The sequence below is a fragment of the Klenkia sp. AC732 genome (assembly GCF_979256525.1).
The window spans coordinates 56646-108854 of the sequence record NZ_CEEDOS010000011.1 but is presented as its reverse complement, the minus strand read 5'-3'; the positions used below and the strand labels follow the sequence as shown (position 1 = coordinate 108854).

The 52209-nt window shown below is 72.4% G+C and carries 50 protein-coding genes (1 of these 50 cut by a window edge); 30 read left to right on the top strand and 20 right to left on the bottom strand.

The window, feature by feature from the left end:
• Positions 1-181: 181 nt before the first annotated feature.
• Entirely contained in the window at positions 182-1252 is a 1071-nt protein-coding gene (locus tag AC0IVP_RS07420) for a Swt1 family HEPN domain-containing protein (protein ID WP_471755602.1), read from the bottom strand.
• Between the two features lie 1099 nt (positions 1253-2351).
• Here AC0IVP_RS07420 and AC0IVP_RS07415 point away from each other — a divergent pair.
• The 4 genes from AC0IVP_RS07415 to AC0IVP_RS07400 are packed head-to-tail and all read left to right on the top strand — an operon-like array spanning position 2352 to position 7091.
• Positions 2352-4241, top strand: a complete 1890-nt coding sequence (locus tag AC0IVP_RS07415; RefSeq protein WP_471755600.1) for a KAP family P-loop NTPase fold protein — start codon at positions 2352-2354, stop codon at positions 4239-4241.
• On the top strand, positions 4241-5026 hold the full coding sequence (locus AC0IVP_RS07410; protein WP_471755598.1) for a hypothetical protein: 786 nt from the start codon (positions 4241-4243) through the stop codon (positions 5024-5026). The genes AC0IVP_RS07415 and AC0IVP_RS07410 overlap by 1 nt, the downstream gene beginning before the upstream one ends.
• Complete coding sequence (locus AC0IVP_RS07405) at positions 5026-6321, top strand: hypothetical protein (RefSeq protein WP_471755596.1); 1296 nt, start codon at positions 5026-5028, stop codon at positions 6319-6321. The genes AC0IVP_RS07410 and AC0IVP_RS07405 overlap by 1 nt, the downstream gene beginning before the upstream one ends.
• Positions 6318-7091 carry a TatD family hydrolase gene (locus AC0IVP_RS07400; RefSeq protein WP_471755594.1) on the top strand — a complete coding sequence of 258 codons (774 nt, stop codon included), beginning with the start codon at positions 6318-6320 and terminating at the stop codon, positions 7089-7091. Before AC0IVP_RS07405 ends, AC0IVP_RS07400 begins: the two co-directional genes overlap by 4 nt.
• A 499-nt stretch (positions 7092-7590) precedes the next feature.
• On the opposite strand, the gene AC0IVP_RS07395 is transcribed toward AC0IVP_RS07400, so the two are convergent.
• From AC0IVP_RS07395 to AC0IVP_RS07385, 3 genes are all read right to left on the bottom strand, one after another.
• The gene (locus AC0IVP_RS07395) at positions 7591-8133 is read right to left on the bottom strand and encodes a hypothetical protein (protein WP_471755592.1); all 543 of its coding nucleotides are present in this window, start codon (positions 8131-8133) and stop codon (positions 7591-7593) included.
• Positions 8134-9556: 1423 nt separating this feature from the next.
• Complete coding sequence (locus tag AC0IVP_RS07390; RefSeq protein ID WP_471755590.1) at positions 9557-10762, bottom strand: hypothetical protein; 1206 nt, start codon at positions 10760-10762, stop codon at positions 9557-9559.
• A 653-nt stretch (positions 10763-11415) separates the two neighbouring features.
• Positions 11416-12315, bottom strand: coding sequence for a DNA polymerase beta superfamily protein (locus tag AC0IVP_RS07385; RefSeq protein WP_471755588.1), 900 nt, complete (start codon positions 12313-12315; stop codon positions 11416-11418).
• 62 nt (positions 12316-12377) lie between these two features.
• Between AC0IVP_RS07385 and AC0IVP_RS07380 the strand changes: the two genes are divergently transcribed.
• Positions 12378-13862 carry a CCA tRNA nucleotidyltransferase gene (locus AC0IVP_RS07380; RefSeq protein ID WP_471755585.1) on the top strand — a complete coding sequence of 495 codons (1485 nt, stop codon included), beginning with the start codon at positions 12378-12380 and terminating at the stop codon, positions 13860-13862.
• A gap of 10 nt (positions 13863-13872) precedes the next feature.
• Here the strand turns inward: AC0IVP_RS07380 and AC0IVP_RS07375 are convergent, their stop codons facing one another.
• Positions 13873-14070 (bottom strand): hypothetical protein, encoded by a 198-nt coding sequence (locus AC0IVP_RS07375; RefSeq protein ID WP_056296903.1) that lies wholly within the window; start codon positions 14068-14070, stop codon positions 13873-13875.
• 492 nt (positions 14071-14562) lie between these two features.
• Between AC0IVP_RS07375 and AC0IVP_RS07370 the strand changes: the two genes are divergently transcribed.
• The 6 genes from AC0IVP_RS07370 (at position 14563) to AC0IVP_RS07345 (ending at position 21809) form a co-directional block, all read left to right on the top strand.
• The gene (locus AC0IVP_RS07370) at positions 14563-16365 is read left to right on the top strand and encodes a DUF4331 domain-containing protein (RefSeq protein WP_471755583.1); all 1803 of its coding nucleotides are present in this window, start codon (positions 14563-14565) and stop codon (positions 16363-16365) included.
• Between the two features lie 144 nt (positions 16366-16509).
• Complete coding sequence (locus AC0IVP_RS07365) at positions 16510-17310, top strand: class F sortase (RefSeq protein ID WP_471755581.1); 801 nt, start codon at positions 16510-16512, stop codon at positions 17308-17310.
• Positions 17311-17312: 2 nt separating this feature from the next.
• Positions 17313-18617, top strand: a complete 1305-nt coding sequence (locus AC0IVP_RS07360) for a tetratricopeptide repeat protein (RefSeq protein WP_471755579.1) — start codon at positions 17313-17315, stop codon at positions 18615-18617.
• Positions 18614-20326, top strand: a complete 1713-nt coding sequence (locus AC0IVP_RS07355; RefSeq protein ID WP_471755577.1) for a hypothetical protein — start codon at positions 18614-18616, stop codon at positions 20324-20326. The genes AC0IVP_RS07360 and AC0IVP_RS07355 overlap by 4 nt, the downstream gene beginning before the upstream one ends.
• 186 nt (positions 20327-20512) lie before the next feature.
• On the top strand, positions 20513-20656 hold the full coding sequence (locus AC0IVP_RS07350) for a GPGG-motif small membrane protein (protein WP_200939003.1): 144 nt from the start codon (positions 20513-20515) through the stop codon (positions 20654-20656).
• A 55-nt stretch (positions 20657-20711) separates the two neighbouring features.
• Positions 20712-21809 carry an SDR family oxidoreductase gene (locus tag AC0IVP_RS07345; protein ID WP_471755575.1) on the top strand — a complete coding sequence of 366 codons (1098 nt, stop codon included), beginning with the start codon at positions 20712-20714 and terminating at the stop codon, positions 21807-21809.
• 40 nt (positions 21810-21849) lie between these two features.
• Here AC0IVP_RS07345 and AC0IVP_RS07340 read toward each other — a convergent pair whose 3' ends face one another.
• On the bottom strand, positions 21850-22650 hold the full coding sequence (locus AC0IVP_RS07340) for a glycerophosphodiester phosphodiesterase (protein ID WP_471755573.1): 801 nt from the start codon (positions 22648-22650) through the stop codon (positions 21850-21852).
• 84 nt (positions 22651-22734) lie between these two features.
• On the opposite strand from AC0IVP_RS07340, the gene AC0IVP_RS07335 reads away from it, so the two are divergent.
• Positions 22735-23655: a pyridoxal-phosphate dependent enzyme gene (locus tag AC0IVP_RS07335; protein ID WP_471755571.1), complete on the top strand. Its 921-nt coding sequence runs from the start codon at positions 22735-22737 to the stop codon at positions 23653-23655.
• 69 nt (positions 23656-23724) lie between these two features.
• On the opposite strand, the gene AC0IVP_RS07330 is transcribed toward AC0IVP_RS07335, so the two are convergent.
• Positions 23725-24645 carry an aldose 1-epimerase family protein gene (locus AC0IVP_RS07330; protein ID WP_471755569.1) on the bottom strand — a complete coding sequence of 307 codons (921 nt, stop codon included), beginning with the start codon at positions 24643-24645 and terminating at the stop codon, positions 23725-23727.
• 354 nt (positions 24646-24999) lie between these two features.
• Here AC0IVP_RS07330 and AC0IVP_RS07325 point away from each other — a divergent pair, with 354 nt between their 5' ends.
• The 5 genes from AC0IVP_RS07325 (at position 25000) to AC0IVP_RS07305 (ending at position 31031) form a co-directional block, all read left to right on the top strand.
• Positions 25000-25986, top strand: a complete 987-nt coding sequence (locus AC0IVP_RS07325) for an ABC transporter substrate-binding protein (protein WP_471755567.1) — start codon at positions 25000-25002, stop codon at positions 25984-25986.
• A gap of 97 nt (positions 25987-26083) precedes the next feature.
• Complete coding sequence (locus AC0IVP_RS07320) at positions 26084-27643, top strand: sugar ABC transporter ATP-binding protein (RefSeq protein ID WP_056296925.1); 1560 nt, start codon at positions 26084-26086, stop codon at positions 27641-27643.
• Complete coding sequence (locus AC0IVP_RS07315) at positions 27636-28826, top strand: ABC transporter permease (RefSeq protein ID WP_471755565.1); 1191 nt, start codon at positions 27636-27638, stop codon at positions 28824-28826. The genes AC0IVP_RS07320 and AC0IVP_RS07315 overlap by 8 nt, the downstream gene beginning before the upstream one ends.
• Entirely contained in the window at positions 28823-29884 is a 1062-nt protein-coding gene (gene yjfF / locus AC0IVP_RS07310; protein WP_082557007.1) for a galactofuranose ABC transporter, permease protein YjfF, read from the top strand. The genes AC0IVP_RS07315 and yjfF overlap by 4 nt, the downstream gene beginning before the upstream one ends.
• Positions 29885-30005: 121 nt before the next feature.
• On the top strand, positions 30006-31031 hold the full coding sequence (locus AC0IVP_RS07305; RefSeq protein ID WP_235564841.1) for a LacI family DNA-binding transcriptional regulator: 1026 nt from the start codon (positions 30006-30008) through the stop codon (positions 31029-31031).
• 3 nt (positions 31032-31034) lie between these two features.
• Here AC0IVP_RS07305 and AC0IVP_RS07300 read toward each other — a convergent pair whose 3' ends face one another.
• Positions 31035-31250, bottom strand: a complete 216-nt coding sequence (locus AC0IVP_RS07300; RefSeq protein ID WP_157519456.1) for a hypothetical protein — start codon at positions 31248-31250, stop codon at positions 31035-31037.
• A gap of 36 nt (positions 31251-31286) precedes the next feature.
• Positions 31287-32531, bottom strand: coding sequence for a DUF2786 domain-containing protein (locus AC0IVP_RS07295; RefSeq protein WP_471755563.1), 1245 nt, complete (start codon positions 32529-32531; stop codon positions 31287-31289).
• Between the two features lie 165 nt (positions 32532-32696).
• On the opposite strand from AC0IVP_RS07295, the gene AC0IVP_RS07290 reads away from it, so the two are divergent.
• A complete protein-coding gene (locus AC0IVP_RS07290) occupies positions 32697-33776 on the top strand; it encodes a winged helix DNA-binding domain-containing protein (protein ID WP_471755561.1) in 1080 nt (359 codons plus the stop codon).
• Here AC0IVP_RS07290 and purT read toward each other — a convergent pair whose 3' ends face one another.
• The 3 genes from purT to AC0IVP_RS07275 all read right to left on the bottom strand — a co-directional run bounded on the left by purT (position 33777) and on the right by AC0IVP_RS07275 (position 36337).
• Positions 33777-34967, bottom strand: a complete 1191-nt coding sequence (gene purT / locus AC0IVP_RS07285; protein ID WP_471755559.1) for a formate-dependent phosphoribosylglycinamide formyltransferase — start codon at positions 34965-34967, stop codon at positions 33777-33779.
• Between the two features lie 75 nt (positions 34968-35042).
• A complete protein-coding gene (locus AC0IVP_RS07280) occupies positions 35043-35681 on the bottom strand; it encodes a hypothetical protein (RefSeq protein ID WP_056296947.1) in 639 nt (212 codons plus the stop codon).
• Complete coding sequence (locus AC0IVP_RS07275) at positions 35678-36337, bottom strand: hypothetical protein (protein ID WP_471755557.1); 660 nt, start codon at positions 36335-36337, stop codon at positions 35678-35680. The genes AC0IVP_RS07280 and AC0IVP_RS07275 overlap by 4 nt, the downstream gene beginning before the upstream one ends.
• A gap of 176 nt (positions 36338-36513) precedes the next feature.
• Between AC0IVP_RS07275 and AC0IVP_RS07270 the strand changes: the two genes are divergently transcribed.
• On the top strand, positions 36514-37692 hold the full coding sequence (locus AC0IVP_RS07270) for an acyl-CoA dehydrogenase family protein (protein ID WP_056296953.1): 1179 nt from the start codon (positions 36514-36516) through the stop codon (positions 37690-37692).
• Between the two features lie 107 nt (positions 37693-37799).
• Positions 37800-38627, top strand: coding sequence for a siderophore-interacting protein (locus AC0IVP_RS07265; protein WP_056296960.1), 828 nt, complete (start codon positions 37800-37802; stop codon positions 38625-38627).
• Between the two features lie 23 nt (positions 38628-38650).
• Here the strand turns inward: AC0IVP_RS07265 and AC0IVP_RS07260 are convergent, their stop codons facing one another.
• The 4 genes from AC0IVP_RS07260 to AC0IVP_RS07245 all read right to left on the bottom strand — a co-directional run bounded on the left by AC0IVP_RS07260 (position 38651) and on the right by AC0IVP_RS07245 (position 41800).
• Positions 38651-39316, bottom strand: coding sequence for an NADPH-dependent F420 reductase (locus AC0IVP_RS07260; RefSeq protein ID WP_056296963.1), 666 nt, complete (start codon positions 39314-39316; stop codon positions 38651-38653).
• Between the two features lie 82 nt (positions 39317-39398).
• The gene (locus AC0IVP_RS07255; protein WP_471755555.1) at positions 39399-40175 is read right to left on the bottom strand and encodes an enoyl-CoA hydratase/isomerase family protein; all 777 of its coding nucleotides are present in this window, start codon (positions 40173-40175) and stop codon (positions 39399-39401) included.
• Between the two features lie 10 nt (positions 40176-40185).
• Entirely contained in the window at positions 40186-41112 is a 927-nt protein-coding gene (gene ypfJ / locus AC0IVP_RS07250; protein ID WP_471755553.1) for a KPN_02809 family neutral zinc metallopeptidase, read from the bottom strand.
• A gap of 40 nt (positions 41113-41152) precedes the next feature.
• Positions 41153-41800 carry an SIMPL domain-containing protein gene (locus AC0IVP_RS07245; RefSeq protein WP_471755551.1) on the bottom strand — a complete coding sequence of 216 codons (648 nt, stop codon included), beginning with the start codon at positions 41798-41800 and terminating at the stop codon, positions 41153-41155.
• 132 nt (positions 41801-41932) lie between these two features.
• Here AC0IVP_RS07245 and AC0IVP_RS07240 point away from each other — a divergent pair, with 132 nt between their 5' ends.
• Positions 41933-42100 (top strand): hypothetical protein, encoded by a 168-nt coding sequence (locus AC0IVP_RS07240; protein WP_471755549.1) that lies wholly within the window; start codon positions 41933-41935, stop codon positions 42098-42100.
• A gap of 3 nt (positions 42101-42103) precedes the next feature.
• Here AC0IVP_RS07240 and AC0IVP_RS07235 read toward each other — a convergent pair whose 3' ends face one another.
• On the bottom strand, positions 42104-43753 hold the full coding sequence (locus AC0IVP_RS07235) for a helicase HerA-like domain-containing protein (protein WP_471755547.1): 1650 nt from the start codon (positions 43751-43753) through the stop codon (positions 42104-42106).
• Positions 43750-44292 (bottom strand): antitoxin, encoded by a 543-nt coding sequence (locus tag AC0IVP_RS07230; RefSeq protein WP_471755545.1) that lies wholly within the window; start codon positions 44290-44292, stop codon positions 43750-43752. Before AC0IVP_RS07230 ends, AC0IVP_RS07235 begins: the two co-directional genes overlap by 4 nt.
• Before the next feature lie 120 nt (positions 44293-44412).
• On the opposite strand from AC0IVP_RS07230, the gene AC0IVP_RS07225 reads away from it, so the two are divergent.
• Genes AC0IVP_RS07225 through ligD form a run of 5 tightly spaced genes read left to right on the top strand, consistent with a single transcriptional unit; the run spans position 44413 to position 47674 of the window.
• Positions 44413-44640 carry a DUF4287 domain-containing protein gene (locus AC0IVP_RS07225; protein ID WP_056296975.1) on the top strand — a complete coding sequence of 76 codons (228 nt, stop codon included), beginning with the start codon at positions 44413-44415 and terminating at the stop codon, positions 44638-44640.
• 4 nt (positions 44641-44644) lie between these two features.
• A complete protein-coding gene (locus tag AC0IVP_RS07220) occupies positions 44645-45370 on the top strand; it encodes a DUF4184 family protein (protein WP_471755543.1) in 726 nt (241 codons plus the stop codon).
• Positions 45371-45414: 44 nt separating this feature from the next.
• Entirely contained in the window at positions 45415-45861 is a 447-nt protein-coding gene (locus AC0IVP_RS07215; protein ID WP_471755541.1) for a nitroreductase family deazaflavin-dependent oxidoreductase, read from the top strand.
• Entirely contained in the window at positions 45762-46706 is a 945-nt protein-coding gene (locus AC0IVP_RS07210) for an SDR family NAD(P)-dependent oxidoreductase (RefSeq protein WP_157519459.1), read from the top strand. Before AC0IVP_RS07215 ends, AC0IVP_RS07210 begins: the two co-directional genes overlap by 100 nt.
• A gap of 2 nt (positions 46707-46708) precedes the next feature.
• Positions 46709-47674 carry a non-homologous end-joining DNA ligase gene (ligD, locus tag AC0IVP_RS07205; protein WP_471755539.1) on the top strand — a complete coding sequence of 322 codons (966 nt, stop codon included), beginning with the start codon at positions 46709-46711 and terminating at the stop codon, positions 47672-47674.
• A 9-nt stretch (positions 47675-47683) separates the two neighbouring features.
• On the opposite strand, the gene AC0IVP_RS07200 is transcribed toward ligD, so the two are convergent.
• Positions 47684-48490, bottom strand: coding sequence for a putative hydro-lyase (locus AC0IVP_RS07200; protein WP_471755537.1), 807 nt, complete (start codon positions 48488-48490; stop codon positions 47684-47686).
• Positions 48487-49272 carry a GntR family transcriptional regulator gene (locus AC0IVP_RS07195; protein ID WP_471755535.1) on the bottom strand — a complete coding sequence of 262 codons (786 nt, stop codon included), beginning with the start codon at positions 49270-49272 and terminating at the stop codon, positions 48487-48489. Before AC0IVP_RS07195 ends, AC0IVP_RS07200 begins: the two co-directional genes overlap by 4 nt.
• Positions 49273-49519: 247 nt before the next feature.
• On the opposite strand from AC0IVP_RS07195, the gene AC0IVP_RS07190 reads away from it, so the two are divergent.
• The 4 genes in view from AC0IVP_RS07190 to AC0IVP_RS07175 are tightly spaced (at most 8 nt apart) and all read left to right on the top strand, a layout consistent with a single transcriptional unit that may run on beyond the window.
• Positions 49520-50710, top strand: coding sequence for an NRAMP family divalent metal transporter (locus tag AC0IVP_RS07190; protein WP_471755533.1), 1191 nt, complete (start codon positions 49520-49522; stop codon positions 50708-50710).
• Between the two features lie 8 nt (positions 50711-50718).
• Positions 50719-51480 carry a LamB/YcsF family protein gene (locus tag AC0IVP_RS07185; protein WP_471755531.1) on the top strand — a complete coding sequence of 254 codons (762 nt, stop codon included), beginning with the start codon at positions 50719-50721 and terminating at the stop codon, positions 51478-51480.
• Entirely contained in the window at positions 51480-52094 is a 615-nt protein-coding gene (locus AC0IVP_RS07180; RefSeq protein ID WP_471755529.1) for a 5-oxoprolinase subunit B family protein, read from the top strand. The genes AC0IVP_RS07185 and AC0IVP_RS07180 overlap by 1 nt, the downstream gene beginning before the upstream one ends.
• Positions 52091-52209, top strand: partial view of a 5-oxoprolinase subunit C family protein gene (locus AC0IVP_RS07175; RefSeq protein WP_471755526.1) — the start only. It continues 721 nt past the right edge of the window; the window shows 119 of its 840 coding nt (coding positions 1-119); its start codon is at positions 52091-52093; the stop codon falls past the right edge of the window. The genes AC0IVP_RS07180 and AC0IVP_RS07175 overlap by 4 nt, the downstream gene beginning before the upstream one ends.

Below are 52209 nucleotides of genomic sequence, written 5' to 3'. Positions count from 1 at the left end.
ACCACCGGCCCCACACCGCCCTGGGCAACCTCCCACCCATCACCCGGTGCACCAACGTCACCGAGCAGTACACCTAGGCGTAGGTCGCGGGCGCGGGCGCGGGCAGACTGTGCGCATAGGACTGTTCGGTAACCACACCCACAGGCCTGGACGTAAGCGGAACGGGGCTTGAGGAAGACAGTTAGTAGGCCGTCTCAACGCTCGCTCCTGCACCGAACAGGCTGATCGGCACCGTCGTCTCGTCGACGATGTTCCAGCCCGTCCCCGACAAGAGGCGGAAGTCGGGACTGCTCTTAACTCGGTGCTCCCATCGCCTCTCCTGCTCCTCGCTGAGGGGTCCGCTGCTGGAGACCAGGAGCACGGCGTCGAAGACCTTGCCGATGGCATCAGCAACGGCTTGGCCGTCGTCGACTGCTGCGAAGGTGAACTCGACGCGCCAGGGGTTGTCGGCGAGCATGTGCACAAGCAGGGGACGCAGCTCGACCATGTAGTCGTAGTGCCAGAGCTGTCGCGCATCGACGTGGCGGCCTCGCAGGATGAAGTCGGCATGCCAGAACTGCCCGGGCCGCGCCGGCTCGTCGAGATCCTCATGGCTCCACGGGCGACGACTCTTGCGCAGGAGGAGCGAGGTGTCGTACTGACCGCGGGCATGGCCAATCAGGCGTCGCGCGTCGTCGTGTTGGCCGCCGAGCCAGCCGACTGCTACTGGGTCGCTGGGGTCAATCCGGCCGGGGGTGCGCTTGTCGTTGTAGGAGGCAAGCGCCAGGAACGAGCCTCGTTCCAAGTCTCGCAGCGTCTGCTCTAAACGACTCAGGTCGTCCGGGTGTGAGCGGCGCATGTGGCTGATTCGATGCCGGATACGGGTGAGCTCCTCCTGGTGGGCCTCCCAGGAGGGCCGTCGGATAAGCGCGTAGCCGAACTGATCCCAATGTGCCGCGATCACCTGCAGCAGCTGGCTGTAGTCGAGGTAGGCCAGAGGGTTGTTGCTGTCCGCGCTCGCCATGTGGGTGAAGGCTGCGTCCTGAGTCTGGCGCCCCGTCGCCACTTTGACCGCGTCGCCCCATGAGCTGCCGTACAGCGCGCGCAACTCGACATAGATCAGCTCCCGGAGCCACGTCTCGAGCTGCCACCACCGCGCGTATAGGGCGACAGACCTAGCAGGTAGGACCCCGGCCCCAACCGTGGCCGCGCGCAGAGCGCGATCGCTAGCTGAGTCGCTGGTCCAGGATGGCTCTGGGTCTTCGTCAACCACTGCCTCGTTGTACGACACTTCACCGCGCTGCGCGCCCCGGCGCTGAGACTCCCGTGCGCCAGGGAGTGCGGTGCGCTAGGGAGCCAGCCAGCTCCACGGGGTAGCGCCCGGGAGTCTGGGAGGTCTCCTCACCCCCCGTATCGATTCTCGAAGGCCGGTGCGGCCTCCTCGAACAACTCGGCGCTCCCGTCACAGAACCCCTTGCTCAGCAGCAGGTGCCCGTCCCCGGCCAGTTGCCCGCTCCCTCGCAGCTACCCGATCGCACACGATCGCGAGCCGACACACCTCATGCATCCAGGACTCAGCGACCGTTGTGTCGGCACAAGGCGGTGGGGTGACAGGGTGAGAGCGACAGCGCTCGGCAAGTTGCGCGAGGGTGACCGAGCGCCTGAGATCGCCCGCCGAGGACCTGAGCCTGACGTGCTGCCGCTCAGTGGCGCGCCGGTCGGGGTGACATCAGAGACGGCTTGCTCGTCGCCGCCATCCCCCCGCCTTGTCGTCGTCTGTAGCCACCTGCTCTACGGAGAACGGTTCCGACGTCACCGACGACGCCGATGGCTACTGGAGGAATGCCTCGGTGCGGCTCAGGGCCCTGATGACAGGTCGGAAGCACCACCTCAGTGGCAACCAGCACCACAAGTCCCCGAGCCCGAGATGCAAGACGTGTGTCAGCCAGTCGTCTCCGGTACGGAGGCGCGCGGCCCGGCGGGTTTTCGCGACAGAGCTGGCCGGGCGTGGGCCGAGCGGTGGCGCAGGCGCCCGTGGATCAGCGGCGCCGTCCCGTGACAGTGAGCTGAGCGCGCGGGACCCGGGGTCTGTCGGTGGCCACGGCTAGGGTCGCTCTTGCTGCCCCCATCGGACCGACAGTTTTCCGTGGAGCCCGTCTGCCGGTATGTACCTGAAAGGACGAATGGCCTAATGCCCCGATCGACCCTGTCACAGCTGGAGCGGCATCTGTTCGCCGCTGACGACGTGTTCCGCGGCTCCCGCACCATGGGCCAGCGTTCTGGCAACTCCTTGCCCTGATGATGCCGGAGTACGAGGGGCGCACAGGTGAACTGGCGCGACGCAGAGCCGGACTCTGGTTCGGAGCCTCATCGTGACCACGCCCGCCCTCTCGCTTTGGTCGGACGACCCAGCTCGGGTCGATCTGCTTTCGTTCGATGCTGTGGCCCAGACAGTGGCGGATGCGCTTCTCGACGAGGCCCTTGATCCGGTGGCGCTCGGGCTGTCCGGGAGTTGGGGGAGCGGCAAGACGACGGTGCTCGGCTTGGTAGGCCACGAGCTTGACCGCCGCAAGACGGATAAGCAGAAGGTCCTGGTCATCCAGACGGACCCGTGGCGCTACGACCCCGCGACGGGCGCCAAGGAGAGCCTCATCGCTGAGGTGCTGACCGCTCTGGCTGGCGAAGTCAGTCGCTCGGAGACGAAGACCGAGAAGGCAAAAGACCTGCTCGCACGTCTGGGCAAGCGGATCGATTGGGCGAAGGCGATCAAGCTGGCGGCGACCTCGTCGCTCACACTTCAGATTCCTGATTTCGACAAGCTTGTCGAGCTGGTGAAGCCCAAGGAAGGCGACAGGGAGTCGGTGCGTGGCCTCGAGGCCTTCCGCGACGAGTTCGCCGAGCTGGTCGCCTCAGACGATCTCAAGCACATCCGAGCGGTGGTCGTTCTGGTCGACGACCTTGACCGCTGTCTACCGGAGACAGTCGTCGAAAGCCTCGAGGCGATGCGGCTCTTCCTGGCCGTGCCGAAGATGTCGTTCGTCATCGCGGCGGATGAGGATCGCGTGGCCGACGCCATCCGCACGCGCTTCAAGACCACCGGCCGCCCCGAGGAGAGCGACGACGAGCAGCAGGAACCCGCCACCCTGTATCTGCACAAGATCGTGCAGACCACGATCCCCCTCCCAGCACTGAGTCACTTCGACACTCAGGCATACCTCCTTCTTCTGCAGCTTGAGGCCACCGCAGGCAAGGCGGAACTGGCGACGCTCATCGAGCGGTGCGCGCAGGTCCGGCGTGAGGGCGGCACCGTCGATGACATCGGCGAGATCACCGGACTGGCCATGGACGATGAGTTGGCGTTCGCCATCCGTCTCACGCCGCTGCTCTACGAGAAGCTGAAGGGGAACCCGCGCTATATCAAGCGGTTCCTCAACGATCTTCGTGTTCGCCAGTCCGTGGCTTCGCGCCGGGGTATCAGCCTCGATGCCGCGGTCGTCGCCAAGCTCATGACCCTCGAAGCTCTCATGAAGCCAGAGTTCAAGCTCCTGCTGAGCTGGTTCGCCAAGGGCGAGATGCGAGACCAGCTTGGACACCTTGAGGACCAGGCCGGCAGGCCAGCCCAACCGGAGACGGAGGCCCAGGAGACCGCTGCTGCGGCAGCCGATGCAGACGATGCCGAGCCCGCTCGATCACGACGTGGTGGCTCGAGGCAAGCACAGGCCACGCCCGAGCCGCTCGATCAGTTCTCCCAGCCCATGGTGCGTTGGGCGAAATTGGCACCACCATTGCGTGGGCTGGACCTCTCTCCCTATCTGACGCTGGCGGCCTCGTTCGCCGGCGTCACTCTGATCGATGAGAGCTTGCCGGAACGACTACGAGACATTGCAGCGAACCTTCTCTCGGAGTCCCGGCGGGAGCAGGCGTCGGTGACCGACGCCGAGCTTGACCAACTCGGCGACGGGGATGCGACGGATCTCCTGCGCCACATCGGCCGCACCATGCGTGACCAGCCCGCCAAGCAAAAGGCCGGGGTCAACGCGGTCCTTCGGATTGCTCGACGTCGCCCCGGCGCCGTAACTGATGCCCGGGACGCGCTACTCATGCTTCCGCCGAGCGAGATCACCATCGCAACACCACTGCAGTTCACTCAAGGCGACCCTGTGCAGATCCGCGGCGTGCTGGAGATATGGAAGGGCAAGCTTTCGGAGGGACGGGTCATGCGGGCGGTCGAGAGTGCCCTTGCCAGTCCGGGGAGTACCTGATGGGTACGAGCGGCGCCTACTCCGGCAGCGGTGGCAAGGACGGCAAGGCTGTTCGCAACGCCGTTGGCGACTACTTGGATGGCCTACCGGCAGTCGACGGGGCCAAGACGGAGCACGGTGATCGGCCGGCGCTTGATGCGGCTGCGCTCCAGCGCGTTATCCACCTGATCCGGCCTCGGTCGTCGGGCGGGGGAGGCGGTGACGGCCCAGGTGGTGGCGGTGGGGTCGGTCGTACTTCCAGCGGCAGTTCTCGTAGCGGCGGCGGTCCACAGCGATCGGCCGCGGCCTCAGCCCGCACCGCTGGACGCGCTGCGGCTGCGGCCTACGCCTACCGCACCGGCGACGCGACGACCTTGCAACGGCTTGGTCTGGACTACAACGAGCTGCGCAATCTCGGCGACGAGTTCGAGGTGCTGCGCCGCATCGTCGATATGGCATGCAGTACGCCGGACAGCACCATCGAGGACCACGAGCAGCGGCGTGTTGCCGCCGAGGTCGGCGAGTGGGTGCTGGAGCAGGAGCGCGACGGTAGTCCCCCGACACCGGAGGAGATAGTCCGTCAGACGATCGCGACGATCATTGCCGAGACATTGCTTGTCGAATCCGGGGACCTGGTCAACAGCCACGAGCAGGCAGAGGTCGCCGAGAGCGACATCCGTGATGCAGCCGAAGCCATGGCCGCGCAGGCCACCCTGTCGGTTGACGGTGCGACCGAAGACGAGATCAGCCGCGCCGTCGAGGTCGGACTGAACACCATCCGCAGCATCGTCGGGGCGGGCGACTGATGCCTCGGTTCGCCCTGCGTCTGTCTGCCGCCCAGGACGTCCCGGCCGCCGAAGCAGCCTCCTCGTTCTACTGGTTGACCGATCAACGGTCGTCGTTTACCCCCGGCATCGGCCCGAGTCTCGGGGTCTTCGGACCCGTCCCGGAACTGAACGTCGACGTCGTCCGGATCGCGCTCACGGCCTTCGCTGCCGATCGCTCCGTGCTCCGTGAGGGACAGGGATCGAACTGGAACCAGCGCCAGCTGGACCTGGAAATTTCCGTCTCCGCACCCGCTCGTTGGACGGCTGTGGCCGACGAGCTTGCTCGCGTGCTCGGCTTCCTGAGCGGTGATCGTTGGACGCTTTCGTTCACTCAACAACAGGTCCCCGTCGAGGCCGTCACCCTCCCCGACGCTAGCGCGGTGCCGAAACGAGTTGTCCTGCTGAGTGGCGGAGCGGACTCGGCAATCGGCGGGCTCTATTCGCGGTCTCTGCTTGCGCCGGACGAGCACCACGTCCTGCTCTCGCACTTCAGCAACACCATGCTGGCACCGATCCAACGGCACGTCGCAGCAGAGGTCGAGCGGCTCATTCCTGGACCGACGCAGCAACACACGGTCGTACACCTTGGCCGCCGCAGTGAGCGGATCGACGGCACCTCGTATCCATCTGAGCCGACCAGTCGCTCACGCTCGCTGCTCTTCCTGGCCCTGGGGCTCGCTGTGGCCTCAATCCACCAGGTGCCACTGTGGATACCGGAGAATGGATTCGCCTCCCTCAACCCGCCACTGGGGCCGGAGCGCCTGGGCAGCCTGTCGACACGCACCACGCACCCGGCCTTCCTGCAGGGCCTTACAGCGGTGCTGACCAGGGCCGGCGCCCACGCGGTCATCGAGAACCCCTTCGCCCAGATCACTAAAGGGGAGATGTACCAGCGGGTCATCGACTTGGTGGGATCCGACGAGGCGTCCGCCTTCTTGAGCTCAACTCATTCCTGTGCGCTGACCGGCCAGCGGGCTCATCACATCTCGGCTGAGCGGTCATGCGGCGTCTGCTTCGGCTGCGTCCTGCGACGCGCATCCTTTTCGGCATCGGGTGTCGCTGACCTGACGGACTACATCGCCCCGAGCAGTGACCCAATCGTGCAGAAGTGGCTAGACGGCAAATCGGTCGAGCAGCCGGTGCGCAACTTCATCCGCAGGGGCGTGAAGGCCCGAGACCTCGCCACACTCGGCATCCCGGGCAACTACTCGGTCCGAGATGCCCTGGACCTCTGCGAGCGCGGGATCCAGGAACTGCGGAGCCTCTACCCGTGACGCGCCTGCCTCCTATCGACATGCACGCGCATATCGAGGCTGGTATCGAGGCATCTGATCTAGCGGGGCTAGGATCAGTCACCTTTGCTGCGACCCGCTCGCTCGATGAGGCAGAGCAGGCGCTCGGCCGCTCCGATCCGTGGACGATTTGGGGTGTTGGCTGCCATCCGGGGTTGGTCGGGGTGCAGCGGGCCTTCGACGTTGATCGCTTCACGGACCTCATCTCCAAGACGCCGTACGTCAGCGAAATTGGACTGGACGGGAAATCGCGTGTACCCCTCGCGACGCAGCAAGCGAGCTTCACGGCCATCCTTGCGGTCCTGCAGGCGACGTCCCGGATCGCCAGCATCCACAGCTACGCCGCGACCGAGACAGTGCTGGACTGCCTGGCCACGCACCCCATCAACGGAGCCGTTCTGCACTGGTGGCTTGGCGACAGCAGGCAGACGCAGCGAGCCGTCGAGCTCGGGTGCTACTTCTCGATCAACGCGTCGATGCTGCGCCGTCCCGAACTGATCGCCATGCTGCCCCTCGATCGGGTCCTGACTGAGACAGATCACCCGTTCGGTGACCGCTCCGGCGGACGTACCAGTCGGCCCGGGAACGTGCTGCACGTCGAGGAGGCCGTCGCGCGTTTTCATCAGCTCGACAAAGCTGGCGTCCGGCAAGCGATATGGCGCAACCTGGCGAACCTTGTGTATAAGACCAAGTGCGGTTCGCTGCTGCCCCGGCCAGTGCGGATGGTCCTCCTTGCGGATTCTAGAGATTGACGGACCGCTCGACCGGCATCCCTTCGCGCCTCAGTAGGCGCCTGTCTGACTTCGTTACTCCTGATCTATTCTTTCTTGATCAAGGAGCCGAGCGGGGCGTAGGTCGTGCGGCAGCCCTCCCTTTGCTTGAAACTCTGTGAAGCGTTCCTCGACTTCGCCCCATAAATGCAATTCCCAGCCATCTTCCTGATACCGCAGAAGGGCGTCAAAGGCGAAGTCCTCGGTTGTGCCGGGTTCAGGCCAGCGGCCCTGGCAGACGACCCAGCAAGTGCCTTCGTCATCGGAGCCAGGGGCAGTGGCGAGCTCCGGCCAATGCTCCATGTAAGAGACTCGGTAGTGCTCAGAGAGGCCGATTGAATGACCTGCCGCCAAGCCCCGAACATTATCGCCAGATCTGGGTGCAACGGCGAAAGTTACGTCATTCCGCAGAATTGATGCTACTTGCAAGCGTGGGTCGTCATCGGAATATAGCGCGAACAGGTCTATGCGCAGAGTCACTCTAGGCATGCTTTCCCCTCAAGTTCAACCTCTTCATAAGTTCCGAGGTGCGGGCCTTCGCCAGGAGGGTCTTGCTCGGCCTTGTTACCCCAGCAATGTGCGTCTTGCCGGTCAGGTGCTCAAGGCTGCTCTCGGCCCGTACCCACACTGGTGCTCCGATACCGACTCTGTCGTAGCGATCCGTGCCGTCGAAACGAACGTCCGGTTCCCAGAGGTAGATGCGCGCCAGGAAGCTGACAAGACAAGTCGCTATCAATCCGCTGTCGCGGCGTCCTCCGTTGTGGAGGACGCCCTGCCCTTTCAAGATGGTCACCGCCGATCTAGCTAGCGACGCTGGCTCGTCGTTGCGTAAGCGGAGCTCGGGAGGGTCGAACATGCCGATACCCAGAAGTAACCTCTGGCCGATCTCACTTGACGAGGACCACCCGCGCACATCTCCAGGATCGATGTCGTTGCCCGTCGAGCGGCCAAGCAGATTCCGTCGTGGGCCGAAAAGTGCCAGCATTGTTCGTTCGTCAGACGCTTCGGGCTCGATGCCGAACATTGCTGCATAGGATGGTCGGCCGTCTGGGAGTCGTACGACGCCCCAATATGCATAAGCCGTACCTCGACAGTAGTGTGCCGAGCCGTTCACGTCTGTATCCCGCACCGTCACATCGTTCAGCAGTCTGCCGAGGTGATCAGCTTGTACTGCGCGTGGAGAATCCGGGTTTGGTGCGCCAGCGGACTCCTCGGACGTCTCAATTGTGGGGCCAAAGCCAGGAAACTGAAAGCCAATCTTCGCGCCCCACTTGGGAGCGGGTCGACTGTTCATATCAAGGGCTTGTCGCACCTGACTATCCGACCAGTACAAGAAGGGTCTAACCTGTTCAATCGGCTTCAACGCTGCGGGCCCTTCGCTCGGGTTGGCGTCTTCTCGATCATGACATCGTAGGTCATTTTGTCGCAAAAATCGGCGTAGTCGATGACCGATGCTTGCTAGGGCGTGTCCTGGAAAGTCGGGAACTGTTGAGAGCGCGAGGCACCGCTCAACGATGTCATGCCTGGCGCGACTGTCCTGGTAGAAGGCGGGTGGTCGGCCGCCAGCTGGCGTGATGGTGGTTCACAGTGACCGCGGATCGCGAATTTTGAATCCGGAACGTCCGCGCCGTGACGACCGCCGCCCGGCTGCAGGGTCCGAGGGCGAGTCGCCTCGGTCGGTGACAACGCAGCCATAGAGTCCTGGCCCACGCTCCCGCAGAAGAATGCCCTGGACCGCCGCCGCTGGCGCCACCGCGACGAAGTGCACCAGGCCGTCGCGTGTCGGATCGAGCACACCTGCAACCGCCGTTGACGGCAGCGCGCCCTCAGCAAGCTGACCCTGGTCGAGTTCGAACTCGCCTTCACCGTTCTGGCCGATGTCCCGGCAAGTAGGTCTCAATCAGCGTGAGTCGAAGCTGTAGCGGTCCCCAACGTTCGAAGCCGCTTTTCGTCGGATTCATGCCTTGGCCATCCGGACTTGACGGAAGCGCGTCAATCGGCCGGTCTCTGACCCGACCCACTCCTGCGTCTCGAGTTGCCGCGGCCATCCAGCTGGCAAGGTGTAGCCGGCCAGTCCGCAGAAAGTCCGCAAGGCGTTCAGTTTCGCCCGCGGACCCCCATGAAAGATCAACTGGGAAAGGCCAGGTCAGAGGCCGTTACCAGCGCCAGTCAATCAAGGTCGAATATCCCAGAATCGTTCCGTTTCACCGTCTAATCCCGGCGTTTTCGCGCAGGCCAGCGGGCCGCCGCCTAGCTGTACTGCCCGGGGACGTTGATGCCTACCAAGCCTCGCCCTCGGCTCGGCGGGTGCGCTCCGCCGAGTCCGGCATCAGGTGGGTCGGGCCGACCAAGCCCGGCCCGATCTACTGATGGTGTCCAAGAGCAGCATCGCGGTCGCACGCCATGCGCCTCGCCGTCGGCCACGGGGGAATCCCGCAGGATCCCGGCTAGTCCAGGTGTCCGGGTGCTGCGTTGGAGAGCGCAAATTCTTCGCGCAACTTGGCCTTGCGATCCAGTGCCGCGGACCCGAGGTCGAGCAGGGTCAGCCGCGTGTCGGCGCCAAGGGCTGCCCGGTGCCGAGCCGCGTCAAAGGCCGCGGCCGCGAACATGGACAGGTCGATCAACAAGTCCCGGGGGTGGTCGCCGGCAGGTCCGACGAGCATGCCTTTGGACAGCCGTGTGATCACGTCGTGGAGCAGGGACCATCGCACGTCGAAACCCGGGTGCGTGGCGGTCCCGTCGTCGCTAGTCGCCCAGTGTCCGTTCACATGAGCGAGGGAGACGAGGGCCATCGCCCCGCCGATCGCGGCGCCATAGAGGTCGTAGGGGTCGGCCGAACGGTCCGGTCGAAACGCCCCAGCAAGCAGTAGGTGTGAAAGGAGATCGGCGTCGTGCTCCTGGAGCTGGCTCGAGTTGAGACCGCTGATCACGTTCCCGTTGCGGAACGGCGCGATGACGTCAGCCGCCGGTAGGCGCTTACGGCTGCGGACGGTATGACCCAGGAGGTGATGGGCCACCTCGTGGCAGACGATCCAGCGCTCCCCGCGGAGCACCGCATCGGCCCTGAGATCCGAGCGGTCGGGCGCTGAGACGACCCGGAGGTCGGCGGCCAGACCGGCGATCTGGTTGGGGTCCCGCCAATCGTCACCGCCTTCCTCGAGCAGCTCCCAGTAGCGTCCGAAGCGTGCGTGGCTGAGTGCGGCCACGCGTCGCTCAACGTCGTGCCCCCCGGCCTGCACCTCGCCCAACAAGAGTTTGAGGCCGGCGACCTGCTCGTCCCATGCCGTGACATAGGCGTGCAGGACGTTGGTGTACTGCAGCGGGAGGCGGACGATCCGGGCTTGATTGCTGGTGTGCGCCGTCGCGTTGACCTCCCCTTCGAAGACGCGCCCCACAAAGAGCTCCTCCGCCAGGGGACGCCAGTCCAGCGGCATCCTCTCGATAAGGTCGTCGACGACGCCCCCGAGCTCAGGGCAGTTCGATTGGACCGGCGCCCACCCCTGCAGGGCCGCGCGGTCATCGGAGCTGAGTGGGCTCGCGGGGCGAACGCGGTCGTACCAGGTGAGCCAGAAGTTCTGCTGCGGCAGCTTCTCCTCGTGAAAAAACCTGTTCCGAGACTTGGCCAGGTTGCGCTCGGCCTGCCGGTTCGACATGACCCCAGTCTGCCCGTGGGCCATGACTGGGGCGGTCGGCCGCACCATCGGCCCGCAAGGCGCCGGCGACCTCGAGCGTCTGTCTCGGGACTCGCGGCTATTCTCGGCGTGCGTGTAATGCAGCGGCACGGCCCCTGTTCTCGCCGCCCGCGCCCCTCCGCACCGTCGCAAGGTGCTGGTCCAGATCGCAGCAGCGCCTTCGACCGCAGGTCGGTGGGTGGTCAGCGACTGCCAACCGTTCGCATCGCGGGTCTGCCGTTGCTGGACGCAATGTCGACGCACGTGCACATCGCCGCTGGAAGCGACCGTACGCGCCCAGGAGGCAGCTGGACGGGGACACAGGCCAAGCGTGGCTGCGGGAGCGGAGTGAAGCGCATCTCCAGCCAGTTCTGGTTGCAGTTCTGGTTGCAGTTGGCCCATATCGATCTTGGTCGCGGTCGTTCGCCGTCGTCCGGCAGAGAAGCGAACCCCCTGCTCAGCAGGCCTTCTCGGACATCCGCGAACGTCGTCGAACGTCGTCAGGTCGGCCTGGCAGTGTGGGGGTCAGGGGTTCGAGTCCCCTCAGCTCCACCCACGATCGAAGGCCGCTCTCCTCACGGAGAGCGGCCTTCGTCGTCGACGGGGGTGGTGTGTGGGTCGACGGGCCCACGGTCTCACCGGTGCTGGGACCAGAACGCCAGGTGGGAGCGGTGCAGCCAGGCATCGACCCATGCCCGGTCCGGCTCGTCCGGGACGGCGGTGCTCTCGCGCAGGCCGATCAGCCGTCGCTCGGCGTCGTCGATGGAGGCCAGCACGTCGCCGAGGGGGACCTCGCCGCGACGGACGGCGCGCAGGTACGCCAGGTCCGGCTCGGGCACGGGCAGCGAGATGCGGCCGGTGGTCAGCAGCTCGGTGCCCTGCACCCCCAGCCGCAGGGCGTGCATGGCGAACTTGGTGTCGTAGCCGTGCTCGGCGACGAGCTCCGGGCGGTTGGTGTGTGCCCCCGACTCCCCGGTCATGGCGCTGCGCTGGGCCGACAGGTAGCCGAGGAAGCGGTCGGCGGCCAGGCGCGAGACGAACCGGTGGGCGTTGTCGACCAGCTCCACCCCGACCTCGTCCCGGTGGACGACGTCGGAGTCGGGGACGAAGAGCAGCAGCAGGACGGTGGGGTTCCCGCCCAGCGCCAGCCGGGCCCACTTGCGCGCGGAGTACACGACGACGTCCAGGTCGCCGGCTCCCGACCGGTTGGCCAGCCCGCCCGGGCGGTCCCAGACGGTGTGCCGCTGGTACTGCTCGAACGGGATGGACGCCTTCCCCTCGGCGACACCGGCGGGGACGCGGGCGACACCGGTGACGTGCTCGGGCGGCTCCAGGCAGATGCCCATCTCGTCCCGGTCGTCCTGACCGTCGACGGACGTGCCGTGCACGCCCGAGCCCACCTGCACCCGCAGGACCGTCCCCTGCTCGGCGATCCGCCGCGCCTCCTCCGAGGCGTGGGGGTGGTCGAAGCCGGCCGGTAGCGTCCGGTCACCCAGGAGCACGGAGCAGGAGACGTGGTCGCGCGTGTCCGCCATGGACGTCAGGCTCCCACCGGGTCGTCCGGACGGACAGCGAGTTGATCGGTGGAGGGGGAGCGGTGACCGTTCGGGGGGAGACCGACGACGAGTCCCGGCGGCGTCCCCAGCGTCAACGTGCCCCCGGTCTGCTGGAGCTCACGGACGCGACGCGGGCCGTCGTCGACGCCCTCGTCCAGGCCGGTGGTCGGCCCTTCCTGGTCGGGGGCTGCGTCCGGGACGCACTCCTGACCCCAGGACGGCGCCCCGTCGACGTCGACGTCGAGGTGTTCGGTCTCCCCGGTGACCGTGTCGTCGACGTGCTGCGGCGGGTCGGCGTCGTGAGCGAGGTCGGCCGTTCGTTCGCCGTCGTCAAGGTGCGCCGGGACGGCGAGGACCTCGACGTCTCGGTGCCGCGGCCCGCTGTCCCCGGTGGGGGAGCGGTCCCGCCGGAGGTGGCGGCACGGCGTCGGGACTTCACGGTGAACGCGCTGATGTTCGATCCCTCGACCGAGGTGGTCCTCGATGCCGTGGGCGGGATCGGGGACCTGCGGGCCGGGGTCCTGCGCCACAGCGGGCCGTCCTTCGGGGACGACCCCCTCCGGGTGCTGCGCGCAGCCCAGCTCGCCGCCCGCTTCGGCTTCCGGCTGGCTCCTGAGACCGTCGAGCTGTGCCGGCGTCTCGCCCCGTCCCACGCCGCCCTGCCGGTGGAGCGGGTCTGGGCCGAGTGGCGCAAGATCGGGGAGCGGGGGCGGTCCGTCAGCGCCGCACTCACGGTTCTGTCGGAGACCGGTTGGCTGGCGCACCTGCCACAGCTCGCGGTGCTGGCCGGGGTGCCCCAGGACCCGCACTGGCACCCGGAGGGCGACGTCCTGACGCATGTGGGTCTGGCCGCCGACGCGGCGGCGGCGATGGCCGACGCAGCGGGCCTGACCGGTGACGACCGCACGGTCGTGGTCCTGGGGGCCCTGCTGCACGACGTCGGCAAGGCCGAGCACACCCAGATCCGCGCGGACGGGCGGATCACCTCCTACGGGCACGCCGAGGGAGGCGTCGGGCCCGCCCGGGCACTGCTCGCCGCACTGGGTGCTCCGGCGTCGCTCGCCGGCCGGATCACCCCCGTCGTCCGCGAGCACATGACGGCGACGACGGCGCCGGGCCGGCCCAGTCAGGCGGCGGTCCGCCGCCTGGCGCGCCGCCTGGCCCCGGCGTCCGTGGCCGAGTGGGCGCTGGTCTGCGCAGCCGACCAGGCCGGACGCGGGCCGGGATCCGGGCCCAGCCCGGCGGCGTCCTGGGCGGAGCTGGCCGAGGCGACCGGGGTGGGCCGTGAGCCGACGCGTCCGCTGCTCAGGGGGGACGACCTGATGGCGCTCGGCCATGCGCCCGGTCCGCAGTACCGGGCAGTCATGGCTGCATCCGTGGCGGCGCAGGACGAGGGTCTCTTCGCCGACCACCCCGGCGCGGTCGACTGGCTGGCGCAGGTCGCCGCCGACGGTCGGTTGGCGGGCTACCTGGCCGAGGCTCCCGGGCGGCACGGGAACGCCGGTCCGCCGCCGGGAGCAGGCTGACCGGGCGGCCTCAGCGCTGCTGTCGTCGGGCGACCACGACCAGCCCCACCAGCACGAGCGCCAGCGGTGCCCAGCCGGGCAGGCCGAAGGGCCCGAGCAGGAGCTCGGCCACGAAGAGCAACAGCTGGAAGGCCACCCAGAAGCCCACCAGCAGCACGATCCAGAAGAGCACCGGCTTCTCAGCCTGCAGGCGACGCAGTTGTTCCATGCCCCCATCGTCCCTGGTCGCGGTCCGTCCGGCCACGATCCCGGGCGGTGCGGCACCGGACGTCCTGGACGAGCGGCTCACCTGCCACAGTCGCCCCCAGCTCCGTGTCCAGATCGGCTCGGACCGGATCTGCAGCCGGTCGACCACGAGCCGCGCTCGACACGCCGCACTGCTGCGATAGGCTTGCAACAGAGGCCCTCCTCCACGCGAACGAGTGACGCGTGGGGAAGTTGTGGCCTACATGTGACGACGATCGCGCCGCGATACGCCGAACTGTGTCGAACTCCCAGCTGATCGCCAGCTTTCCGGCACCAACAGTCCAGATTCCGCTGGTCAACACATAGGTTGTGTGCGTCGCACCAGTTCACGGCGCACATCGCACTTCGCACCGCGCTCCTCGCTTCACCGTTCGGTGAACCCACAGATCACCGGCTGGTCGACACCCCTCACTGGTGATCCGTCGTCCCCACGGACGACTCGGGAAGGACGCGCATGTCCAGGTACGACCACATCCTGCAGAAGCGCAGCACGCGTGCTGCCGCTCTGCTGACCGCAGGAGGGGTGCTCGCCGGCTCAGCCGTCGTGGGCCTCCTCCCCACGGTCGCGGGGGCCTCCAGCCACCGCGAGGCGCCGCTGACGGCGGCCGACCCGGCGATCGACAACACCGACGTCTACGCCTTCACCAGCCCCGACGCCCAGTCCACGGTCACGCTGATCGCGAACTGGACGCCGTTCGAGGAGCCCAACGGGGGTCCGAACTTCTACCCCTGGGCTGCGGGCGCCGCCTACGACATCAACATCGACAACGACGGCGACGCGGTCGCGGACGTCGTCTACCGCTGGGTCTTCTCCACCCAGGACACCCGCGGGGCGAACACCTTCCTCTACAACAACGGCGTGGTCAGCTCGCTGACCGACCCGAACCTGCTGTTCCGCCAGACCTACGACCTCACGGTCAGCACCGACGGCGGCACGACGTTCGGCGCCCCGATCCTGAACGACGCCCCGGTGGCCCCGTCCTTCACGGGGAAGGCCGGCATGCCCGATTACGCCGCGCTGCGCGCCGAGGCCGTGCGGCCCTTCGCGACGGCAGGCGGTGGCGCGCAGTCGATGGCCGCGCAGGCCGACGACTCGTTCTTCCTGGACCTGCGGGTCTTCGACCTGCTCTACGGAGCGGACCTGTCCGAGACCGGCCAGGACACCCTCGCCGGGTACAACGTGAACACGATCGCGCTGCAGGTGCCCAAGACCGAGCTGGCCCTCAACGGCAACGCCAACGCCTTCGACGCCGCGGTCGCCCCGGGCAACCCCGTGATCGGCATCTGGAGCACCACCTCCCGCCAGTCGGTCACCACCCGCAACGCCGACGGCAGCGCGACGTCGACCGGCCCTCTGCAGCAGGTCTCCCGCCTCGGGCAGCCCCTGGTCAACGAGGTCGTCGTCCCGGTGGCGTTCAAGGACGCCTTCAACGCGATCCCGCCGACCGCTGACGCCACCGCGGCCAACGGTGCCGTCCTGGCCCGCGTGCTGGACCCCGAGCTCCCGCAGCTCATCGCCGGCCTCTACCCGGCCACGGGCGCGGCGCCGGCCGCGCCTCGCAACGACATCGCCCAGGTCTTCTTGACCGGCATCACCGACGACCTGCCGCCGATCGGCGGGCCCGGTGGGACGGCGCCGCTGGCGGTGGACCTGAACTCCCAGGTGCTGAACAACGACTACGTCAGCGGTTTCCAGCCCTCGGAGATGCTCCGCCTGAACATGTCGACCCCGGTCTCGGCCACCCCGAGTCGTCTCGGCGTCCTCGGCGGTGACCTCCAGGGCTTCCCCAACGGCCGTCGCCTCGGCGACGACGTGGTGGACATCGAGATCCTCGCCCTCGAGGGCATCTACGACGTCACCGCCCCGGGCGCCCGCCAGGCCGCCTTCGACGCGCTCAAGACCGGTGACGGCGTCAACCAGAACGGGGTCGGCTTCACCAACACCTTCCCCTACGTCGCCCTCCCGAACCAGAGCGCGGTCAACGGCGGCTCGTCCGTCGGCGACGGCAACCCCCAGCCGGTCCCGCCGGCGGCCAACCCGACCCCGGGCGCCACGCCGCCGGGCACCGCGCCCGTCGCCTCCGCCCCGGGCCAGTACCCGGTCGGCGGCGTCGACACCGGCGCCGGTGGCTGGGACGAGACGCTCGTCCCCGCGCTGACCGGTGGAGCGGCACTCCTGCTGCTCGGTGCCGGTGCGGGGTCGCTGCTGAAGGGGCGCACGCTGCGCCGCAACGGCGCCGGGACCCCCGCGGCCTGACGCACGGCACCTCAGCACGACGGTGCCGGGGAGCGGCGCAGCGCCGCTCCCCGGCACCACCCCCCTCACGGACGAGCCCTCTCCGCCGCCGGCGTCCCCTGACCCGGGCCCGCCGGGAGGCAGCAGACCCCAAGGACCCGACTCATGGCCGAGCACTCCGCACACCCCCAGGACCCGGCGAACGGTGACCACACCCCGTTCCTGGAGTCCGAGCTCACCGACCCCGCCGCCGTACCGGCCGGCCGCCGCCGGCTGCCCAGCTGGTTGATCCCCACCGGCGCGGCACTCGTCGTCGGTGTCCTCGTCGGGGCCCTGGTCTTCGGCGGCGGTGACGACGCCCCCGCTGCGGCGCGCACCGCGGCCGCTGCCCCCACGGACTCCGCGGGGGAGACCATCCCGCACCTGACGACCGCACTGACCCGCTCGGAGCCGGTCCAGGTCGACATCCCGGCCATCGAGGTGACCTCGTCCCTGGTGGACCTCGGCCTCAACGGCGACGGCACCCTCGAGGTCCCGGTGGACTTCGCCCGGGCCGGCTGGTTCACCGGCGGCAACCTCCCCGGCGACCCGCAGGGCCCGCCCGCCCTGATCGCCGGTCACGTGGACGACTTCACCGGGCCTGCCGTGTTCTACCGGCTGCGTGACCTGGTAGTCGGTGACGAGGTCATGGTCACGCGGGCGGACAACACCGTGGCGGTCTTCACCGTCACCGAGAGCACCGAGTACGCCAAGGACGAGTTCCCCGCCGACCAGGTCTACGCGCCGGTCGGGGACTCCGAGGTCGTCCTCATCACGTGCACGGGCGCCTTCGACCAGACCGCCCGCTCCTACGACGACAACCTCGTCGTCCGGGCCACCCTGGACCTGGAGCGGTCGCTCGAGGAGAGCGACGCACGCATCGCGGCGGGCACCCCCGCCCCCGCCGGCGACCAGCCGAACGTCTGACCGTGCGCCGCCGCACCGCAGTCGCCTCCCTCGCCGCCGGCGGGTTGCTCCTCGTGGCCTCCGCCGCCGGCTTCGCCACCGCGGCCCAGGACGAGCCGGTGCCGACGGCGGCCGAGCAGGCCGCCGCCGTCGACCCGCTGACCGCGGCGATCACGGCCGCCCAGGTCCGGCTGGAGCAGGTGCCGGGGGACTACACGACCTGGGCGCAGCTGGGGTCGGCCTACGTCGAGCAGGCCCGGGTCACCGCCGACCCCGGCTTCTACGACCGGGCGCAGGGCGCGTTGGAGCAGTCGCTCGTCCTGCGCCCCGAGGGCAACGACACCGCACTCGCCGGCCAGGGTGCGCTCGCCAACGCCCGACACGACTTCGTCGCCGCCCGGGACGCCGCTCTGGCGGCCCTGGCGGTCAACGACTTCAACGCCACCGCCTGGGGCGTGCTCACCGATGCGCGCACCCAGCTCGGCGACTACCCCGGCGCCACCGCGGCGTTGGACCGGATGCTCGAGCTGCGACCCGGTCTCGCGTCGTTCACCCGCGCCTCCTACGACGCCGAGATCCACGGGGACACCGACCAGGCCCGCTCCGCGCTGGAGCAGGCGCTCGCGCTGACCACCGGGGGCAGCGACGAGGCCTTCTGCCGGACCTACCTGGGCCAGCTGGCGTTCTCCCAGGGTGACCTGGACGAGGCCGGGGCGCAGTTCAACACCGGTCTGGCAGACCTGCCCGACGACCCGACGCTGCTGCTGGGCCGGGCCCGGGTGGACGCCGCGCTGGGCAACGTGGAGGAGGCCGTCGCCGGCTTCCGCCGGGTCGTGGACAGCCGGCCGCTGCCGGAGAACTTCGTCGAGTTCGGCGAGTACCTCGAGTCCCTCGGTCGGGACGACGAGGCCCGGCAGCAGTACGCCCTCGTGGACACCGTGCGACAGCTCTTCGCCGCCAGCGGGGTCACCGACGACCTGTCCACCGCGCTCTTCGCCGCCGACCACGCGGACCCGGTGACGGCGCTGGCCGCGGCCACCACCGAGTACGAGCGGCGGCAGAACACCGACAGCCAGGACGCCATGGCCTGGGCGCTGCACGCGGCCGGCCGGGACGCCGAGGCCCTCCCGCTCGCGCAGCAGGCGACATCGCTGGGGGGTGCGAGCGCGGTGATGCTCTACCACCGGGGCGCGATCGAGGCCGCGCTCGGCATGACCGAGCAGGCCCGCGCGACGCTCGGCTCCGCGCTGGACACCAACCCGTACTTCTCCCCGCTGCTGGCCCCGCGGGCGCAGGAGCTGCTGGACTCCCTGGGCGGACGACCGTGAGGCGGCGCCGGCTGGTCGCCGTCACCCTGGGCGCGGGCGCGCTCTGGCTGGTGGCCCCGGTCGGTGCCGCGCAGGCCCACCCGCTGGGCAACTTCACCGTCAACCACGCCGACGACCTGCAGCTGCGGCCCGACGGCGTCACGTTGACCGCGGTCGTGGACCGGGCCGAGATCCCGACCGCCCAGGAGCTGCAGACGATCGCCCCCGACGGCGACCCGACGCCGGCCCGGCTCGCGGATGCCGCGGCCGAGGAGTGCCCCCGGGTGGCCGACGCCGTCAGGGTCACCGTGGGTGGCACGGCTCTGGACTGGGAGCCGCGGGACGCCGGCATGGTCACCGTCCCCGGTGCCGGTGGGCTGCCCACCCTGAGACTGACCTGCACCTTCGACGCCGACGCCGACCTCGGCGAGGAGACCACGCTCCAGGTCAGCGACGACTACCTGGCCGACCGGGTCGGCTGGCGCGAGATGACCGCCGACGGCGACGGCGTGCGGCTGGTCGACTCGCCGGTCCCCACCGAGTCCAGCACCGACCAGCTGCGCCAGTACCCGGTCGACCTGCTGGCCTCCCCGGCCGACGTGCGCGGTTTCAGCGTGGACACCGAGCCAGGGACCAACACCGGCAGCGGTTCGCCGCTGGCTGCCGCCGGTGGGGGTGACCCGTTCACCGACGCCGTCGCCGCCCTGGACCGGCGGTTCGAGGACCTGGCCGGCGGTCGCGAGCTCACCCCGCTGGTCGGGGGACTGGCCGTCGTCCTGGCGGTGCTGCTGGGCTGCGGTCACGCACTGCTCCCCGGCCACGGCAAGAGCGTGATGGCGGCGTACCTGGCCGGACGGCGCGGACGCTCCCGCGACGCGGTCCTCGTCGGGGCCACCGTCACCGCCACCCACACGGTCGGGGTGCTCGTGCTGGGCGCCGCCATCACGGTGTCCAGCTCCCTCGCCGGGGACCAGGTGCTGCGCTGGCTGGGGGTCGCGAGCGGACTCCTGGTCGCCGGCATCGGACTCGCCATGCTCCGCGGGGCCGTACCCCGCTGGCGGGCGGCTCGGGCGCTGCGGATCGCCCCCGAGCAGGCCCTGCCGGAGCCCGCTCTGGCCGCCGTGGTCTCAGGGGCCCACCACGACCACCCGCACGGAGGCGGGCACGCGCACCCCCACGTCCCTGCCGGTCACCACCACGGCGACGCCGCGCACGACCACACGCACGACCACGAGCACGACCACGAGCACGACCACACGCACGACCACGACCACACGCACGACCACTCCCACGAGGCCGAGCACCGCCACGACGCCGGCCACAGCCGCGACCACGACGGCGGCTGGTGGTCCGGCGGGCACAGCCACGGTCCGGGTGGGCACAGCCACGGGCCGGGGGTGGGGCGCGGAGGCCTGATCGGCATGGGCGTGGCCGGTGGCCTCGTGCCCAGTCCGTCGGCGTTGATCGTCCTGCTGGCCAGCATCGGCCTGGGCCGCACGGTGTTCGGTGTCGTCCTGGTGCTCGCCTACGGGGTGGGCATGGCCGGGACGCTGACCGCGGTCGGGCTGCTGCTGGTACGGCTCCGCGGACGGCTGGAGCGGCGACTGGCCGACCTGCGCCGGGCCCGCCTGCTGGCCAGGCTGGCCCTCGCCCTGCCGGTGGCGACCGCCGCCCTGGTCCTGGTGGTCGGGCTCTCCCTCGTCGTCCGGGGTGTCGTCCTCGGGGCCTGAGTCGGCCACCACACCCGGGGGTGAGTCCGCGGGCACAGATGGCAACTAGTGCCAAACGAGACGGGCTCGCATCGATCGCTGGGCTGGGCAGCCGGTCACATCTCGACGTGCGGAACCGATCCCGCCCCGCTACTTTCACTGCCTCGGGCCGCCATCAGGGGGCCCTCGTTCGTCAGGAGGCCAGTCGTGGCCACACTGCTCTGGATCCTCGCCGTCGTCCTCGTGGTCGCCGGCGTCTTCGCGATCATCCGCAAGCAGCTGCTGTGGGGGATCGTGCTCATCGTCGTGGGGCTCCTCGTGGGCCCGGGCGGCGTCAGCATCTTCGCCTGACCGTGGGCGGCGCGGTCGGGGAACAGCTGGCGCCCCGACCGTGCTGCCCCTGGCGATGAGCATCGAGCAGAGCACCCCCACCCCGCCCTTCCTCGGCGCGCACGCCCTCGTGGTCGGCGCCAGCGGCATCACCGGCAGCGCGCTGGTCGAGAAGCTGACCGCCGGTGGCTGGGAGGTCTCCGGACTCTCCCGCAACCCGGTCGAGGGCTCCAGCGCCCGGCACGTCCGCGCCGACCTCCGCTCGCCGGAGTCCCTCACCGAGACCCTCGGCGAGCTGCGCCCCACCCACGTCTTCTTCTGCGCCTGGTCCAAGCAGGACACCGAGGCCCAGAACATCGTCGTCAACCGCGCGATGGTCGCCGACCTGCTCGCCGCCCTCGCCCCGGGCCGCAGCGTCCGGCACGTCGCGCTGGTCACCGGGCTCAAGCACTACCTCGGCCCCTTCGAGGCCTACGCGCAGGGCGAGATGCCCGACACCCCGTTCCACGAGGACGCCGAGCGTCTCCCGGTCGAGAACTTCTACTACGACCAGGAGGACGCGCTCTTCGCCGCCGCTGCCGAGCAGGGCTTCACCTGGAGCGTGCACCGCTCGCACACCGTCATCGGCCACGCCGTCGGCAACGCGATGAACATGGGCTCGACGCTGGCCGCCTACGCCGCGATCTGCCGCGCCGACGGGCGGCCGTTCGTCTTCCCGGGCTCGCAGACCCAGTGGGACTCCCTCGTCGACATGACCGACGCCGGCCTGCTCGCCGACCACATGATCTGGGCCTCCACCACCGAGGCCGCCGCCGACCTGGCCTTCAACGTGGTCAACGGCGACGTCTTCCGGTGGCGCTGGATGTGGCCACGGCTCGCGGCTGCGCTGGGTGTCGAGCCGGTCGGGTTCGCCGACGCCCCACGCCCGCTGGAGCAGCAGATGGCCGACGCCGCCCCCGTCTGGGAGCGGGTCGTCGCCGAGCACGGGCTCGTCGAGCCCGACCTGAGCCGGGTCGCCTCCTGGTGGCACACCGACTCCGACCTCGGCCGCGACATCGAGGTCCTCGCCGACATGAGCCGCTCCCGGTTGCTCGGCTTCACCGGTTACGTGCGCACCGAGGACTCCTTCTACCGGCTCTTCGACCGCTACCGCGCGGACGGCGTCATCCCGTGACCCGGATGGCCGGCCTCCCGACCGGCTGAAGGGGGCGGCCTCAGCCCGGGACGACGGCCGTGACGCCGGAGACCATCAGCCCCGTGGCGCCCTCGTCCAGGGCGGTCCGGGCCTGCTCCGGCGTCGAGACGATGTGCCCGAAGACCGGCTTGCCGGTGGCCAGCGCGGTCGAGAAGTCCGCCGCGGGGGCGTCCCAGGCCAGCGCGATCAGGTCCCAGGCGCCCTCGGTCGCGGCGAAGTCGGCCATGTCGGCCGGGTACCAGTAGCCCCACGTCGTGTAGCCGCGCTCCCGGGCCAGCCCGGCCAGGCCGTCGGCGGTGTGGAAGTTCTTCACCACGAAGCGGGCCGGTCCGCCGGAGGCGTCCAGCAGGTCCAGGAACCCGGCCACGTCGGTGTTGGGCTTGTCGTCGAGCACCCACACCCGGTCCGGGTGCGCCGCCAGGACGTCGACCAGCCGCGCCATCGGGAGCCCGCCGTCGGTGGTGCGCAGCGCGGACAGCTGCTCCCACGTGCTGGTCGGGACGTCGAGGTCGGCATCGAAGACCCCGCCGGTCCGCTGGTCGTGGCACACGACCCACACCCCGTCCGCGGTCAGCCAGACGGGAGCCTCCAGCGCCAGGTCCGGCGACCACGCGGCGGCCTGGTCGTAGGCGTACGCGGTGCCCTCGGGCCAGTCGCCGCTGCCACCCCGGTGCGCGATGAGGGACGGCGCCGCCCCGAGCCAGCGCTCCACGGCCGTCGGCAGCGCCCCGGCGACCGGGCGCTCACCCAGGCCGGTGCTGCACGCGGCCAGGCACGTCCCCAGCAGCAGGACGGCGGCCAGGGCACGCGTGGACCTCATGCCCGGGACGGTAGCCAGGCCCGCGGACGGTCCACGTCCGACCCGCGGATCGCGCGTGGTCCCGGCAGCCCGCACGATGCGGGGGTGACCGTCGCGCTCTCGCACTGGCCCACTCCGCTGGACGCCGCCCCCCGGCTCGCCGTCGCCGTCGGCCTCCGGCCCGGGGACCTGTGGGTCAAGCGCGACGACCTCACCGACCTCGGCGGTGGCAACAAGATCCGCAAGCTCGAGCACCTGGTCGCCGAGGCCGAGCAGGCCGGCGCGACCGTGCTGGTCACCAGCGGAGGTGTGCAGAGCAACCACGCCCGGATGACCGCTGCCGCCGCGGCCCGCCGCGGCCTGGGCTGCGTGCTCGTCCTGTCCGGGGACGCCGACCCGCGGCACCCGGGGAACCTCGCCCTGGAGGGCCTCTTCGGTGCCCGCGTGGTGGCCGGCGGCGACCCGGCCGCGGTGTCCGACGAGCTCCGCGCGGCCGGGGAGACGCCGTTCCTCATCCCGCTGGGCGGGTCCTCCCCGACCGGGGCGCGCGGGTACCTGGCCTGCGCGGCAGAGCTGATCGACCAGGCGCCGGACGCCCGCCACGTGGTGACCGCGGTCGGTTCCGGCGGCACCATGGCCGGCCTGGTCACCGGGCTGGGGGCCGACCGGGTGCTGGGTGTGGACACCGGCGCGGTGGTCGACCCGGCCGAGCGGGTGACCGCCCTGGTCGAGGCCCTGGGGGGCTCGGCGGCCGGGCTGCGGCTGCGCACGGACCAGGTCGGCGCCGGGTACGGCGCGCTCACCGACGCCGGCGAGCACGCCCTCCGCACCGCAGCCCGGACCGAGGGCCTGGTGCTGGAGCCGACCTACACGGCCAAGGCGCTCGCCGGACTGGTCGCCGCCGTCGCCGACGGCTCGATCCGGCCCGGCGAGCGCACCGTGTGGCTGCACACCGGCGGGCTGCCCGGGCTCTTCGGTCACCCGTTCGCGGAGGCCGCGGCGCGTGCGGTGCTGGACGGGGTGTGAGCAGCGGCGGACCCCAGCCCCGGGGCGGGTGCATCGCATCGGCCTCGGTGTCCAGCGCCACCCCGGGGGTCAGCGGGTGAGTGCCTCGATCTCCCAGCTGGTGGCGTGCGCGTCGCCGGGGGCCAGCACGACGAGGTCGGTGCCGGAGTTGAACGCGTCCGGCGGGCAGGTCATCGGCTCGACGGCCAGGCCCACCCGGTCGTCGGCGGGGTCCGGGCGGTCGGCGGTGTGCACCTGGACCCACGGCATCTCCGCCGCCGACCAGTGCACCGCCACCCCGGTGCCCTCGGGCGCCCAGACGGTCGCCGTCGCCCGGCCGGTGGCGCCCAGCCCGGTGTAGGCGTGGTCCACGGCCAGCCCGCGCAGCGGGCGCGGGGTGCGGAAGTCCAGGTCGGTGGTCTCCACCGGGACGACGCCGGTGGGCAGCAGCCGCTCGTCGTCGACGGTGAGCACCTGGCCCGCGTCCAGCTCCAGCTCCCAGTCGTCGACCATCCCGGAGCCGGCGCGCAGGTAGGGGTGCACCGAGCAGCCCCAGGGGGCGGCGGTGCTCCCGGCGTTGGTGCCCTGGAGGCTCCAGCGCAGGCCGGTCGGGGTCAGCTCGTAGCCCACCACCAGGTCCAGCAGGTGTGGCCAGCCCTGCTGCGGCCAGACCCGGACGCCGAGCCGGATGCCCGAGTCGGTCCGGTCCAGCAGCTGCCAGGGCGTCCAGCAGGCCAGCCCGTGCAGGGCGTTGCCGCGGTCGGGCTCGGTGAGGGCCAGCTGGTGCTCGACTCCGTCGCGGCTCCAGCGGCCGTCGGCGACCCGGTTGGGCCACGGGGCGAGCACCGACCCGCGGTAGAGCGGGCGCGGTGCGTCGGCGGGGAAGCCCTGGACGAGGTGCCGGCCGGCCACGGTCAGCTCGCGCAGTGCGCCGCCGACCTCGGTGACCACCGCCCGGACGTCGCCGAGGACGAGCTCGTGCTGGGTGCCGCTGGGCAGTGGTGCGGACATGCGTGGACTCCTCGGGCACGACGACGGGCCAGGGGGACGATGCCACGTCCTCCGGTGGGGCTGCGCATTGTGTGAGCGCTAACAGGCTGGCGTCAAGCTCCACCCCCACGAGCCACATGCCCGTTTCGCTTCGCTTCTGCCCGCTGTGATCCGATGCACAACCGTGACACGGGATGTGCTTGACACCACATGTGTGAGCGCTAACAGTTCGCCCCCAAGAACCTGACCGGGCCGCAACGCCGGGGCAGTCGCCACCGAGGGGTGGTCGATTCCCCGCAGCGCAGGACGGCAGTTCGGTGCAGCAGGCGAGACCGGTCCGGAGTCCCCGGCCGGCAGACCACGTGGAGGCAGTTCGTGTTCAAGAAGACGGTGGTGACCGCGATCGCGGTCGCGGTGGCGTTCGGTGCGACCGCCTGTGGCGGCAGCGACGGCGACGGCGGCGGCGGTTCCGCCTCCGGTGGCGGCGACGGCACGATCACGATGGGCTTCTCCCAGGTCGGCGCCGAGAGCGGCTGGCGGTCGGCGAACACGGCCTCCATCCAGGACTCCGCCGAGGCCGCGGGGATCGAGCTGCAGTTCTCCGACGCCCAGGGCGAGCAGGAGAACCAGATCTCGGCGATCCGCTCCTTCATCCAGCAGCGCGTCGACGTCATCGCGTTCTCCCCCGTCGTCGAGACCGGCTGGGACTCGGTGCTGCTGGAGGCCCAGCGCGCCGGCATCCCGGTCATCCTCACCGACCGCGCGGTCGACTCCGAGGACGAGTCCCTCTACGAGACCTTCCTCGGCTCGGACTTCGTCGAGGAGGGCAAGAAGGCCGGCGAGTGGGCCGTGGAGAACTGGGGCTCGCAGCCCACGTTCGTCGCCGAGCTCGAGGGCACCACGGGTGCTGCGCCGGCCATCGACCGCCAGGAGGGCTTCGCCGAGGCCATCGAGGGCACCGACAACATCGAGGTCGTCGCCTCGCAGTCCGGTGACTTCACCCGCGCCGGTGGCCGCGAGGTCATGGAGGCGCTGCTGAACTCCAACCCCGAGATCAACGCCGTCTACGCGCACAACGACGACATTGCCCTGGGCGCCATCGAGGCGATCGAGGCCGCGGGAAAGACCCCCGGCACCGACATCCAGATCATCTCCGTGGACGCGGTCCGCGACGGCATGCAGGCCCTCGCCGACGGCAAGATCAACTTCATCGTCGAGTGCAACCCGCTGCTCGGTGAGCAGCTGATGGAGCTGGCCGAGGCCGTCGTCGCCGGCGACGAGGTCGAGCGTCGCGTCGTCACCGAGGAGACCACCTTCACCCAGGAGCAGGCCATCGAGGCCCTGCCGACCCGCGAGTACTGATCGGCCCGGGGTCCCGCCGCCGCGCGGGACCCCGGCCACCCGCCCCGCCGTCGCCCCCGCGACGGCGGGGCGTCCCCACAGCCAGGAGAGGCACGGCATGACCACCGCAGTCCCGCTGACCGCCCCAGCGCCAGGGTCCGGACCCACGGCACCCGTCGTCGAGATGTCCGGCATCACCATCGAGTTCCCCGGCGTCCGCGCGCTGGACGGGGTCGGCCTGCGGCTGTTCCCCGGCGAGGTGCACGCCCTCATGGGCGAGAACGGTGCCGGCAAGTCCACCCTGATCAAGGCCCTGACCGGGGTCTACCGGTACGACGCCGGGACGGTGACGGTCGCCGGGCAGGAGCAGCTCTTCGGCGTGCCCGCCGACGCCCAGGCCGCCGGCATCAGCACCGTGTACCAAGAGGTCAACCTCTGCCCCAACCTGACCGTCACCGAGAACATCGTGCTGGGCCGCGAGCCCCGCAAGCGCGGCTCGATCGACGCCCGCGCCTCACGCGCCCGGGCCCGCCGGGTGCTCGCCGAGCTGCACCTGGACCTCGACCCCGGCAGCATCCTGGGCCGGCACCCCATCGCCGTCCAGCAACTGGTCGCGATCGCCCGTGCCGTGGACACCGACTGCAAGGTGCTGGTGCTCGACGAGCCCACCTCCAGCCTGGACGCCGGCGAGGTCGCCGAGCTGTTCCGCGTCGTCCGCGAGCTGCGCGACCGCGGCGTCGCGATCCTCTTCGTCTCCCACTTCCTGGACCAGGTCTACGAGATCAGCGACCGGATGACGGTGCTGCGCAATGGCCGCCTGGTCGCCGAGCACCGCACCGCCGACCTGCCCCGCCTGCAGCTGGTGCAGGAGATGATCGGCCGCGAGCTCTCCACCCTGGAGCACCTGGACCGCGCGGCCGCCCAGCCCGCACCCACCGACGCCGTCCCCCGGCTGTCCGCCCGCGGCCTGGGCCGCACCGGGGCCATCTCACCCACCGACCTGGACGTGCACGCCGGTCGCGTCACCGGCCTGGCCGGGCTGCTGGGCTCCGGGCGCACCGAGCTCACCCGGCTGCTCTTCGGGGCGGACCGGGCCAGCACCGGCACCGTCGAGGTCGACGGCAAGCCGGTCCGGCTGCGCACCCCGCGCGCCGCGATCGCCCAGGGCATCGCCTTCTGCTCCGAGGACCGCAAGGGCGAGGGCGTCGTCGGCGACCTCACCGTCCGGGACAACGTGCTGCTGGCCCTGCAGGCCCGCCGTGGCTGGGTGCGCCGCATCCCGAAGAAGACCGGCGACGAGCTGGTGGCCAAGTACATCGCCGCCCTCGACGTCCGGCCCGCCGACCCCAACGCGCTGCTGCGCAACCTGTCCGGCGGCAACCAGCAGAAGGTGCTGCTGGCCCGCTGGCTGCTCACCGAGCCCCGGCTGCTGCTGCTCGACGAGCCCACCCGCGGCATCGACATCGGCGCCAAGGCCCAGATCCAGGCCCTCGTCAGCCAGCTGGCCGCCGAGGGCATGTCCGTCGTCTTCGTCTCCGCCGAGCTCGAGGAGGTGCTGCGGATCAGCGACCGGATCACCGTCCTGCGCGACCGTCGCACCGTGGCCGACCTCGACGGCCGGGACACCACCCTCGACGACGTCGTCGACCTGATCGCCCGTGGAGGCGACCGTGCCTGAGACCCCGAGCCCGACCCCCACCCCGCGCCGCCGGGTCGACCTGTCCTCCCCGGTCGTCTGGGCCGCAGCCGCCCTGCTGGCGCTGCTGCTGTTCAACGCCGTGGTCAACCCCGGCTTCTTCGGCCTCCGCATCCAGGACGGCCACCTGTTCGGCTCCCCGGTCGACGTGCTGAAGAACTCGGCCCCGACCCTGCTCATCGCCGTCGGCATGACCCTGGTCATCGCGACCCGCGGGATCGACCTGTCGGTCGGCGCCGTGCTCGCGATCTCCGGGTCCGTCGCCTTCACGATCATCGAGGGCTCGTCGGACCCGACCTCGACCGGCACCGCCGTCGTCGCGATCCTCACCGCGCTGGCCGTCGGCCTGCTGCTGGGCGCCTGGAACGGGTTCCTGGTCTCGGTGATCGGCATCCAGCCGATCATCGCCACCCTGGTGCTGATGACCGCCGGCCGCGGACTGGCCATGCTGGTCACCGACGGGCAGATCATCACTGCCGAGAGCCCGGCCTTCAGCTGGCTGGGCGGCGGCTTCGTCCTGGGCCTGCCGGCCCAGGTCGTCCTCACCCTCGCCGTGCTGCTGCTGGTCGCGGCCCTCACCCGCCGGACGGCGCTGGGCACCCTGATCGAGGCCGTCGGCACCAACCCCGAGGCAGCCCGCCTCGCCGGTGTCCGGTCCCGGTCGATCACCTGGACCGTCTACGTCTTCGTCGCCTTCACCGCCGCGGTCGCCGGGTTGATGACCACCGCGAACGTCAGCGCCGCAGACGCCAACCGGGCCGGGCTCTTCATCGAGCTGGACGCCATCCTCGCCGTCGTCATCGGCGGCACGTCGCTGGCCGGTGGCCGCTACTCGCTGACCGGCACGGTGATCGGCGCGCTGATCCTGCAGACGCTGACCACCACGGTGCTCACCATGGGCGTCCCCGACGAGTACATCCGGCTCTTCAAGGCCGTCGTCATCATCGCCGTCTTCCTGCTGCAGGCCCCGCGCATCCGCGCCGCCCTGAGCCGCCGGCGCGGTGGACCCCGGGCCGTCACCAGCCCCGCCGTCCCGGTGCCCCCGGTCGACGGTGCCGACGCCCGGCCGCTCACCCCGGCCGTGCCCGCCCCGGCGCGGGCCGCCGACGGCCCCAGCTCCACCTCCGACAGCTCCGTCGACTCCGACCAGGGAGCCCTCCGATGACCGTCTCCGACACCCGTCCCGCGCCCGCCCCGGCGCCGGAGGACACCGCCCCGCGGCGTACCGCCGCCCAGTCGGCCTACGCCTGGCTGCGCCGCACCGACACCGGATCCAGCACCTTCTCCGTGCTGGTCACCGCGGTCCTCCTCGTCGTGCTGTTCGGCGCCGGGTCCGCGCGGTACGAGAACTTCGGCTACCCGCAGGTCGCGCTGAACCTGCTGGTGGACAACGCGCACCTGATCGTGCTGGCCGTCGGGATGACGTTCGTGATCCTCACCGGGGGCATCGACCTGTCCTCCGGTGCGGTCGTCGCGCTGTCCACCGTGGTCACCGCCTCGCTGCTGGAGGCCGGCTGGCCCGCGCCGGTGGTGATCGTGCTGGTGCTGGCCATCGGCTCGTCGCTGGGCTGGGCGATGGGGGCCGCGGTGCACCACCTGCAGCTGCAGCCCTTCATCGTCACGCTGGCCGGGATGTTCCTGGCCCGCGGCCTGTGCTTCGTGATCAGCGAGCCCTCCATCCCGATCCGGGACGAGCTGTTCACCGGTCTGGCCCAGAACGTGATCGAGCTGCCCGGCAACACCTACCTGACCTACGGCGTCGTCATCGCCCTGGTGGTGGTCGCCGTCGCCGTCTACGTGCTGCACCGCACCCGCTTCGGCCGCACGGTCTACGCGATCGGCGGCAGCGAGCAGTCCGCCGGGCTGATGGGCCTGGCCGTGGGACGCACCAAGGTCGGCGTCTACGTGATCAGCGGCTTCTGCTCAGCGCTGGGTGGCCTGCTCTTCAGCCTCTACATCCTGTCGGGCTGGAGCCTGCACGCCATCGGCCTGGAGCTGGACGCGATCGCCGCGGTGGTCATCGGCGGCACGCTGCTGACCGGTGGTCGGGGCCTGGTCGTCGGGTCGCTGCTGGGTGTGCTCGTGCTGGGCACGATCCAGTCCTTGATCAGCTTCGACGGTGGACTGAGCTCCTGGTGGACCAAGATCACGATCGGGGTGCTGCTGCTGGTGTTCGTCGTCGTGCAGCGGGTCACCACCCGCCGGGATCGGTCGGTGACCTGACGTGACCGTCCTCGCTCGTCCGGGGCGGGACGAGGAGGCCGCGGGCCTCGTCCCCGCCCCGCGGGTGAGACGATCCGGACCGGACCCCCGGACACCGCCGGCGGGCGGGCGGGAGGTCAGGGTGGAGCCACGGTCGAGCCGACCGGCCGTCATGGCCGACGTCGCCCAGCTCGCCGGGGTCTCCCACCAGACCGTCTCGCGGGTGCTCAACGACCACCCCTACGTCAAGGACGAGACCCGCGAGCGCGTGCTGGCCGCGATGGCCAAGCTGGGCTACCGGCGCAACCTGACGGCGCGGGCGCTGGCCCGCCGGCAGTCCGACACCATCGGCGTGATCGCCTTCGACACCACGCTGCACGGCCCGGCCAGCACGCTGTTCAGCCTGGAGCAGGCCGCCCGCGCGGCCGGCTACGAGGTGCACGTGGTCACCGTGCCCGACCCGGACCCGCAGGCCTTCGCCGACGCCGTCGACCGGTTGGTCGACCAGTCGGTGTGCGGTGTGGTGGTCCTGGCCCCGCAGCGGGCCGCGGTCCAGGTGATGGCGGGGCTCCCGGCGGACCTGCCGGCCGTGGCGGTCGAGGGCGGGGCGGCACCGGGCGTGCCGTCGGTGGTGGTGGACCAGTTCGACGGCGCACTGCAGGCCACCCGTCACCTCATCGAGCTGGGCCACACCGAGATCGCGCACGTCCGCGGCCGGGAGGACTGGCTGGAGGCCAACGCCCGGGCCGACGGCTGGCGGCAGGCGGTCCTCGCGGCCGGGCTGACCGCGCGGGAGCCGCTGGCCGGGGACTGGAGCGCTCGGTCCGGGTACGACGCCGGGCTGCTGCTGCACGAGCGGTGGCCCGAGGTCACCGCGGTCTTCGTGGGGAACGACCACATGGCGCTGGGGTTGGTGCGGGCGCTGTCCGAGGCCGGGGTGGACGTGCCCGGCGACGTCAGCGTCGTGGGCTTCGACGACATCGCCGAGGCGGGGTACCTGCGGCCGCCGCTGACCACGGTGCACCAGGACTTCGCCGAGGTGGGACGGCGGTGCGTCGACGTCCTGGTCGAGCGGATCGACGCAGCCGAGCGGTGGTTCCAGGGTCAGCCGGTCGTGGTGCCCAGCCGGCTGGTGGTGCGGGCCTCGACCGGGCCCGTGCGGCGCTGAACCTCAGCTCAGGAGTGCGCTGACCGCGACGGCCAGGCCGGCGGCCGTGCAGGCCAGTCCGGCCGGCAGCAGGGCCATCCGGCGCAGCGCGGCCCGGCCGTCCGGTGGGCCGCCGGCCTTCATCGCCGGGCGGACGACCCGGAGGAAGACCGCGAGCAGCACCGCGCCGGCACCCAGCAACGCCACCGCGAGGGCCCAGCGCACCAGGGTCGTGTCCACGCCGCTGATCATGGCGCACCCGCGGGCGCGGTGGGGTCACCGGTGCAGCGGCGTCCGCCCCGGTCCCAGGTCGGCGTCCTCGGCGGCCCGACGGCCGGCGTGCCAGCCCGCGGCGTCCACCGTCCGGCCCGGCCGGGTGCGCAGCCGCGGGAAGAGCTCCTGCACGGTCGCGGCGACCGCCTCGTCGCGGCGGGCGAGCACCGGGACCAGGGCGCTGCCGTGCGCACCGGCCGCCTCGGCGGTGGCCTGCTCCCGCGCCTGGACGAGCCGTTCGCCCACCCGGGTGGCGTAGGAGTAGAGGAAGCCGCGGCGGAAGACCGCCGTGCGGGCACCCGTGCCGCCGGAGGTGGCGGCGGCCAGGGCGCGGGTGGCCTGCAGCAGCAGCGAGGTGAACAGCAGCTCCACCAGCCCCAGGTCGGTCGGGAGCCCGACGACCGTGGCGATGCCCAGCTCGGTCAGCAGAACCACCCGGCAGCCGTTCGCCGTGGCGACGGCCTGGAGCAGGTGGGCCTTGGGTTCGGCGTAGGGGTCGTCCAGGTGCAGTCGTCGGGCCAGCACGTCCGCGCCCAGGTCGACCGTCCCGCGGTCGGCGAGCACCGCGGCATCGATGGCGTGCCGGCTCATCAGCTGCTGGGCCTTCGCGGTCAGCGCGTCGGCCTCCTCCGGGAACTCGGTGCGCTCGGCCTTGGCCAGCAGCCCGCGCACCCGGCCCAGCACCTTCTGGTCCACGGGACCGCCGCGGGCCGGGCCGCCGGCCGCCCGGTGCTCGGGCCAGGCGGACGGCCCGGGCAGCAGCTGCTCGAGCCGGGGGAGCGTGGGCAGCAGCGCCAGCACCCGGACGACGTCCCGCCACGCGGTGGCCGCATCGACCTCGGTGGTGGCCCGCCAGCCGCTGAGCCCGGACGCCGTCCCGAGGCCGGGGAGCTGGTCGGCCCAGGCCAGCGGTGCCCGGTCGGCCGCCCGGGTGGTGGCAGCGTCGGTGACCAGCACCGCGGCGGCCAACCGCCCGGCCCGCCGGTTGACCCGGCGACCGGTGACGTGCACGACGTCGGCGGGCTGCCAGCCCCGGTCGTGCAGGTCGGACACCGCCCGGACCAGGGCGTCCTGCACGTCGGGGGAGTCGACCCCGGGCACCCGCCGGGCCAGCTCGGCGGTCACCGGGTCGAGTGCCTCCGCGGGGAGGTCGGCCTCCCGTACCGCGTCGGCCGCGGCCAGCACCAGCGCCAGGACCGGGTCGTCGTCGGGCCGCCGGGCGCGGCCGGTCCGCCAGGGGGTGCGCATGCCCCGAGCCTGCCCCACCCCGGCGTCGGCACGGCCCCCGCGGGTGGGGCCGGTGGACGGCACCCCCCGGTGTGGACGACGGCCGGCACCGCCGTCCCCTCCTGTGCCGGCCCGGACCGTCGGACCCCGGCGCTACCGTGCCGCCCACCTGACCCGGGAGGCCCGATGGACGTCGACGTGCGGACCCTGCTGCGGATGCGGCTGGCCGCCCAGGGGCTGACCCGCCCGCTGGGGACGTCGGTCGCCGACGTCGTCCGCGGGGCGTTCGCGCTGCAGGGCCAGGACCTCCGGCAGGTCGAGTGGGCGATCGGCTCCCGGCTGGCCGGCAGCAGCGTCGAGGACGTCTGGGCCGCCTTCGACTCCGGCGAGGTGGTCCGGGCGTGGCCGATGCGCGGCACGCTGTTCGCCCTCGCCCCGGCCGACCTGCGGCTGCTGCTGTCGCTGACCGGTGCGCGGCAGGTCGCCCAGACGGCCGGCCGGCACCGGCAGCTGGGACTGACCGAGGCCGACGTCGCACGGGCCGGCGCCGTCGCCCGCGCCGAGCTGACCGGGGGTGGGGTGCTCTCCCGGCCGGAGTTGCTGGCGGCCTTCACCGCAGCCGGGCTGGACGTGTCCGGTCAGCGCGGGCCGCACCTGTACGGCCGGCTGGCCCACGAGGGGCTGCTCTGCCTGGGCCCCCGGCACGGAGGTGCGGCGGGCGGTCCGGCGCAGGGCTTCGTGCTGCTGGACGAGTGGGCTCCGGGGGAGTCCCCGACCGACCGCGGGAGCGCCGTGGCCGAGGTGGTCCGCCGCTACCTGGCCGGACACGGGCCGGCCAGCGACCGCGACCTCGCCTGGTGGACCAAGCTGACGCTCACCGAGGTCCGCGCCGGGCTGGCCGCGGTGCGCGACGAGCTGACCGAGGTGCGGTGCGGTGACGGGGTGCACTGGACCCTCGGTGACCCGCCCCCGGCCGAGCCCGGCGGGGTGCTGGCGCTGGCCGGCTACGACGAGGTGCTGCTGGGCTACACCGACCGCTCGCACGGGTTGGCCCCCGAGCACGCCGACCGGGTGGTGCCCGGCCAGAACGGCGTGTTCTCCCCCGTCGTCGCCGATGACGGCCAGGTGGTCGGGACCTGGCGCCGGGTCGTCACCCGGGGGCGCGCGGCCGTCGACGTCACCCCCTTCGTCGACGTGCCCGACGAGGTGGCGGCACGGTACGAGGCGGCCGCGGCCGCGGTGCTCGTCTTCCGCGGCGGCGCCTGATCAGGCGCGCGGGCGGATCTTCCCGGCGGCGTCGCGGGCGGTGGCCCGGGCGGTGTCGACGTCCTCGTCGCGGGCCAGGGCCACGCCCATCCGGCGACGGGTGAAGCTCTCGGGCTTCCCGAAGAGGCGGATGTCGACCCCGGGGACGGCGAGGGCCTCGTCGACGCCGTCGAAGACGATGCCGGTGGCCTCCACCCCGCCGTAGACGACGGCCGAGGCGCCGGCGTTGCGCAGCGAGGTGTCCACCGGCAGGCCGAGCAGGGCGCGGGCGTGCAGCTCGAACTCGTTCTGCCACTGGGTGGACATGGTGACCATGCCGGTGTCGTGGGGCCGCGGGCTGACCTCGGAGAACCACACGTCGTCGCCGCGGACGAACAGCTCGACGCCGAACAGGCCCAGCCCGCCCAGGTCGTCGGTGACCGCGGCCGCGATGGCCTGCGCGCGCTCCAGGGCGAGCTCGGACATCGGCTGGGGCTGCCAGCTCTCGACGTAGTCACCGGCCTCCTGGCGGTGGCCGATCGGCGCGCAGAAGTCGGTCACCGGCTGCCCGTCGCGCAGCGAGCGGACGGTCAGCAGGGTGATCTCGTAGTCGAAGTCGACGAAGCCCTCCACGATCACCCGGGTGCCGGCGACCCGGCTGCCGGCCATCGCGTGCTCCCAGGCACCGGCGACGTCGTCCGCGGTGCGCAGGGTGCTCTGCCCCTTCCCGGAGGAGGACATCACCGGCTTGACCACGCATGGGAACCCGACGGCGGTGGCACCGGCCTGCAGCTCCTCGAGGGAGTCGCAGAACCGGTAGTCACTGGTCGGCAGGCCCAGGGTCTCGGCGGCGAGGCGGCGGATGCCCTCCCGGTCCATGGTCAGCCGGGCCGCGCGGGCGGTCGGCACCACCCGGACGCCCTCGGCCTCCAGCTCCACCAGCGTCGGGGTCGCTATCGCCTCGATCTCGGGGACGACGACGTCGGGCCGCTCCGCCTCGACGAGTGCGCGCAGCTGCGCCGGGTCGCTCATGGTGATGGTGCGCTGGTGGTGGGCGACCTGGTGGCCGGGCGCGTCGTCGTAGCGGTCCACCGCGATGGTCTCCACGCCCAGGCGCTGCAGCGCGATCAGCACCTCCTTGGCCAGCTCACCGCTGCCCAGCAGCATCACGCGGGTCGCGGACGGGGAGAGCGGCGTGCCCAGGGAGACCATGCGTGGAGGCTAAACGGCCTCGCCTGGACCGACCCGGGAGCCCGTCGCCGGCGGGCACCGGGTGAGGCCGGCGGGTCAGTCGACCTCGGCGCGCAGCACCGTGCCCTCCAGCGACAACCACACCCGCGAGCTCGACGGGCTGTAGCGCTCGGAGACCGTCACGAGCACGTCGCCGTAGGCGGGGAAGGGTCGTTCCACGACCAGCTGAAGGAAGTCGACGTCCTCGGCGTCCTGGCGCAGCGCCCGGTTGCCCGTGGTGAGCAGGTCGGTCAGCACAGCACCGGTGACCCCGTCGAGGGCGAACTCCGCCTCCGGCGGCGGTGCCGAGGCCAGCGTGTCGGAGTCGCCGTCGCCGGGGGAGTCGAAGGCGTACTCGTGGTACCGGGTCCAGACCTGGCTGGTCGGGTCGAAGAGCACGACCGAGACCTCGCCGTCGTCCACCGAGACCTGGGTCGCACGGCTGCTGCCGGCCTGGGCGACGGCGGCGTCGAGCGCGGTCTGCAGGCGGTCGGGCTCGGTGAAGGGGACGTCCTCGGTGGAGCGGTCCGCTGCCTCGTCGGACCCCTGGGAGGCGAGCGCGGGCGCCAGGCCGGCCTTCTCCGCGACCACCGCGCCGAGGCACAGCAGGAGGCCCACGACCAGGCCCACGGCACGCCCACCGGGCCCGGACCGGCCGCCGGCGGGCGCGGTGGCCGAGGGGATCGGCGGGGTCACAGCGCGTCCTGCTGGACGTAGAGGAGGTCCCCGGACGCCGTGGCCCAGAGCACGTCGCCCCAGTCGCCCTGCACCCGGAGGGTGACCTCGTCGCGCAACCCCGTGGGCACGTCCACGACCGTCACCAGGTCCTGGTCCCCACCCCAGGTGTCGGGGTGCTGCAGGCGGGCCCGGTCGAGGACCCGGGACAACGCGTGGGGACCGACGTCCCGGGGGGAGAAGCGGACGGGCGGGAACGGGCCGCTCGCCGGGTCCGCCGCGGCGGGCTCGACGCGGGCGGTGAACCCGCCCGGCGCGGACGGGTCCGCGCGCACCGTGATGGTCGTCAGCACCGTCGGACCGGCCACGGTCAGCTCGACCTCGTCGTCGGTCACCTCGATGCGTTCCAGCGTCGTCACACCGTGCTGCCGCGTCGCCCACTCCAGGGCGTCCCCCAGGACCCGGCCGGCGGAGAAGCCGGGGGCGCCGGGGGGCCGGGCGGGTGTCCGTCCGCGGCCCGGTCGGGTGCCCGGTTGCGGGCGCTGCGGGGAGCGCAGGGCGAGGAGCCCGGACACCGTGAGCAGGACGAACGCGGACAGGGCCGAGTACGGACGGGCGACGTCGGCCGCGAAGGCACCCACGGACCCCAGCCCCAGCCCCAGGACGAGACCCCTCACGAACCGCACGTGACCTCCGGGCAACGGTGGGTGGTGACGTCGACACTAGTGAGGCAGGGCCCTCCGACGGCCGGCCGGTCGACGGTGACGACGCCCACCGCCCCGGAGTGGCTACCGGCGGGTGACCGGCGGACCATCGACGGGGAGACACCGTCGTCACGAGGAGAACCCACCACATGACCGCCGACCTGCTGACCGGGGACTTCTTCGGGTACGAGACCCTGCTGTCCGACGAGGAGCGCAAGGAGCTGCAGTCGCTCCGGGAGTTCCTGGACGAGAAGGTGCGCCCGCGGGTGAACGCCGCCTGGGCCGCCGCCGAGTTCCCGATGGACCTGATCCCCGAGTTCGCCTCGATCGACGTGGTGGGGCGCGCCTACGAGTGGGACGGCCGGGTGCCGGCGTCCAAGCTCTACGGCGGGTTCCAGGCACTGGAGCTGTCCCGCGTCGACCCCTCGATCGCCACCTTCCTGGGCGTGCACAACGGCCTGGCGATGGGCTCGATCATGATCCTGGGCTCGGAGGAGCAGCGGCAGCGCTGGATCCCGGAGATGATGTCGATGGACAAGATCGGCGCCTTCGCCCTCACCGAGCCCGAGGGCGGTTCCGACGTCGCCCGCGGCCTGCGCACCACCGCCCGCCGGGACGGTGACTCCTGGGTGCTCAACGGCGCCAAGCGCTGGATCGGCAACGGCACCTTCGCCGACCACGTCGTCGTCTTCGCCCGGGACGAGGCCGACGACGCGGTGAAGACCTTCGTCGTGGACAAGGGCACCCCGGGCTTCACCGCCACCAAGATCGAGGACAAGTTCGCGCTGCGGACCGTGCAGAACGCCGACATCACCTTCGTCGACTGCCGCATCCCCGCCGACCACAAGCTCGAGGGCGGCAACACCTTCAAGGACGTCAACAAGGTCCTCAAGGTGACCCGCGGCGGGGTGGCCTGGTCCGGTGTCGGCTGCCAGATGGGCGCCTACGAGTACGCGGTGGCCTACGCCAAGGAGCGCGAGCAGTTCGGCAAGCCGATCGGCAGCTACCAGCTGATCCAGGACCTGCTGGCCAAGATGCTCGGCAACGTCACCGCCTCGCTGGGCATGGTCGTGCGGATCGCCCAGCTGCAGGAGACCGACGACCTGCGCGACGACCAGGCCGCGCTGGCCAAGGCCTACGTCACCGCCCGCGGGCGAGAGACCGTGGCGATGGCCCGCGAGCTGTTCGGGGGCAACGGGATCGTGCTGGAGAACAACGTCATCCGGTACTTCAACGACGCCGAGGCGCTGTACTCCTACGAGGGCACCCGGGAGATGAACACCCTCATCGTGGGCCGCTCGGTCACCGGGATGAGCGCCTTCGTCTGAGGCTGCAGCGCTGGTGGAGTGACAGGGACGCGGGATCCGCGCCCTGCCACTCCACCCGCGGGGCGTACAGTTAGGTGACCCTAACCAGTACGACCGTGGAGGACCGCGTGACACAGGCACCGCGCAAGCGCCGGGTGACCCGGGTGGGCACCGTCGTCCGCACCGAGCGGGTGACCCCGCACCTGGTCCGCGTCGTCCTCGGCGGGGAGTCGCTGGCCGGCTTCGGCGCCGGCGACTTCACCGACCACTACGTCAAGCTGCAGCTCCCACCGGCCGGGGCGCCCTACGCCGCGCCCTTCGACGTCGACGCCGTCCAGGCCGAGCAGCCGCGCGAGCTGTGGCCGGTCAGCCGCACGTACACCGTGCGCGCCTGGGACGCCGAGGCCACCGAGCTCACCATCGACTTCGTCACCCACGGGGACGACGGCGTCGCAGGCCCCTGGGCCGCGGCCGCGCAGCCCGGCGACCTGCTGCAGTTCGCCGGGCCCGGCGGCGCCTACGCCCCCGCCCCGGACGCCGCCTGGCACCTGCTGGCCGGCGACGACTCCGCGCTGCCCGCGATCGCCGCGGCACTGCCCCGGCTGCCGGACGGCGTCCCGGCGCAGGTGTTCGTCGAGGTCGAGGGCCCGGCCGACGAGCAGGACCTGCCCGGCGTCACCTGGGTGTACCGCGGTTCGCAGCCGGTCGGTGCCGCCCTCACGGCGGCGGTGCTGGCCGCGGACCGTCCCGAGGGCACCCCGCACGCCTTCGTGCACGGGGAGGCCGGGTTCGTCCGCGAGCTGCGCCGGTTCCTGCGGGCCGAGCTGGACCTGCCGCGCGAGCTGATGAGCGTGTCGGGCTACTGGCGGCTGGGCCGCACCGAGGACCGGTGGCAGGCCGAGAAGCCCGAGTGGAACGCTGCCGTCGAGGCCGACGAGGCCGCGCTCACCGTCTGAGACGGCGGGCGCGGCCCCGTGGGTCACATGTCGCGGTAGCGCTTGGCCTGGGCCGTGGCCTCGCGGAGCTGCTCGACGTCGAACTCCGGGCCGTAGCCGGGGGTGTCGCGCTGGATGCGCCAGCCCTCGGCGAGCGGGCCGACGTCGAAGGTGTCGAAGCCGATGGCGTCGATGTAGCCGGCCACCCACGCCTTGGCGTCGGCGTCGTCCCCGGCGATGACCAGCGCCCGGCGGTGCTCGGTGCCGGTGGCGGTGCGCTTGCTGGTCAGGTGCTCGCTGTAGATGTGGTTGAACGCCTTGACGACCGTCGAGGTGGGCAGGTGGCGCTGGGCCATCTCCGCGGTGGTCGTCGTCTCCTCGTCGAGCTCGGCGATGTGGCCGTCCCGCTCGGGGTAGTAGTTGTTGGTGTCGATGACGGTCTTGCCGGCCAGCGGCTCGACCGGCACGTCGGCCAGGTTCTTCAGCGGGACGGTGACGACGACGACCTCGCCGGCCTCCCCGGCCTCGGTGGCGGTGGCCGCCCGGATGGAGCCCTGCCGCGACGGGCGGGCCTCGATCTCGGCGACCAGGTCGGCCAGGGTCTCCGGGCCGCGGGAGTTGGACAGGACGACGTCGTAGCCGGCGTCGGTGCTGATGCGGGCGAGCTGGGCGCCGATCTGGCCGGCGCCGATGATGCCGATGGTGGTCATGTGGGGTCGAACGCCGGGCGTCCCCGCGCATTCCTCCCTGCGGAGTGCCCAGGAGGAGTTCTCCTGGGCGCCGGCACTCCGCTCAGCCGGTCCACGGGAAGCGCGGGGGACGGCGCTGGGTGAACGCGGCCACGCCCTCGGCCAGCTCGCCGGCGGTGGTGGTCTCCCGGTACCAGCGGTCCGCGACGGCCTCGGCGTCCCCGCCGTGCAGGAGGGCGGCGACGACCTCCTTGGTGGCCCGCTGGGACAGCGCCGACCGGGAGGCGAGGACGGTGGCGGACCGGGCGACGACGTCGGCCAGGTCGGCGGGGGAGGTCACCTCGTCGACCAGGCCCACCCGCAGCGCGGTCGCGGCGTCCAGCAGCTCCCCGCTGAGCAGCAGCCGCTTCGTGGTGGCCGGCCCGACCAGGTCCAGCAGGGCCCGGGTCGGGGCCGGCGGGTAGACGATGCCGACCTTGGCCGGGGTGACACCGAAGACGGCGGTGTCGTCGGCGAACCGCAGGTCGCAGCAGGCCGCGAGCTCGACGCCGCCGCCGATGCAGTGCCCGCGGACCAGCGCGACCGTCGGGCGCGGGAAGTGCCGGAGGGCGTGCTGGGCGGCCAGGTTCGCCGCCCGCAGCTGCGCCATCGGGTCGGCGGGGTCCGGGCCGCCGAGCAGGTCGGAGATGTCGGCGCCGGAGCAGAACGAGGGGCCGGCCCCGGTCACCACCAGCACCCGGACCCGCTCGTCGGCGGCCAGGCCGTCCAGCAGCCCCGGGACCGCGGCCCACATGGCACCGGTCATCGCGTTGCGCTTGTGCGCCCGGTCGATGGTCAGCGTGGCGACCGCCCCGTCGACCGTGACCGTGAGGTCGCTCATCCCAGGTCGCTCATCCCAGGTCGTCGGTGCCGAAGGTGTCGCAGGCGTTGGGGTCACCGGACTCGAAGCCGGTGGTGAACCAGCGCTGGCGCTGCTCGGAGGAGCCGTGGGTGAAGGCGTCCTGGTCGACGTTGCCGTCGCCCAGGTTGGTCTGGATGAAGTCGTCGCCGATCCGGCCGGCGGCGTCGAGGGCCGCGTCGACGTCGTCGGAGGTGATCTCCTCGATCAGCGGCGCCCCGGACTCGTCGGGCACGGTCGTGGCGTGGTTGGCCCAGGTGCCGGCATAGCAGTCGGCCTGCAGCTCCAGCCGCACGGTGCCGCTGGTGGGGCCGGTCTCCCCGGGCTGGACCTGGGCGTTGGTGCCCAGCAGGTTCTGCACGTGGTGGCCGTACTCGTGGGCCAGGATGTAGGCGTTGACGAAGGGCCCGCCCTCGGCGCCGAACTGGGTCTGCAGGTCCTGGTAGAAGGACAGGTCGATGTAGACCAGCTGGTCGGCCGGGCAGTAGAACGGCCCCGAGCCCGAGGTGGCCCCACCGCACCGGGTCTGCACCTGGCCGGAGAAGAACACGGTGTCGGTGGGCACGTAGCCCTCCAGGTTCTGCTCCCAGAAGTCCTGGATCGAGTCGATGTTGGCCGCCGTCGCGCAGTCGGCGCTGTCGTTGGCGTCGGCCCCGGTCTGGCAGGACTGCTCCAGCTGGGTGTTGTCGGCGGTCTCGCCCTGGCTCAGCCCGCCGAGCACGTCCTGCAGCCCGGACGACGCGGACCCGCCCCCGCCCCCGCCGCCGCCGAGGACCTGGAACAGCACCACGACGATCAGCCCGACGACGCCGAGCCCACCGCCGCCGACGGCCAGGCCGCGGCCGCCCCGACCACCGCCCCCGCCGCGACGGTCCTGCACTCCGGAGGTGTCGATGTCGGCGCCCTCGCGGTACCTCATGGCTGCTCCTGCGTGGTGGTCGTGGTCGGGCGGGCTGTGCTCACAGCGCGTCCAGGTCGGGTGGGGTGAGGGTGAACACGGCCTCGACGGCGCCGTGCACGTCCTGCAGTGCCGGGGTGAGGTCGAACTCGGGTGCCTCCGGCTGGCCGGAGGCGCGCGAGGCCGTCGCGGACACCGGCAGCCCACCGTGACCGGCACCCACGTCGCGCAGCTCGACCAGGCCGGTGAGCGTGCTGCCCACGGCCGCGGCGTACCCGCGGGCCCGGGTGACCGCCTCGCCGATCGCCGCGGTCCGGGCCGCGGCGTGCGCGGGGGAGTCCGGGTCCAGGCCCCAGTGCGGCCCCCACAGCTCGCAGCCCTCCAGCGCGGCCGCGGCGACGGCGAGCTCCCCGGCGCGCCCGACCTCGGCGACCCGGACCCGGGTGGACACCGAGGCCAGGTGGCCGGTGACCCGGTGCCGCCCCTCGACGACGGGGTGCACGCTCACGCCCTGGGTCGAGTGTTCGGTGACCAGGTCGGCGAAGCGCTCCAGCAGGTCGGTGACCCCGCGCTGGTGGTCGGCGACGAGGGCCAGCGCACGGTCGCGCTGCCGGTCCCGGCCGGTGACGGTGAGGGTCAGCTCGGCGTGGTCGGGGGCCACCCGGTGGGTGACGTCGCCGCGGACGACGACGCGGGGCGCGGGTTCCACGGGACCTCCTCGGTGGTGGCGCAGGGTGACGGGGTCACCCTGGCAGATCACGAGTCGGTGTACCCGGCGAGATCGTGACGGGTCCGTGACCCGCGCCTGACAGTGTCGGTGGCTCCGGTGGAGGGAGTCGCGGTGTCGCTGCTCGAGGGCAGGTTCGTCACCCTGGCGGTGCTCGGCGTGCTGTGCCTGCTGAGTGCCGGCCTCACGTCCTGGCTGCTCGGTCAGAGCTCGACGCTGCTGTTCGCCGTCGTGTTCGCGGGGCTCGTCGTGGTGAGCCTGATCCGCCCACCGAACGAGTGAGCGTCACCGCCGACGCCGGGTGCCGAACACCCCGCGGGTGATCTCCCGGCCCAGTGCCGACGCCGCGGAGCGGGCGAAGGCCCTGAACGCCGACGAGCCGAGCACCGTGGAGACGAGGCCGGGCTCGGGCGCGGGCTGCCGGCGCGGTCGTGGCCGGGGTGCCGGCCCGTCGGGGTCCGGCTCGCGCCAGCCGTCGGTGTCGCGTGGCACCGGGGCAGGGGTCGGCGCGGGGGCCGGCGCCGGGACGGGTGCCGGTGGCGGGGCGAGCCGGGCGGCCAGCCGTTCGTAGGCCGACTCCCGGTCGACGGCGGCCCCGTACCTCCCCGCCAGCACCGACGCGGTGACGGCGGCCTGCTGCTCGGCAGGGTCGATCTGGCCCATGGAGGAGCGGGGTGCCCGGACCATCGTCCAGGCGACCGGGGTGGGGGCGCCGCGCTCGGACAGCACGGTCACCACCGCCTCGCCGGTGCCCAGCGACGTCAGCGTCTCCGCGACGTCGTAGGCGGTGGACCTCGGGTAGGTCTTCACGGTCTTCTTCAGCGCGGTCGCGTCGTCGGGGGTGAAGGCGCGCAGCGCGTGCTGCACCCGGTTGCCCAGCTGGCCCAGCACCGGGGTCGGGACGTCGGTCGGGTTCTGGGTCACGAAGAAGACCCCGACGCCCTTGGACCGGATCAGCCGCACGGTCTGGGTCACCGACTCCAGGAACGCCTTGCTGGCCCCGGTGAAGAGCAGGTGCGCCTCGTCGAAGAAGAACACCAGCTTGGGCTTCTCGACCTCACCGACCTCGGGCAGCTCCTCGAAGAGGTCGGCGAGCAGCCACATGAGGAAGGTGGAGAACAGTGCCGGCCGGTCCTGCACCTGGCTGAGCTCGACCGAGCTGATCACGCCGCGGCCGTCGGGCGCGGTGCGCATCAGGTCGGCGGTGTCCCACTCGGGCTCGCCGAAGAAGACGTCGCCGCCCAGGTCCTCCAGGGCGATCAGGTTGCGCAGGATCACCCCGGCGGTGGCCTTGGACAGCCCGCCGAGGCCCTGCAGGTCGGCCTTGCCCTCGTCGCTGACCAGCCAGGAGATGACCGCGCGCAGGTCCTTGAGGTCCAGCAGCGGCAGGCCGGCGTCGTCCGCGTAGTGGAAGACGAGCCCCAGCGAGCTCTCCTGGGTGGCGTTGAGGTCCATCACCTTGGACAGCAGCACCGGCCCGAAGCCGGTGATGGTGGAGCGGACCGGCACCCCGGTGCCCAGCCCGCCCAGGGCCAGGAACTCGACGGGGAAGCCGGTCGGTGTCCAGTCGTCGGCGGTGTCCGTGGCGCGCCGCGTGACCCGGTCGCCGGGCTCCCCGGGCCGGGACAGCCCCGTCAGGTCGCCCTTGACGTCGGCCAGCACCACCGGCACGCCCTGCGCCGAGAGCTGCTCGGCCAGCAGCTGCAGGGTCTTGGTCTTGCCGGTGCCGGTGGCCCCGGCGATCAGGCCGTGCCGGGTCATCATCGACAGCGGCACCCGCACCTGGGCGCCGGGGTGCGCCCTCCCGCCGTGCACCACGGAGCCGAACTCCAGGGCCGGACCGGTCGACGCGTAGCCGGCCGCGATCTCCGCGACGACCGGGTCCACCTCGCCGGCCCCGGGTGCGGCCGCGGCGTCCGGCCCCGGGGTGGTCACTCCTGGTCGCGCACGACGCGGTCGACCTCGGGGGTCGGGGACGGCGGGGCGAAGCCGGCGCTGGAGGGCTCCGAGGGCTGCACCGTCGAGGGCTGGGTGTCCGCCGCGGCTGCCGCGGCCCGGTCGACCTCCGGGGTGGCGCTGCCCGGCGGGGCCCACGCCGGGGCGCCGGCGTCGGGCTCCGTGTGGGTCGGCTCCGTGTGGGTCGGCACCGTGTGGGTGGGCACCGTGTGGGTGGGCACGGGCGGGGTGCCCACGACGGGCGGGGTGACCGTCGACGGCGTCGTCAGGTCGGCGGGGGAGCCCGCGGTGCCGGCGGCGTCCCCGGCGCCCTCGTGGCGGGGGACGGCGGCCTTGGCCTTGCCGGCCGCCGAGTCGATCTGCTCGGCCTTGTCCGGGAACTTCTCCTTGGCGAAGCGGCCGGCCTTGTCCACGGCCTGCTCGATCTTCCCGGAGTTGTCCTTCAGGGCCGTCTGGAGCTTGTCGGCGCCGTCCGTGAGTGCGTCCTGGGCCTTCTTGGCGATGCTGCCGAAGTCCATGGTCTCGGGCCTTCCGTTCGACGGGTGCTGACCGGACCACCCTGCCCGTCGGGGGGCCGCCCCACAACACGGTCGCCGGGGAGCTCGACGGCGGCGGGGCGGACCGGCAGGATCCCGGGCGTGACCGAGAAGGTGCAGGGCCCGGCCAGCTACTTCCCCTCGATCGAGAAGACGTACGGCCGGCCGGTCGCCGAGTGGAAGGCCCTCGTCCGCGAGCGGATCGCCGCCGAGCCCGGCGCGAAGCAGATGGCGCTGGTCGGCTGGCTGAAGACCGAGCACGGGATGGGCCACGGGCACGCCAACGCCGTCGTCGCGCACACCCTGGCCGAGGACCGCGCCGCGGGCTGACCCGGTGCCCTTCACCGGCGCCCACCCGGTCGCCGTCCTGCCCTTCCTGCGCACCCGGCTGCCGGCCTCGGCGCTGGTCGTCGGGAGCGTCGTCCCCGACCTGCCCTCCTACGTCCCGGTCGACCCGCTGTGGAAGACCCACACCTGGACGGCGGTCGTCACCGTCGACCTGCTCACCGGGCTGCTGGTGTGGGCGCTGTGGCACGGGCTGGTGAGCCGCCCCCTGGTGGCGACGGCGCCGCGGCCGCTGCGGGCCCGGCTGGTCGGCGTCCCGCTGGGGCTGCGCGCGCGGCTGACCGGCGCGCGGGACCTGGTGCCGGTCGCGGCGGCGGTCGTCGTGGGTGCGGCGACCCACGTGGTGCTCGACGCGTTCACCCACCCGCGCCGGTGGGGCGTGGACCTGCTGCCGGTGCTGTACGAGCCGTGGGCAGGGGTGCCGGCGTACAGCTGGCTGGCCGACGTCGGTGGTGCGGTGGGGCTGCTCGTGCTGGCCGGCTGGGTGGCGCTGTGGTGGCGGCGGACCCCGCCCGCCCCGGTGCCGCCCGGGCGCCCGTGGCCGTGGGTGGTCGTGCCGCTCGCCGGCGTCGTCGGCGCCCTCGCCGCCGCACCCGGGGAGCCGGACACCCGCAGCGCCGCGGTCGAGGCGGCCTTCGGCGGTGGCGGGGCGGCGCTGGGCGCGGCGGCCGTGCTCGTCGTCGGCTGGCAGCTGCGCGGGGTGCTGTCCCGCTGAGCGGACCCCCTGCCGCCCGGCCCGGGTCGCCCTAGGGTCGGGGCATGCCACTGGACGGCGAGTACGTACCCAGCCCGGAGAAGTGGGTCCGCGACCAGGTCGAGGCCTACGAGCGCAGCGGCGGCCGGGAGGCCAACACCCTCCCGGGCCGCCCCGAGCCCGTCGTCGTGTTCACCACGCGCGGGGCCAAGAGCGGCGCGGTCCGCAAGAACCCGCTGATGAAGGTCGAGCACGACGGCGTCTACGCCATGGTCGCGAGCCAGGGCGGGGCGCCCAAGCACCCCACCTGGTACCTCAACCTCCTGGCGCACCCCGACGAGGTCACCGTCCAGGACGGCGACCAGATCTGGGACGGCGTCGCCCGCGAGATCAGCGGCGAGGAGAAGGCCGGGTGGTGGGAGCGGGCCGTCGCGGCCTTCCCCGACTACGCCGACTACCAGCGCAGGACCGACCGGGAGATCCCGGTCGTCCTGGTGGAGCGGAAGGCCTGAGCACCCCCGGGTCGGCAGCGGGCCGGGTCGTCGTCGTCACCGGTGCCTCCGACGGCATCGGCGAGGCGGCGGCCCGCCGGCTGCACCGCGACGGTGCGCAGGTCGTGGTGGTCGGCCGGTCACCGGAGAAGACCGCCCGGGTCGCCGCCGACCTGCCCGGCAGCGTGCCGCTGGTCGCCGACTTCGCCCGGCTCGACGACGTCCGCCGGCTGGCCGCCGACGTCGCCGACCGGTTCGACCGGGTCGACGTGCTGTGCAACAACGCCGGCGGCTCGTTCGGCACGCGGCGGCTCACCGTCGACGGCCACGAGACGACGTTCCAGGTCGACCACCTCGGTGGGTACCTGCTGACCCGGCTGCTGGAGCCGCAGCTGCGCGCCGCGCGCGGCCGGGTGGTGGCGACGGCGTCCTTCATGCACCGGTTCGGGTGGGTCCCGCGGGGCCGGCTGGCCCGGGCCTACGAGTCCCGGCCGCCCTACCTGGCCAACCGCGCGTACGCGAAGGCCAAGTTCGCCAACGTGCTCACCACCCGGGAGCTGGCCCGCCGGTGGGGCCCCGACGTGACCGCCGCCTGCTACGACCCCGGCGCGGTGGCCAGCTCGTTCGGCGTGCAGTCCGGCGGGGTGGTCGGGCTGGCGTTCCGCACACCGCTGACCGCGTTCTTCCGCACCCCGGCACAGGGCGCGGACACCATGGTCTGGCTGGCCACCGCCGAGGAGGGCTGGCGCAACGGCGGGTACCACGTCGACCGCTCGCCGGGCCTGACCCTGCTGGCCGCCCGGGACGACCGCCGGGCCCGCGAGCTGTGGGACCTGTCCGCGGCCCTCGTCGGCCTAGGGTCCTGACCATGGCGAGCAAGGCCGGCGACGCGGTCGAGATCGAGGTCGACGGGCTGGACGTGCGGCTGTCCAGCCCGGACCGGGTGTACTTCCCGGCCCGCGGGGAGACCAAGCGGGACCTGCTGGAGTACTACCTCGCCGTCGGCCCCGGGATCGTCAACGCGCTGCGCGAGCGGCCCTGCATGCTGCACCGGTTCCCCACCGGCGTGACGGGGGAGAAGGTGCACCAGAAGCGGGTGCCCTCGGGCGCGCCGCCGTGGCTGGAGACGGTGCGGGTCACCTTCCCGCGGTACCGGCGGACCGCCGACGAGCTGTGCGTGACCCACCTGGCGCACGTCGCCTGGGCGGTGCAGATGTCCACCGTGGAGTTCCACCCGTGGAACAGCCGCCGGGCCGACGTCGAGCTGCCCGACGAGTGGCGCATCGACCTGGACCCGATGCCCGAGGCCGACTGGGGCACCGTCCGCCGGGTCGCCGGCGTCGTCCGCGAGGTCCTCGACGAGCTGGGGGCCGTCGGGTTCCCCAAGACCTCGGGCGGCAACGGGCTGCACGTCTACGTCCGCATCCCACCGGCACACGGCTTCGGCGACGTCCGGCGGGCCGCGCTGGCTTTCGCCCGCGAGGTGGAGCGCCGCGCCCCCGACGAGGTCACGACGACGTGGTGGCGCAAGGACCGTGACCCCGCTGCGCTGTTCGTCGACTACAACCAGAACGCCCGGGACCACACCCTGGCCGCGGCCTACTCCGTGCGGGGCAACCCCGAGGCCACGGTGTCCGCGCCGATCACCTGGGACGAGCTGGCCGACGCCGAGCCCGGTGACTTCACCATCGCCACGATGCCCACGCGCTTCGCCCGCCTCGGTGACCTGCACGCCGACATCGACGCCCGGCCCTTCGACCTGGCCCCGCTGCTGGAGTGGGCCGACCGGGACGAGGCCGCCGGTGCCGAGGTGCCGCCCGAGCCCGAGGACTGAACCGCCGGTTCAGGGCTGGCGGTAGACCGCGTCCGGGACGTCGGTGACGAACATGTGACCGGGCGCGTGGGTGAGGGCGAACGGCGGCCGAGAGGCCATCAGGGCGGCCTGCGGGGTCACCCCGCACGCCCAGAACACCGGGACGTCGCCCTCGTGCAGCACCACCGGGTCGCCGAAGTCGGGGGCGGCCAGGTCGGCGATGCCGAGGGACGCCGGGTCCCCGACGTGCACCGGGGCGCCGTGCACCTGGGGCATCCGGGCGGTGACCTGGACGGCGGTGACCACCTGCGCGGCCGGCACCGGGCGCATCGACACCACCAGCGGTCCGGCCAGCCGACCGGCCGGCCGGCACTCCCGGTCGGTGCGGTACATGGACACGTTCGTGCCCTGCTCGATGTTGCGGACCGGTACACCGGCGTCCAGCAGGGCGGTCTCGAAGCTGAAGCTGCACCCGACGAGGAAGCTGACCAGGTCCTCCCGCCACAGGTCGACGATGTCGGTGGGCTCGGCGACCAGCTCACCGTCGGCCCACACCCGGTAGCGGGGCAGGTCGGTGCGCAGGTCCGCGCCCGGGGCGAGCACCGTGCGGGTCGAGCCCGGGTCGGTGACGTCGAGCAACGGCACCGGCTGGGGGTTCCGCTGGCCGAACAGCAGCATGTCGAAGGCCCAGTCGCGGGGGAGCACCACCAGGTTGGCCTGCGTGCTGCCCGGTGCCCAGCCCGACGAGGGCACCGCCAGGCCGGCGCGGAACGCGGCCCGGGCGGCGGCAGGCGTGCCCGCGGGTGCGCTCGCGGGTGTCGTCGCGGGGGCGCTCACCGGCGGGGTCCGTGTCGGAGGTCGGTCATGTGGGCGAGGGACACGTGGAGGTACTCCTCCAGCTCGGTCGCGGCCTGCTCGGTGCGCCCGGCGTGCAGGAGCTCGAACAGGGCACGGTTGCGGGCGACGTAGGGGCCGTGCACGTGCTCGGCGGCCGCGCCCTGGAACGCCAGCCGGAGCTCGGCGAGCAGCCGGGCCGTCGTCCCGTCCAGCCGGGGGCTGCCGGCCAGGGCCACCAGGTGCTGGTGGAAGTGCATGTTGGCGGTCCCGACGGCTGACCAGTCCCCGCGGCGGGCAGCGTCCTCACCGGCCTCGACGTCGGCACGGAGCTGCCCGAGCGGCTCGGGGCCGGCGGCCGGGTCGAGGACCTCGCCGAGCCGGCGGACGACGTCGCACTCGACGGCGCGGCGCACCCGGTAGATGTCCACCAGGTCCTCGTCGGTCAGCTCGGTGACGAAGACGCCCCGGTGCAGCCGGTGGACCAGCAGGCCCTCGTGCCCCAGCAGGCGGAACGCCTCGCGCAGGGTGTTCCGGGAGACCTGCAGGACGGCCACGAGCTGCTCCTCCGAGAGCCGGGTGCCCGGGGCCAGGTGGCCCTCGGTGACCCGGCGGCGGAGGGCGTCGGCCACCCGCTCGGCGGTGCTCGACCGGTCGAGCGCCGCCGCCTCGGTGGTCAGCGCCTGCAGCCACGCACGGTCACGGCGGTCCGGGCCCGCCGCGTCTGCGGCTGAGCTCCCGGCTGCGGACTCGGCGGCTGGGGAGGAGGGTCGGGCCACGGTCACCTCGCCATCGTGTCCTGTGTGTCGGGCGCGTCAACTCTCGCATCAGCCCCTTGTCGGATTGTTCAACGATTCCATAGTGTGCTCGCCATCACGAGGGCGTGCCCCGCGCGCCACCGCCGCCACCCCACCGAGGGAGCACGCCATGTCAGGTCCCGAGAGCCGGACCGGTCCGACGGACCCCGCCCCGGAGCCGTCGCCGGACCGCGGGTCCACCCCCGGAGCCGCGCCCGGCGCCACCGGCGGCCGGTTGGCCTCGAGCACCCGCTCCACCCTGCTGGGTGCGATGTTCCTGATGGCCACCTCGGCGATCGGCCCGGGCTTCATCACCCAGACGACGACCTTCACCGTCCAGCTCGGCGCCGCGTTCGCCTTCGCGATCGTCATCTCGATCCTGGTGGACATCGCACTGCAGCTGAACGTCTGGCGGGTCATCGGGGTGAGCGGCCGCCGGGCCCAGGAGCTGGGCAACCTGGTGGCGCCCGGGCTGGGCTGGGTGATGGCCGCCTTCCTGCTGGTCGGCGGGCTGGTGTTCAACATCGGCAACGTCAGCGGCGCCGGGCTGGGCACCGACGCCATGCTGGGCCTGGACCCGAAGATCGGCGGGGCGCTGTCCGCGCTCATCGCCATCGGGGTGTTCCTGAGCAAGAAGGCCGGCGTCGCGGTCGACCGGATCGTCGTCGTCCTCGGGCTGGTGATGATCGTGCTGACCACCTACGTGGCGATCACCTCGGGCCCGCCGGTCGGGCAGGCACTGCGCAACGTGGTGCTGCCCGAGCAGGTCGACGTCCTGGCCATCACCACGCTGGTCGGCGGCACGATCGGCGGCTACATCGTCTACGCCGGCGCGCACCGCCTGCTGGACTCCGGTGTCAGCGGGCCCGGGCACGTCCGGGACATCACCCGCGGCTCGGTCACCGGCATCCTGATCACCGCGGTCATGCGGGTCGTGCTCTTCCTGGCCATCCTCGGCGTCGTCTCCGGCGGCGCCGCGCTGGACCCGGACAACCAGGCGGCCTCGGCGTTCGGCCAGGCCGCCGGCGAGGTCGGCATGCGGGTCTTCGGCATCGTGCTGTGGGCCGCGGCGATCACCAGCGTCATCGGCGCCTCCTACACCTCGGTCTCCTTCGTGACCTCCCGGACGAGGACCAGCGACCGCACCCGGACGCTGCTCGTCGTCGGCTTCATCGCCGTCACCACGCTGGCCTACCTGCTCATCGGCACCGCCCCGACCACGCTGCTCGTCTTCGCCGGGGCGTTCAACGGCCTGCTGCTGCCGATCGGCATCGCGGTCCTGCTGTGGGTGGCCACCCGCCGGTCGGACCTGCTCGGCGGGTACCGCTACCCGCGCTGGCTGCTCGTCGTCGGCTGGGTCGCCTGGCTGCTGACGCTCTACCTGGCGGTCAACTCCGTCCGCCCGGTCATCGACCTGTTCGCCTGAGGAGCGCCGTGACGACCATCGACCTCAACTCCGACCTCGGCGAGGGCTTCGGCCAGTGGACGCTGGGCGACGACGACGCGCTGCTGGAGATCGTCAGCAGCGCCAACGTCGCCTGCGGCTTCCACGCCAGCGACGCCACGATCATGCGGCGGGTCTGCGAGCGGGCCGTCGAGCACGGCGTCGCCATCGGCGCGCAGGTGGGTTACCGGGACCTGCCCGGCTTCGGCCGCCGGTTCATCGACGTCGAGCCGCACGCGCTGACCCAGGACGTCGTCTACCAGCTCGGTGCGCTGCAGGCCTTCGCCCGGGTGGCGGGGGACCGGGTCCGCTACGTCAAGCCGCACGGCGCGCTCTACAACGCGATCGTGCACCACGAGGAGCAGGCCGCGGCCGTCGTCGCCGCCGTGGTGGACGTCGACCCGACGCTCCCCGTGCTGGGGCTGCCCGGGTCGGTGTGGCTGCGGCTGGCCGCCGAGGCCGGGCTGACCACGGTGGCCGAGTCCTTCGCCGACCGGGCCTACACGCCCGAGGGCAACCTGGTGTCCCGGCGGCTGCCCGGCGCGGTGCTGCACGACCCGGCCGAGATCGCCCGCCGCTGCCTCGCGATGGCCACCGGGGGAGCGGTCACCGACGTCGACGGCGGGGAGCTGCACCTGGCGCCGGGGTCGATCTGCGTGCACGGCGACACCCCGGGAGCGGTCGGGATCGCGCGGCAGGTGCGGGACGCGCTCACCGGTGCGGGCGTCACCCTCTCCCCGTTCGCCCGCTGATGCGTCTGCTGCCCAGTGGGGACGCCGCGGTCCTCGCCGAGCTCGACGGGCTGGACGAGGTCCTCGCCCTGCACGCGGCGCTCGTGGCCGACCCGCCGCCCGGGGTGGTCGACGTCGTCCCCGCGGCGCGCACCGTGCTCGTCGTGCTCGACCCGGGCGCCACGACCCTCGACGCCGTCGCCGCGGCGGTGCGGGCCACCCGGCCCCGGCCGCCCGACGCGCGCGCCGAGGGCCAGGTGCTCGAGCTGCCGGTCGTCTACGACGGGGCCGACCTGGCCGACGTCGGCGAGCTGCTGGGGTGCACGGCCGACGAGGTGGTCGCCCGGCACACCGGCACCACGTGGACTGTGGCGTTCTGCGGCTTCGCGCCGGGCTTCGGCTACCTGACGGCCGCCGACGGAGGGTGGGACGTGGCGCGCCGCAGCACCCCGCGGACCCGGGTGCCGGCCGGGTCGGTGGGCCTGGCGGGGGAGTTCAGCGGGGTCTACCCACGGGAGTCCCCGGGCGGCTGGCAGCTGCTCGGGCACACCGACACGGCCGTCTTCGACGTCCACCGGGACCCCGCCGCGCTGCTGCGTCCCGGCGTCCGGGTCCGGTTCCGGGCGGTCCGGTGAGCCTCACCGTGCTCGCGCCCGGGCCGTTGACCACGGTCCAGGACCTGGGCCGGCCGGGGCGCGCGGCCGAGGGCATCGGCCGCTCCGGGGTCTGCGACCGGACGTCGGCCGCGCT

Bases quoted from the DNA above. Each gene is read 5' to 3' on its own strand.
- AC0IVP_RS07230 (WP_471755545.1), bottom strand. From the start codon at position 44,292: ATGGACTTCGGCAGCATCGCCAAGAAGGCCCAGGACGCACTCACGGAC.
- AC0IVP_RS07395 (WP_471755592.1), bottom strand. From the start codon at position 8,133: ATGTTCGGCATCGAGCCCGAAGCGTCTGACGAACGAACAATGCTGGCA.
- AC0IVP_RS07180 (WP_471755529.1), top strand. From the start codon at position 51,480: ATGCGTCTGCTGCCCAGTGGGGACGCCGCGGTCCTCGCCGAGCTCGAC.
- AC0IVP_RS07385 (WP_471755588.1), bottom strand. From the start codon at position 12,315: ATGGCGGACACGCGCGACCACGTCTCCTGCTCCGTGCTCCTGGGTGAC.
- AC0IVP_RS07330 (WP_471755569.1), bottom strand. From the start codon at position 24,645: ATGTCCGCACCACTGCCCAGCGGCACCCAGCACGAGCTCGTCCTCGGC.
- AC0IVP_RS07375 (WP_056296903.1), bottom strand. From the start codon at position 14,070: ATGGAACAACTGCGTCGCCTGCAGGCTGAGAAGCCGGTGCTCTTCTGG.
- AC0IVP_RS07320 (WP_056296925.1), top strand. From the start codon at position 26,084: ATGACCACCGCAGTCCCGCTGACCGCCCCAGCGCCAGGGTCCGGACCC.
- AC0IVP_RS07340 (WP_471755573.1), bottom strand. From the start codon at position 22,650: ATGAGGTCCACGCGTGCCCTGGCCGCCGTCCTGCTGCTGGGGACGTGC.
- AC0IVP_RS07370 (WP_471755583.1), top strand. From the start codon at position 14,563: ATGTCCAGGTACGACCACATCCTGCAGAAGCGCAGCACGCGTGCTGCC.
- AC0IVP_RS07390 (WP_471755590.1), bottom strand. From the start codon at position 10,762: ATGTCGAACCGGCAGGCCGAGCGCAACCTGGCCAAGTCTCGGAACAGG.
- ypfJ (WP_471755553.1), bottom strand. From the start codon at position 41,112: ATGAGGTACCGCGAGGGCGCCGACATCGACACCTCCGGAGTGCAGGAC.
- AC0IVP_RS07255 (WP_471755555.1), bottom strand. From the start codon at position 40,175: ATGAGCGACCTCACGGTCACGGTCGACGGGGCGGTCGCCACGCTGACC.
- yjfF (WP_082557007.1), top strand. From the start codon at position 28,823: ATGACCGTCTCCGACACCCGTCCCGCGCCCGCCCCGGCGCCGGAGGAC.
- AC0IVP_RS07365 (WP_471755581.1), top strand. From the start codon at position 16,510: ATGGCCGAGCACTCCGCACACCCCCAGGACCCGGCGAACGGTGACCAC.
- purT (WP_471755559.1), bottom strand. From the start codon at position 34,967: ATGGTCTCCCTGGGCACGCCGCTCTCCCCGTCCGCGACCCGCGTGATG.
- AC0IVP_RS07345 (WP_471755575.1), top strand. From the start codon at position 20,712: ATGAGCATCGAGCAGAGCACCCCCACCCCGCCCTTCCTCGGCGCGCAC.
- ligD (WP_471755539.1), top strand. From the start codon at position 46,709: ATGGCGAGCAAGGCCGGCGACGCGGTCGAGATCGAGGTCGACGGGCTG.
- AC0IVP_RS07215 (WP_471755541.1), top strand. From the start codon at position 45,415: ATGCCACTGGACGGCGAGTACGTACCCAGCCCGGAGAAGTGGGTCCGC.
- AC0IVP_RS07410 (WP_471755598.1), top strand. From the start codon at position 4,241: ATGGGTACGAGCGGCGCCTACTCCGGCAGCGGTGGCAAGGACGGCAAG.
- AC0IVP_RS07270 (WP_056296953.1), top strand. From the start codon at position 36,514: ATGACCGCCGACCTGCTGACCGGGGACTTCTTCGGGTACGAGACCCTG.
- AC0IVP_RS07260 (WP_056296963.1), bottom strand. From the start codon at position 39,316: ATGACCACCATCGGCATCATCGGCGCCGGCCAGATCGGCGCCCAGCTC.
- AC0IVP_RS07290 (WP_471755561.1), top strand. From the start codon at position 32,697: ATGGACGTCGACGTGCGGACCCTGCTGCGGATGCGGCTGGCCGCCCAG.
- AC0IVP_RS07405 (WP_471755596.1), top strand. From the start codon at position 5,026: ATGCCTCGGTTCGCCCTGCGTCTGTCTGCCGCCCAGGACGTCCCGGCC.
- AC0IVP_RS07295 (WP_471755563.1), bottom strand. From the start codon at position 32,531: ATGCGCACCCCCTGGCGGACCGGCCGCGCCCGGCGGCCCGACGACGAC.